Annotated in this window: 57 protein-coding genes, 2 tRNA genes and 1 riboswitch (1 of these 60 cut by a window edge); of the genes, 25 read left to right on the top strand and 34 right to left on the bottom strand. The window is 65.5% G+C overall.

Going from position 1 to position 55,255, the window contains the following annotated elements:
• On the bottom strand, positions 1-255 hold the 5' portion of the coding sequence (locus tag ACP150_RS16625) for a helix-turn-helix domain-containing protein (RefSeq protein WP_424967793.1). The gene continues 1,152 nt to the left of window position 1, outside the view; the window shows 255 of its 1,407 coding nt (coding positions 1-255); it begins with the start codon at positions 253-255; its stop codon lies beyond the left edge, outside the window.
• A 165-nt stretch (positions 256-420) separates the two neighbouring features.
• Here ACP150_RS16625 and ACP150_RS16620 point away from each other — a divergent pair, with 165 nt between their 5' ends.
• The 5 genes from ACP150_RS16620 (at position 421) to ACP150_RS16600 (ending at position 6,259) form a co-directional block, all read left to right on the top strand.
• Positions 421-1,407, top strand: a complete 987-nt coding sequence (locus tag ACP150_RS16620; RefSeq protein WP_424967791.1) for a tripartite tricarboxylate transporter substrate binding protein — start codon at positions 421-423, stop codon at positions 1,405-1,407.
• Positions 1,408-1,494: 87 nt separating this feature from the next.
• Entirely contained in the window at positions 1,495-1,980 is a 486-nt protein-coding gene (locus ACP150_RS16615; RefSeq protein ID WP_424967789.1) for a tripartite tricarboxylate transporter TctB family protein, read from the top strand.
• 12 nt (positions 1,981-1,992) lie between these two features.
• Positions 1,993-3,507, top strand: coding sequence for a tripartite tricarboxylate transporter permease (locus ACP150_RS16610; RefSeq protein WP_424967788.1), 1,515 nt, complete (start codon positions 1,993-1,995; stop codon positions 3,505-3,507).
• A gap of 119 nt (positions 3,508-3,626) precedes the next feature.
• Positions 3,627-5,168, top strand: coding sequence for an acyl--CoA ligase (locus ACP150_RS16605; protein WP_424967787.1), 1,542 nt, complete (start codon positions 3,627-3,629; stop codon positions 5,166-5,168).
• Between the two features lie 113 nt (positions 5,169-5,281).
• Complete coding sequence (locus ACP150_RS16600; RefSeq protein ID WP_424967786.1) at positions 5,282-6,259, top strand: 2-dehydropantoate 2-reductase; 978 nt, start codon at positions 5,282-5,284, stop codon at positions 6,257-6,259.
• A gap of 58 nt (positions 6,260-6,317) precedes the next feature.
• Here ACP150_RS16600 and ACP150_RS16595 read toward each other — a convergent pair whose 3' ends face one another.
• The 10 genes from ACP150_RS16595 to ACP150_RS16550 form a co-directional block, all read right to left on the bottom strand.
• Positions 6,318-6,770: an SRPBCC family protein gene (locus tag ACP150_RS16595; protein ID WP_424967915.1), complete on the bottom strand. Its 453-nt coding sequence runs from the start codon at positions 6,768-6,770 to the stop codon at positions 6,318-6,320.
• A 107-nt stretch (positions 6,771-6,877) separates the two neighbouring features.
• Positions 6,878-7,693, bottom strand: a complete 816-nt coding sequence (locus tag ACP150_RS16590) for an XdhC family protein (RefSeq protein ID WP_424967785.1) — start codon at positions 7,691-7,693, stop codon at positions 6,878-6,880.
• Positions 7,693-8,868, bottom strand: a complete 1,176-nt coding sequence (locus ACP150_RS16585) for a vWA domain-containing protein (protein WP_424967784.1) — start codon at positions 8,866-8,868, stop codon at positions 7,693-7,695. Before ACP150_RS16585 ends, ACP150_RS16590 begins: the two co-directional genes overlap by 1 nt.
• On the bottom strand, positions 8,865-9,743 hold the full coding sequence (locus tag ACP150_RS16580; protein ID WP_424967783.1) for an AAA family ATPase: 879 nt from the start codon (positions 9,741-9,743) through the stop codon (positions 8,865-8,867). The genes ACP150_RS16585 and ACP150_RS16580 overlap by 4 nt, the downstream gene beginning before the upstream one ends.
• A gap of 64 nt (positions 9,744-9,807) precedes the next feature.
• Complete coding sequence (locus tag ACP150_RS16575; RefSeq protein ID WP_424967782.1) at positions 9,808-12,228, bottom strand: aerobic carbon-monoxide dehydrogenase large subunit; 2,421 nt, start codon at positions 12,226-12,228, stop codon at positions 9,808-9,810.
• On the bottom strand, positions 12,225-12,719 hold the full coding sequence (locus ACP150_RS16570) for a (2Fe-2S)-binding protein (protein ID WP_424967780.1): 495 nt from the start codon (positions 12,717-12,719) through the stop codon (positions 12,225-12,227). The genes ACP150_RS16575 and ACP150_RS16570 overlap by 4 nt, the downstream gene beginning before the upstream one ends.
• 11 nt (positions 12,720-12,730) lie before the next feature.
• Entirely contained in the window at positions 12,731-13,585 is an 855-nt protein-coding gene (locus ACP150_RS16565; protein ID WP_424967779.1) for an FAD binding domain-containing protein, read from the bottom strand.
• A gap of 231 nt (positions 13,586-13,816) precedes the next feature.
• Positions 13,817-14,953: an MHYT domain-containing protein gene (locus ACP150_RS16560; RefSeq protein WP_424967778.1), complete on the bottom strand. Its 1,137-nt coding sequence runs from the start codon at positions 14,951-14,953 to the stop codon at positions 13,817-13,819.
• A gap of 94 nt (positions 14,954-15,047) precedes the next feature.
• Complete coding sequence (locus tag ACP150_RS16555; protein ID WP_424967777.1) at positions 15,048-15,629, bottom strand: transglycosylase SLT domain-containing protein; 582 nt, start codon at positions 15,627-15,629, stop codon at positions 15,048-15,050.
• Between the two features lie 94 nt (positions 15,630-15,723).
• A complete protein-coding gene (locus ACP150_RS16550) occupies positions 15,724-16,107 on the bottom strand; it encodes a hypothetical protein (RefSeq protein ID WP_424967776.1) in 384 nt (127 codons plus the stop codon).
• Positions 16,108-16,268: 161 nt separating this feature from the next.
• Between ACP150_RS16550 and ACP150_RS16545 the strand changes: the two genes are divergently transcribed.
• Genes ACP150_RS16545 through ACP150_RS16530 form a run of 4 tightly spaced genes read left to right on the top strand, consistent with a single transcriptional unit; the run spans position 16,269 to position 18,857 of the window.
• The gene (locus ACP150_RS16545; RefSeq protein ID WP_424967775.1) at positions 16,269-16,931 is read left to right on the top strand and encodes a hypothetical protein; all 663 of its coding nucleotides are present in this window, start codon (positions 16,269-16,271) and stop codon (positions 16,929-16,931) included.
• Between the two features lie 30 nt (positions 16,932-16,961).
• Complete coding sequence (gene gatB / locus ACP150_RS16540; protein WP_424967774.1) at positions 16,962-18,479, top strand: Asp-tRNA(Asn)/Glu-tRNA(Gln) amidotransferase subunit GatB; 1,518 nt, start codon at positions 16,962-16,964, stop codon at positions 18,477-18,479.
• Positions 18,480-18,486: 7 nt separating this feature from the next.
• Positions 18,487-18,735: a hypothetical protein gene (locus ACP150_RS16535; protein WP_424967773.1), complete on the top strand. Its 249-nt coding sequence runs from the start codon at positions 18,487-18,489 to the stop codon at positions 18,733-18,735.
• Positions 18,732-18,857 carry a hypothetical protein gene (locus ACP150_RS16530; RefSeq protein ID WP_424967772.1) on the top strand — a complete coding sequence of 42 codons (126 nt, stop codon included), beginning with the start codon at positions 18,732-18,734 and terminating at the stop codon, positions 18,855-18,857. The genes ACP150_RS16535 and ACP150_RS16530 overlap by 4 nt, the downstream gene beginning before the upstream one ends.
• Before the next feature lie 24 nt (positions 18,858-18,881).
• On the opposite strand, the gene ACP150_RS16525 is transcribed toward ACP150_RS16530, so the two are convergent.
• Positions 18,882-19,064: a hypothetical protein gene (locus ACP150_RS16525; protein ID WP_424967771.1), complete on the bottom strand. Its 183-nt coding sequence runs from the start codon at positions 19,062-19,064 to the stop codon at positions 18,882-18,884.
• Between the two features lie 358 nt (positions 19,065-19,422).
• Between ACP150_RS16525 and ACP150_RS16520 the strand changes: the two genes are divergently transcribed.
• Entirely contained in the window at positions 19,423-20,931 is a 1,509-nt protein-coding gene (locus tag ACP150_RS16520) for a tetratricopeptide repeat protein (RefSeq protein WP_424967770.1), read from the top strand.
• Positions 20,932-21,015: 84 nt separating this feature from the next.
• On the opposite strand, the gene ACP150_RS16515 is transcribed toward ACP150_RS16520, so the two are convergent.
• Complete coding sequence (locus ACP150_RS16515; protein ID WP_424967769.1) at positions 21,016-21,561, bottom strand: hypothetical protein; 546 nt, start codon at positions 21,559-21,561, stop codon at positions 21,016-21,018.
• 350 nt (positions 21,562-21,911) lie between these two features.
• Between ACP150_RS16515 and ACP150_RS16510 the strand changes: the two genes are divergently transcribed.
• Positions 21,912-22,541: a DUF4177 domain-containing protein gene (locus ACP150_RS16510; protein WP_424967768.1), complete on the top strand. Its 630-nt coding sequence runs from the start codon at positions 21,912-21,914 to the stop codon at positions 22,539-22,541.
• Between the two features lie 6 nt (positions 22,542-22,547).
• Here ACP150_RS16510 and ACP150_RS16505 read toward each other — a convergent pair whose 3' ends face one another.
• Positions 22,548-22,805 (bottom strand): BolA family protein, encoded by a 258-nt coding sequence (locus ACP150_RS16505; RefSeq protein WP_424967767.1) that lies wholly within the window; start codon positions 22,803-22,805, stop codon positions 22,548-22,550.
• 72 nt (positions 22,806-22,877) lie between these two features.
• On the opposite strand from ACP150_RS16505, the gene ACP150_RS16500 reads away from it, so the two are divergent.
• A complete protein-coding gene (locus ACP150_RS16500) occupies positions 22,878-23,507 on the top strand; it encodes a J domain-containing protein (protein WP_424967766.1) in 630 nt (209 codons plus the stop codon).
• A gap of 155 nt (positions 23,508-23,662) precedes the next feature.
• On the opposite strand, the gene ACP150_RS16495 is transcribed toward ACP150_RS16500, so the two are convergent.
• Together ACP150_RS16495 and ACP150_RS16490 are read right to left on the bottom strand one after the other, a co-directional pair.
• A tRNA-Leu gene (locus ACP150_RS16495) sits at positions 23,663-23,748 on the bottom strand.
• 54 nt (positions 23,749-23,802) lie between these two features.
• Positions 23,803-24,378: a tetratricopeptide repeat protein gene (locus ACP150_RS16490; protein ID WP_424967765.1), complete on the bottom strand. Its 576-nt coding sequence runs from the start codon at positions 24,376-24,378 to the stop codon at positions 23,803-23,805.
• A gap of 96 nt (positions 24,379-24,474) precedes the next feature.
• Between ACP150_RS16490 and ACP150_RS16485 the strand changes: the two genes are divergently transcribed.
• Both ACP150_RS16485 and ACP150_RS16480 read left to right on the top strand, forming a co-directional pair.
• Positions 24,475-25,221, top strand: a complete 747-nt coding sequence (locus ACP150_RS16485; RefSeq protein ID WP_424967764.1) for a rhomboid family intramembrane serine protease — start codon at positions 24,475-24,477, stop codon at positions 25,219-25,221.
• A complete protein-coding gene (locus ACP150_RS16480; RefSeq protein ID WP_424967763.1) occupies positions 25,218-25,604 on the top strand; it encodes a GFA family protein in 387 nt (128 codons plus the stop codon). Before ACP150_RS16485 ends, ACP150_RS16480 begins: the two co-directional genes overlap by 4 nt.
• A 35-nt stretch (positions 25,605-25,639) precedes the next feature.
• Here the strand turns inward: ACP150_RS16480 and ACP150_RS16475 are convergent, their stop codons facing one another.
• Positions 25,640-26,434, bottom strand: a complete 795-nt coding sequence (locus ACP150_RS16475) for an inositol monophosphatase family protein (protein ID WP_424967762.1) — start codon at positions 26,432-26,434, stop codon at positions 25,640-25,642.
• A gap of 114 nt (positions 26,435-26,548) precedes the next feature.
• On the opposite strand from ACP150_RS16475, the gene ACP150_RS16470 reads away from it, so the two are divergent.
• Positions 26,549-27,547: a serine hydrolase domain-containing protein gene (locus ACP150_RS16470; protein WP_424967761.1), complete on the top strand. Its 999-nt coding sequence runs from the start codon at positions 26,549-26,551 to the stop codon at positions 27,545-27,547.
• Between the two features lie 12 nt (positions 27,548-27,559).
• Here the strand turns inward: ACP150_RS16470 and ACP150_RS16465 are convergent, their stop codons facing one another.
• Positions 27,560-28,504 (bottom strand): LysR substrate-binding domain-containing protein, encoded by a 945-nt coding sequence (locus tag ACP150_RS16465; RefSeq protein ID WP_424967914.1) that lies wholly within the window; start codon positions 28,502-28,504, stop codon positions 27,560-27,562.
• Positions 28,505-28,601: 97 nt separating this feature from the next.
• On the opposite strand from ACP150_RS16465, the gene metF reads away from it, so the two are divergent.
• Together metF and ACP150_RS16455 are read left to right on the top strand one after the other, a co-directional pair.
• The gene (gene metF, locus ACP150_RS16460; protein WP_424967760.1) at positions 28,602-29,468 is read left to right on the top strand and encodes a methylenetetrahydrofolate reductase [NAD(P)H]; all 867 of its coding nucleotides are present in this window, start codon (positions 28,602-28,604) and stop codon (positions 29,466-29,468) included.
• 69 nt (positions 29,469-29,537) lie between these two features.
• Positions 29,538-30,005, top strand: a complete 468-nt coding sequence (locus tag ACP150_RS16455; protein WP_424967759.1) for a PaaI family thioesterase — start codon at positions 29,538-29,540, stop codon at positions 30,003-30,005.
• Positions 30,006-30,014: 9 nt separating this feature from the next.
• Here ACP150_RS16455 and ACP150_RS16450 read toward each other — a convergent pair whose 3' ends face one another.
• The 7 genes from ACP150_RS16450 to ACP150_RS16420 form a co-directional block, all read right to left on the bottom strand.
• Positions 30,015-30,707, bottom strand: a complete 693-nt coding sequence (locus tag ACP150_RS16450; RefSeq protein WP_424967758.1) for a substrate-binding domain-containing protein — start codon at positions 30,705-30,707, stop codon at positions 30,015-30,017.
• Positions 30,708-30,779: 72 nt separating this feature from the next.
• Positions 30,780-31,826, bottom strand: a complete 1,047-nt coding sequence (locus ACP150_RS16445; RefSeq protein ID WP_424967757.1) for a FecCD family ABC transporter permease — start codon at positions 31,824-31,826, stop codon at positions 30,780-30,782.
• 5 nt (positions 31,827-31,831) lie between these two features.
• Entirely contained in the window at positions 31,832-32,767 is a 936-nt protein-coding gene (locus ACP150_RS16440) for an ABC transporter substrate-binding protein (RefSeq protein ID WP_424967756.1), read from the bottom strand.
• A gap of 11 nt (positions 32,768-32,778) precedes the next feature.
• Entirely contained in the window at positions 32,779-33,561 is a 783-nt protein-coding gene (locus tag ACP150_RS16435) for an ABC transporter ATP-binding protein (RefSeq protein WP_424967755.1), read from the bottom strand.
• Positions 33,558-33,968, bottom strand: coding sequence for a DUF1636 family protein (locus tag ACP150_RS16430; protein ID WP_424967754.1), 411 nt, complete (start codon positions 33,966-33,968; stop codon positions 33,558-33,560). The genes ACP150_RS16435 and ACP150_RS16430 overlap by 4 nt, the downstream gene beginning before the upstream one ends.
• A 104-nt stretch (positions 33,969-34,072) precedes the next feature.
• Positions 34,073-34,290: riboswitch (cobalamin riboswitch) on the bottom strand.
• A gap of 67 nt (positions 34,291-34,357) precedes the next feature.
• Positions 34,358-35,452, bottom strand: coding sequence for a DUF2235 domain-containing protein (locus tag ACP150_RS16425; protein ID WP_424967753.1), 1,095 nt, complete (start codon positions 35,450-35,452; stop codon positions 34,358-34,360).
• Between the two features lie 202 nt (positions 35,453-35,654).
• Entirely contained in the window at positions 35,655-37,964 is a 2,310-nt protein-coding gene (locus ACP150_RS16420) for a xanthine dehydrogenase family protein molybdopterin-binding subunit (protein ID WP_424967752.1), read from the bottom strand.
• A 120-nt stretch (positions 37,965-38,084) separates the two neighbouring features.
• On the opposite strand from ACP150_RS16420, the gene ACP150_RS16415 reads away from it, so the two are divergent.
• The 3 genes from ACP150_RS16415 to ACP150_RS16405 all read left to right on the top strand — a co-directional run bounded on the left by ACP150_RS16415 (position 38,085) and on the right by ACP150_RS16405 (position 42,822).
• Positions 38,085-41,168, top strand: coding sequence for a valine--tRNA ligase (locus tag ACP150_RS16415; protein ID WP_424967751.1), 3,084 nt, complete (start codon positions 38,085-38,087; stop codon positions 41,166-41,168).
• 226 nt (positions 41,169-41,394) lie between these two features.
• Positions 41,395-42,513, top strand: a complete 1,119-nt coding sequence (locus ACP150_RS16410) for a pyridoxal phosphate-dependent aminotransferase (RefSeq protein ID WP_424967750.1) — start codon at positions 41,395-41,397, stop codon at positions 42,511-42,513.
• Positions 42,514-42,603: 90 nt separating this feature from the next.
• Positions 42,604-42,822: a hypothetical protein gene (locus ACP150_RS16405; RefSeq protein ID WP_424967749.1), complete on the top strand. Its 219-nt coding sequence runs from the start codon at positions 42,604-42,606 to the stop codon at positions 42,820-42,822.
• 42 nt (positions 42,823-42,864) lie between these two features.
• Here the strand turns inward: ACP150_RS16405 and ACP150_RS16400 are convergent, their stop codons facing one another.
• Both ACP150_RS16400 and ACP150_RS16395 read right to left on the bottom strand, forming a co-directional pair.
• Positions 42,865-44,073, bottom strand: coding sequence for a pyridoxal-phosphate-dependent aminotransferase family protein (locus tag ACP150_RS16400; RefSeq protein ID WP_424967748.1), 1,209 nt, complete (start codon positions 44,071-44,073; stop codon positions 42,865-42,867).
• A gap of 52 nt (positions 44,074-44,125) precedes the next feature.
• Positions 44,126-44,821: a glycosyltransferase gene (locus ACP150_RS16395; protein ID WP_424967747.1), complete on the bottom strand. Its 696-nt coding sequence runs from the start codon at positions 44,819-44,821 to the stop codon at positions 44,126-44,128.
• 91 nt (positions 44,822-44,912) lie between these two features.
• On the opposite strand from ACP150_RS16395, the gene ACP150_RS16390 reads away from it, so the two are divergent.
• Positions 44,913-45,683: a YgfZ/GcvT domain-containing protein gene (locus ACP150_RS16390; protein WP_424967746.1), complete on the top strand. Its 771-nt coding sequence runs from the start codon at positions 44,913-44,915 to the stop codon at positions 45,681-45,683.
• A gap of 27 nt (positions 45,684-45,710) precedes the next feature.
• Here ACP150_RS16390 and ACP150_RS16385 read toward each other — a convergent pair whose 3' ends face one another.
• Together ACP150_RS16385 and efp are read right to left on the bottom strand one after the other, a co-directional pair.
• Positions 45,711-46,157 carry a DUF4399 domain-containing protein gene (locus tag ACP150_RS16385; RefSeq protein ID WP_424967744.1) on the bottom strand — a complete coding sequence of 149 codons (447 nt, stop codon included), beginning with the start codon at positions 46,155-46,157 and terminating at the stop codon, positions 45,711-45,713.
• 292 nt (positions 46,158-46,449) lie between these two features.
• Positions 46,450-47,013, bottom strand: coding sequence for an elongation factor P (gene efp, locus ACP150_RS16380; RefSeq protein ID WP_424967743.1), 564 nt, complete (start codon positions 47,011-47,013; stop codon positions 46,450-46,452).
• Between the two features lie 212 nt (positions 47,014-47,225).
• Between efp and ACP150_RS16375 the strand changes: the two genes are divergently transcribed.
• Positions 47,226-47,549, top strand: a complete 324-nt coding sequence (locus ACP150_RS16375; RefSeq protein WP_424967742.1) for a DUF6280 family protein — start codon at positions 47,226-47,228, stop codon at positions 47,547-47,549.
• 81 nt (positions 47,550-47,630) lie between these two features.
• Here the strand turns inward: ACP150_RS16375 and ACP150_RS16370 are convergent, their stop codons facing one another.
• Positions 47,631-48,200, bottom strand: a complete 570-nt coding sequence (locus ACP150_RS16370; protein ID WP_424967741.1) for a cobalamin biosynthesis protein CobQ — start codon at positions 48,198-48,200, stop codon at positions 47,631-47,633.
• A gap of 61 nt (positions 48,201-48,261) precedes the next feature.
• Here ACP150_RS16370 and ACP150_RS16365 point away from each other — a divergent pair, with 61 nt between their 5' ends.
• The gene (locus ACP150_RS16365; RefSeq protein WP_424967740.1) at positions 48,262-49,722 is read left to right on the top strand and encodes a cobyric acid synthase; all 1,461 of its coding nucleotides are present in this window, start codon (positions 48,262-48,264) and stop codon (positions 49,720-49,722) included.
• Here ACP150_RS16365 and ACP150_RS16360 read toward each other — a convergent pair.
• The 3 genes from ACP150_RS16360 to ACP150_RS16350 form a co-directional block, all read right to left on the bottom strand.
• Entirely contained in the window at positions 49,719-50,576 is an 858-nt protein-coding gene (locus ACP150_RS16360; RefSeq protein ID WP_424967739.1) for a hypothetical protein, read from the bottom strand. The two genes, ACP150_RS16365 and ACP150_RS16360, sit on opposite strands and share 4 nt — an antisense overlap.
• Before the next feature lie 159 nt (positions 50,577-50,735).
• On the bottom strand, positions 50,736-52,106 hold the full coding sequence (locus ACP150_RS16355) for a TolC family outer membrane protein (protein ID WP_424967738.1): 1,371 nt from the start codon (positions 52,104-52,106) through the stop codon (positions 50,736-50,738).
• Positions 52,107-52,169: 63 nt separating this feature from the next.
• The gene (locus ACP150_RS16350) at positions 52,170-52,823 is read right to left on the bottom strand and encodes a protein-L-isoaspartate O-methyltransferase family protein (RefSeq protein WP_424967737.1); all 654 of its coding nucleotides are present in this window, start codon (positions 52,821-52,823) and stop codon (positions 52,170-52,172) included.
• Positions 52,824-53,008: 185 nt separating this feature from the next.
• Between ACP150_RS16350 and ACP150_RS16345 the strand changes: the two genes are divergently transcribed.
• Positions 53,009-53,082: transfer RNA gene (locus ACP150_RS16345), tRNA-Cys, on the top strand.
• Positions 53,083-53,296: 214 nt separating this feature from the next.
• Here ACP150_RS16345 and ACP150_RS16340 read toward each other — a convergent pair.
• Complete coding sequence (locus ACP150_RS16340) at positions 53,297-53,911, bottom strand: tyrosine-type recombinase/integrase (RefSeq protein WP_424967736.1); 615 nt, start codon at positions 53,909-53,911, stop codon at positions 53,297-53,299.
• Between the two features lie 151 nt (positions 53,912-54,062).
• Between ACP150_RS16340 and ACP150_RS16335 the strand changes: the two genes are divergently transcribed.
• Positions 54,063-55,216, top strand: a protein-coding gene (locus tag ACP150_RS16335; RefSeq protein WP_424964469.1) for an IS3 family transposase whose coding sequence is annotated in 2 segments (ribosomal slippage) — positions 54,063-54,324 and positions 54,324-55,216 — 1,155 coding nt in all. Because the reading frame shifts where the segments join, the coding sequence is not laid out codon by codon here.
• Positions 55,217-55,255: the final 39 nt, after the last annotated feature.

Raw genomic sequence — 55,255 nt, 5'->3', positions numbered from 1 at the left:
AAACACCGGGTCCTGCATGGCATGGCGCAGATCCGTCAGCTGGGTGGCCGCGTCATCCTTGACCAGATCGCGCCAATCCACGTTGTAGGTCTCGGTCAGCGCCATGAGCATCTGCACCGAGAGCGAGCGCTGGTTGTTCTCCAGAAGGTTCACATAGGCCGCGGAGACACCGAGGGCCTGGGCCATCTCTGCCTGTGTCTGCTTGCGCTCGCGCCGCAGCGCCCGCAGCCGGGGGCCCACAAGGGTCTTGCGCATGCCGAACCTTACAACATTACAAGTTTCGTCTCTGTTGCTCAGACATATAACACGCCAACCCGAAATCCAGTGAAATCTGCGGAACGCCGCTCCATGTTGCACCTCACGCCCAGCACGGGGCGCGGCCCGAAAGGGTCGCTCAAAGGTCATCAGGGAGGACACCATATGACACTCAACTTTACCCGCCGCGCCGCAATGGCCGTCGCCGCCGCCGCCGCGACATCCCTCGCCGCCCCCGCCATGGCCGACGACGACTGGAAGCCCAACAAGCCGATCGAGATGGTCATCATGGCCGGTCAGGGCGGCGGCGCGGACCGTCTCGCACGTCTGTTCCAGTCGATCATCCAAAAGGAAAACCTGGCCTCCATGCCCGTGCTGCCCGTGAACAAGGGCGGCGGCTCCGGCGCCGAGGCCCTGCGCTACCTCAAGGACAAGCCGGGCGACGCCCATGTCATCATGGCCACCCTGAACAGCTACTACACCACCCCGATCCGCACGGATATCGGCGTGGATATCGCCGAGTACACCCCGTTGGCGCGCATGGCGCTCGACACCTTCGTGCTCTGGGTCAATGCCGATAGCGACATCCAGACGCTCGACGATTATGTGGCCGCGGTGAAGGACGCTGGCGGCACCTGGAAGATGGGCGGCACCGGCACCGGGCAGGAAGACAGCCTCGTGACCGCGATGCTCGAGAAAGAGTTCGGCATCAAGCACACCTATGTGCCCTTCAAAGGGGGCGGCACCGTGGCCAAGAACCTGGTCGGTGGCCATATCGATGCGACCGTGAACAACCCGTCCGAGCAGATGGGCTTCTGGAAAGCGGGCAAGGTCCGCCCAATCGCTGCCTTCACGCCCGAGCGTCTGGCCGTCTTCCCCGACGTGCCCACCGCGACCGAGCTTGGCCATGACATCGTCTACTGGATGCAGCGCTCCTTCGTCGGTCCCAAGGACATGCCCGCCGAGGCCGTGGCCTATTACACCGCCATGTTCGAGGGCCTCGCTCAGACCGAGGAATGGCAGACCTACACCGAGGAGAAGGCCCTGATGTCGGACTTCCTCACCGGGGATGAATTGCAGGCCTATTTCCTCGAGGAGCGCGAGAAGCACGCTGCGATCCTCAAGGAAATGGCAGGTGAAACCGGCTCGTAAGATCCCCTACGCCGGACAGAGCGCGGGCGGCCCCGGAAGGCGGCCCGCGCTTGCATATAAGAACAAGCATTCACAAGGGGTTGGGGTATGCTGAAAGCCGAAAGCCTGATCGCGATGGCCCTGATGGGTCTGTCGGGATATTTCATGATCCACGCATTGGTGCTGCCCATTGGCTGGGTCGAGTATGAAGGCCCGGGAGGCGGCGCATTTCCGTTCTGGCTGTCCGGTATCATGCTGCTGACATCGGCCGCGATCCTGTTGCGATCCTTGCGCAGCGAGGCGCCCGAAGAGCCCTTTTTCGACCCCGAAACGCGCCGGGCGGTTCTGGCCGTGTCGATCTCCCTTGTGGTGACGATCGCGCTCCTGCCGGTTGTCGGCGCCTATGTGGCGATCCCGCTCTTCATGATTTGGTATCTGCGCATCTATGGCGGTCATGGCTGGAAACTCACGGCGATCCTGACGCTGTCCGTGCCCGTGTTTCTCTTCTTCTTTTTCGAAGTGACCCTGAAAATCCTGCTGCCCAAGGGCGTGACAGAACCGTTGTTCCTGCCGCTCTACGCCGCGTTTTTCTAAAGGAAACCGGACATGGATATCTTTGCTCTACTGGCCGAAGGGTTCGCAACATCCCTGAGCCCGCTCAACCTGTTCATCGTCATCATCGGCGTGACCGTTGGCCTGTTCATTGGCGCAATGCCCGGACTGGGATCGGTCAACGGGGTGGCAATCGTGCTGCCCCTGACCTTTGTCGTGCCCCCCGCCTCGGCGATCATTCTGCTCTGCGCCATCTACTACGGCGCGATGTATGGCGGCGCGGTCAGCTCGATCCTGCTGGGCATTCCCGGCGCCTCGACCGCGGTCGCGACCACCTTTGATGGCCGACCCATGGCGCAAAAGGGCGAGGCTGGCCTCGCGCTCATCGCGGCGGCTGTCGCGTCTTTTGTGGGCGGGACGATCTCGGTCATCCTCTTCACCGCCTTCGCCATCCCGCTTGCGGATCTCGCCCTCGCCTTCGGACCAGCTGAGGAATTCGCGCTTGTCCTTCTGGCCTTCACGACCTTTGTGGGTCTGGGTGGCGATGACGCACTCAAGACCATCGTGATGATCTGTCTCGGCCTCGTGCTCAGCACGGTTGGCCTGGACCTGATCTCAGGGCAACCGCGGCTGATCTTCGGGGATATGCCGGGCTTCTATTCCGGGATCTCGTTCCTGGTGCTGGCCATCGGGGTCTACGGGATCGGCGAGATTCTCTACACGATCGAGACCTCGAAATCCTCGCCCACCGTGACGGCAGCCAAGATTACCTTTTCCGAACTGCGCGCCGGAATGCGCCGGATGAACCAGCTGTGGAAAACCATGTCCATGGGCTCGTTCCTCGGCTTCTTCGTCGGGATGCTGCCAGCCGCAGGAGCGACACCGGCCGCGTTGATGGCGTACGGCATCGCGCGCACGACCTCCAAGAAGTCCGAGAATTTCGGCAAGGGCGAGATTGAGGGCGTCGCCGCCCCGGAAACCGCCAATAACGCCGCCTCAACCGGATCCCTCTTGCCGATGCTGACCCTGGGCATCCCGGGCTCGCCGACCACGGCCCTCCTGCTGGGCGGCATGGTGATGTGGGGCCTGGTGCCCGGCCCGATGCTGTTCATCGAGCAGCCGGACTTCGTCTGGGGCATGATCAGCTCGCTTTACACGGCCAATGTGGCGGCGGTGCTCATCAACCTTGCGCTGATCCCGCTCTTTGTCTGGGCGTTGCGGATGCCCTTCACCGTGCTCTGTTCGGTGGTCATCGTCCTGTGCATCGTGGGCGGTTTCGCCCCGAGCCAGAAGATCCACGACGTCTGGCTGATCGCGGCCTTCGGCATTGCAGGCTATGTCCTGCGCAAGGCGGATTACCCGCTCGCGCCGCTGGTACTGGCCCTCGTCCTCGGCCCGCTGATGGAGAAAAGCTTCCGTCAGACGCTGGTGATGGAGCAAGGCAATGTGTTTGCATTTGTCGAGCGCCCGCTGTCGGCTACATTCATGGTTCTGGCGCTGGTTTTCTTCCTGCTTCCGCTGCTGAAGTATGTGAAAAAGCCCGGCAAGAAGCAGGTCCCGGCGGAGTAACGCCGGGCGGACCCTGGGGCCCACGGGAGCGGGCCCCGCAGACCCGTCGCGCGTATGAGGACCGGAGCAACCGCCGGCACGCGCGACCGAGACGAAGAAGAAAGACGAGGGGACTTTTCATGGCACAGACGGTTTCTGAGCTGATCGCAACCCATGCGGAGGATGCGCCCGCCATTGGCGCACCCGAGCGGGACTGGCTGAGCTATGGCGGGCTGCGCGCCCAGAGCGCCGCGACGCGCGATGCGCTGCATGCGGCGGGTGTGGGACGGGGCGACCGGGTGGCCATCGTGCTGCCCAACGGGCCCGAGATGGCCTCGGCCTTTGTCACCATTGCCCAGACCGCGACAACGGCCCCGCTGAATCCGGGCTACCGGCAGGAAGAATACGAGTTCTACCTGAGCGATCTGAGCGCCAAGGCGATTGTTCTGGCCGAGGGCTATGACGGCCCCGCCCTGGCTGCCGCGCGGAGCTCGAACCTAACGGTGATCCGTCTGGCCTTTGACGCGGCTGAGCCCGCGGGCACCTTCACGCTGACCCCCGAGGGCAGCGCCGGGACCGCGGATACCGCCGCGCCGACCCCGGATGACGTGGCCCTGATCCTGCACACTTCGGGCACGACTTCGCGCCCCAAGATCGTGCCGCTCCTGCAGTCGAATGTGGCGGCCTCGGCGGCCAATATCCGAACCTCGCTGGAGCTGACCCCGGCGGATCGCTGCATGAATGTCATGCCACTCTTTCATATCCACGGGCTGATTGCGGCCGTGTCTGCCTCGCTCGAGGCCGGGGCGTCGATCTGGTGCACGCCGGGCTTCAACGCGCTGGCCTTCTTTGGTCAGCTCGAGACCTGCAAGCCCAGCTGGTACACCGCCGTGCCGACCATGCATCAGGCGATCCTGAGCCGCGCGGGCCGCAATGCCGAGATCATCGCCGGGGCCAATCTGCGCTTCTTGCGCTCGTCCTCGGCCTCCCTGCCGCCGCCCGTGATGGCCGAGCTGCAAAAGACATTCGGCGCGCCGGTGATCGAGGGTTACGGCATGACCGAGGCCACCCATCAGATGTGTTCCAACCCGCTGGGTTTTGACACGCAGAAGGCCGGCTCGGTCGGCGTGCCCGCCGGGCCGCTCGTGCGCATCGCCCATGAGAGCGATGATGTGCTGATCGACAATGGCACGATTGGCGAGGTCGTGATCTCGGGGCCCAATGTGACCCCCGGCTACGAGGGCAACCCGGACGCCAATGCCAAGAGCTTTTTCGAGGCCGAGGGCGCGCGCTGGTTCCGGACCGGCGATCAGGGCGCGTTCGATGCCGAGGGCTATCTGTCCCTGACCGGGCGCCTGAAAGAGATCATCAACCGCGGCGGCGAGAAGGTGTCTCCGCTGGAGGTGGACGCGATCCTGCTGGATCATGCGGAGATCGCGCAGGTCGTCACCTTCGCCCTGCCCCATCCCAAGCTCGGCGAAGAGGTTGCCGCCGCCGTGGTGCTGACCGACGGGTCCGAGATGACCGAGCGCGATATCCGCGACTTTGCCGCCTCGCGCCTTGCGGATTTCAAGGTGCCGCGCAAGGTCGTGCTGCTCGAGGAACTGCCCAAGGGTGCCACGGGCAAGATCCAGCGGATCGGCATGGCGGAGAAGCTCGGCCTCGTGGAGCAGGCCGCCTGACCCGCGCCTGATCCGACCCTGTCGCCGGTGGCCCCTGCGGGACGCCTCCGGCGGGAGTATTTTGGGAACAATGAAGAAGAGCGCGCGCGACCGGGCGGGCGTGGGAGACTTCCATGAAAATCTGTGTGTTCGGCGCCGGGGCCATCGGCGGCTATATGGGCGTGAAACTGGCACAAGCGGGCGCGGATGTGAGCCTCGTGGCGCGCGGGCCGCATCTGGCGGCGATGCAGGCGAACGGGCTGACCCTGATCGAAGAGGGCGACCAGCGCAGCACGGTGTCGGTCACTGCCTCGGACAATCCCGAGGATCTGGGCCCGCAGGATTATGTGATCGTCACGCTGAAGGCGCATTCGGTGCCGCCGGTCGTGCCGAAGATGCAACCCCTGATCGGGCCCGAGACCACGATCGTGTCCGGCGTGAACGGCGTGCCCTGGTGGTATTTCCACAAGATCGGCACGGATCTGGAGGGGACGCGGCTGGCCTCGGTGGATCCGGGGAACGCGCAATGGGACGGGTTCGGCCCGGACCGGGTGCTGGGCTGCGTGGTCTACCCGGCGGCCGAGGTGATCGAGCCCGGTGTGATCAACCATATCGAGGGCAATCGCTTCTCGCTGGGGGAGCCATCGGGCGAACGCTCGGACCGGGCGATGGCGCTGTCCAAGGCGCTGTCCTCGGCGGGGTTGAAGGCGCCCGTGCGCCCGCGGATCCGCGACGAGATCTGGGTGAAGCTCTGGGGGAACCTGTCCTTCAACCCGATCTCGGCCCTGACCCATGCGACGCTGGATGTGCTCTGCACCGATCCGGGCACGCGGGCCGTGGCCAAGGGCATGATGCTCGAGGCGCAGGAGATCGCCGAAAAGCTGGGCGTAAAATTCCCGATCGATGTGGAAAAGCGTATCGATGGCGGGGCCGCCGTGGGCGCGCACCGGACCTCCATGTGGCAGGATCTCGATCAGGGCCGCCCGATGGAGATCGACGCGCTGGTGAGCTCGGTTCAGGAGCTCGGCCGTCTGACCGAGACGCCGACGCCCACCATCGACACGGTGCTCGCCCTTGTCGCCCTTCGCGGCAAGACCGCCGGGCTCTACTAGGCACGAAAAAGGGCGCGCTGACCGCGCGCCCTCAGGGGCCTGCATTCCGTGAGTGGGCTCAGGCGTCGGCCGTCTCGGCGACCTTGTCCTTGAAGCTGGCAAAGAATTTCGCCGAAAGCTTTTTCGCGGTGGCCGCCACGAGCCGGGAGCCCAGCTGTGCAAGCTTGCCGCCGATCTCGGCTTTAGCCGTGTAGCTCAGAAGCGTTGCCGCGCCGCGATCCTCCAGCACCACATCCGCGCCGCCCTTGGCAAAGCCCGCCGCCCCGCCGGAGCCCTCGCCCACCAGCGAGAACCGCTCCGGCGCGCCGCTGGGATCGAGGGTGACATGGCCGGTGAAGCGCGCCTTGACCGGCCCGATCTTGAGCACGACCTTCGCCTCGAGCTCGGTCTCGGAATGCTGGATCAGCTCTTCGCAGCCGGGAACGCAGTCGCGGAGGATCTCCGGGTCGTTCAGGGCGGCATAGACCGCCGCGCGCGGTGCGGGGATCTCGATCTCATCGGTCAGGTTCAGGGACATGGCGTCCTCCTCTCAGCAACAGGGAAACTTGATGCGGCTCAGGACATCGGCCTGGGCCTTGGTGGGCTTGAGCCGGGCGACCAGCCGCGGGAACAGGGCCCTCATGCGCCCGCCTCCCGCTGGGGACTGCGGCGGGCGGCGACGATCTCGGCCAGGATCGACAGGGCGATCTCCTCGGGGGTGATCGCCTTGATGTCGAGACCGGCAGGTGCCTTGACCTGATCGAGCAGCGCGGAGGCGAGGCCGTCAGCCTCGAGCCGGGCGCGCAGGGTCGCGAATTTCCGGCGGCTACCGACAAAGGCGATATAGCTGCCCCCAGCGGCCAGGGCCGCACGCAGGGCCGCCTCATCGCCCTTGCCTTGCGTGGCGATCACGAGAAAGCGCGCCGCATCCGCGCCCGTATCAAAGGCATAGCTGTCAGCGAGGCGCACGCCCTCGGGCGCCTCCTCGGCCGACAGGCCCGGCGCGGCAAGCGCGAGGTCGAAATCGAACCCGGCCCCGAGCCGGGCCAACGCACGCGCCACGGGACCCGCCCCGCAGATCTGCAGGACCGGGCGCGGCAGGACCGGCTCGACGAACACATCCATCGAACCCTTGGAAGGGCAGCCATTGCGGGCAAACCGGACGCCAGCGCGTTCTTCGCCGGGGGCGACGCCCTCAGCCTCGAGGATCTCTTCGGGGCGCAGTGACAAAAACCGCGTCTCGCCATCGGCCACGGCCTCGCGCGCGGCGCGCCCGATGGCCCCGCGGATGCAGCCGCCGCCGACCCAACCCGCCAGTATCTCGCCCTCGGCTGAGACCAGCGCCTTGGCCCCGGGCTTGGCGGAGGTCGCCTCGAGCGTGCGGACCACCGTGGCCACCGCAAAGGCACGGCCCTCGGCCCGCAGACCGGCCATTTCGCGTTCCAGAGCGTCCATCACAGCCCTCCCAGTTCTGTTTCAAGTGCGGCCAGATCCGCAAGGGTCGCCGCCGGGGCAAAGAGATCGAGATGCGGCATGGCCGCCGCCATCGCCCCCGAGACCGGCGCGTAATCCCGCCAAGATTTCAGGGGGTTCAGCCAGATGATCTTGCACCCCCGGCGTTTCAGACGCGCCAGCGCCGCCCCGGTCTGGCCGGTTTCGCCCGTGTCGTAGCCATCGGACAGGATCAGCACGACCGTCCGGTTATCCACGAAACGGCGCGCATAGGTGCTGGCATAGGTGTCGAGCGCCGCGCCGATTTTCGAGCCGCCTCCGAACCCATCGGCCAGCAGGCTGAGCCGGTTCAGGGCGCGGATCGGATCCTCGTCGCGCAGCGCGCCGGTGATCCGCACCAGACGGGTGTGAAAGAGATAGGCATCCGAGGCGGGATCGGCCCGCATCAGCCCCGCGAGAAAAGCCAGAAAGACCCGGGCATAGACCGTCATCGAGCCCGAGACGTCGCAGAGTGCCGCGATCTTCACCGGGCGCTCCGGACGGCGGCGGCGCGCAAGGCGCAGGGGCTCGCCGCCCGCGGCCAGGGATCGTCGGATCGTGCGGCGAAAGTCGATGCCGGGGCCGCGCGTGGCGGCCTTGCGACGCCGCGACCGGCGATCGCGCAGCGCCTTACCCAACCGTTCAGCCACCCGCTCAGCCGCGCGGATATCCGCAGCCGACACCACGTCGCGCAGATCCTTTTTCATCAGGTTCTGGACCTGCGAGGCGATGAGCTTGCCCGCGCCGTCCATCTCTGCCTCGCCTGCGCCGTCCTCGGGGCTCTCGGCCCGTCCGCGTCCGCCCTGCGGGCCATCCGCGATCTCGGAAGAGCTGTTTTGCGGCGTGGGCGCCTTGGGGCTCGGCACGGATTTTTCCCGCACGCGCCCGCCATTGAGCCAATAGGCATCAAAGAGCCCGTCAAACTGTGCCACTTCGGCCTGCGACCCTGCACAGACCGCGCGCAGGGCGGCCCGGGCCGTAGCCGGGCGCGTGGCATCAACGCAGGCCAGCGCCTCGAGCCCAAGCTCGGCCGCACCGACGCCCAGCGTCATGCCATGGCTGCGCAGATGGGCCATGAACCCGGCCATGCGCGCCGCCGGGCCGGCATCGCGAGCGGCAAAGCGGGTGACGCGGCTCATGCCGCCTTGCCCGCCAGCCGCTGGGCCACCTCGAGAGGCAGTGCATCCCGGTCGGTCCGGGTCTTGAGCAGGGTCGCGAGCGTCGCACCCAGCACCTGCGGATCGTCGTTCAGATCCGCGATCCCGAGCCCCGACAGCGCGGCGGCGAAGTCGAGCATCTCGGCGATGCCCGGCTTCTTTTCCAGATCTTCGCGCCGCACCGATTGCACAAAGCCGACGATCTGCGCCGCCAGATGATCGGCGATCTCGGGACAGCGCGCGACGAGGATCGCAAGCTCCGTCTCGCGGCTGGGATAGTCCACATAGGCGTAGACGCAGCGCCGCCGAAGCGCATCGCTCAGGTCCCGCGTGCCGTTGGCGGTCAGGATCACCGTAGGCCGCGTGACGGCCTTCAGGGTGCCAAGCTCGGGCACAGTGATCTGGTATTCCGACAGGATCTCCAGCAGGTAGGCCTCGAACTCCTCATCCGCCCGGTCGATCTCGTCGATCAGCAGAACCGGCGCCTTGTCCTGCCGGATCGCGGCCAGAAGCGGACGTTCGAGCAGGAACTCTTCCGAGAATACGCGCGCCTCGGCGGCGCGGGCCCGCTCCCCGTCCTCGGCCGCCGCCCGGATCGCCAGCAACTGGCGCTGGTAGTTCCACTCATAGATCGCATGGGCCGCATCCAGCCCCTCATAGCATTGCAGGCGGATCAGGCGCGTGGCCTGCACGGCGGCCAGCACGCGCGCGACCTCGGTCTTGCCGACGCCCGCCGCCCCCTCCAGCAGGAGAGGCCGCCCGAGACGCCCGGCGATATGCAGGGCCATGGCGAGATCGTCCGAGGCCACATAGCCCGTCTCCCCCATGGCCCTTTGCAAGTCGGTCCAATGTGTCATGTCATATCCGAAGGTCCGCGAGGGCCCGGCGCCTTGCACACCGTCCCCCGCGTCCCCTCGCTCCTCAGCCGTGGAGGCCGAGATCGTTGGCGGTCTTCCAGATCCGCCAATGGTCATGGGGCATGTGGCTCTGCCGGAGCCCAAAGGCCCGGAAGGCATCATGCACCGCGTTCGAGAAGGCCGGCACCCCGCCGACATTCGGGCTCTCGCCCACGCCCTTGGCCCCGATCGGGTGATGCGGGCTGGGGGTCTCGGTGAAGTCGGTGGTGTAGTTCGGCGTCTCCCACGCGGTCGGGATGAAGAAATCCATCAGCGTCCCGGTCTTGCAGTTGCCGATATCGTCATAGGCAATCTCTTGGCCCATGGCGATGGCGAGCGCCTCGGTCAGGCCGCCATGGACCTGCCCCTCGATGACCATCGGGTTGATCCGCGTGCCGCAATCATCCAGCGCATAGAACTGCCGGATCTCGTGCTCGCCGGTGTCCACGTCGATCTCCATGACGCAGATATAGGCCCCGAACGGATAGGTCATGTTGGGCGGGTCATAGTAGCTAACCGCTTCCAGCCCCGGCTCGACGCCCGGAATGGCCTGGTTATAGGCGGCATAGGCGATCTCCTGGATCGTCTTGAACCGCTCCGGCGCGCCTTTGACCACAAAGCGGTCCACGTCCCATTCCACATCGTTGTCATGGACCTCCAGCAGGTAGGCCGCGATCATCTGCGCCTTGGCGCGGATCTTGCGCCCGGCCAGCGCCGTGGCCGCCCCGGCGACCGGGGTCGAGCGCGAGCCATAGGTGCCCAGCCCGTAGGGTGCCGTGTCCGTATCGCCCTCTTCGATGGTGATGCTGTCTGCGGGCAAGCCGGTCTCGGTAGCGAGGATCTGCGCAAAGGTCGTGGCATGCCCCTGCCCCTGACTGATCGTGCCGAGCCGCGCGACCGCGGACCCCGTGGGGTGAATGCGGATCTCGCAACTGTCGAACATGCCCATCCCGAGGATGTCGCAGTTCTTCACCGGCCCCGCCCCGACGATCTCGGTGAAATGGGTCAGGCCAATGCCCAGAAGCTTGCGGGTCTCGCCGCGCTTGAACGCCTCGACCCGCTCGGCCTGTTCCTTGCGCAGGCCGTCGTAATCGACCGCTGCAAGGGCCTTGTCCCAGGCGGTATGGTAGTCGCCACTGTCGAACTCCCATCCGAGCGCTGACTGATAGGGGAATTGGTCGGCCTTGATGAAGTTGATCCGGCGCAGCTCTGCCGCGTCCATACCGAGCTCCATCGCCAGCACTTCGATCATCCGCTCGATGAAGTACGCGGCCTCCGTCACCCGGAAGGAGCAGCGATAGGCGACACCCCCCGGGGCCTTGTTTGTATAGACCCCGTCCACGCCCACATAGGCGACCGGAATGTCATAGGAGCCGGTGCAGATATGGAAGAACCCGGCGGGGAACTTGGTGGGGTCGGCGCAGGCATCGAACGCGCCATGGTCAGCCGTCACATGGCAATGGAGCCCGGTGATCTTGCCCTCTTTCGTGGCCGAAATCTTGCCCTTCATCCAGTAATCCCGGGCAAAGGCCGTGGCCATCAGGTTGTCCATCCGGTCCTCGATGAACTTCACCGGCTTGCCCGTCACGATGGAAGCCACGATGGAGCAGACATAGCCCGGATAAACACCGACCTTGTTGCCGAAACCCCCACCGATATCCGGCGAGATGACCCGAATATTGTGCTCTTCGATCCCGCTCAGAAGGCTCGCGACCGTTCGGACCACATGGGGCGCCTGGAACGTGCCCCAGAGGGTGAGCTTGCCGTTGACCTTGTCCATGCTGGCCACGGACCCGCAGGTCTCCAACGGGCATGGATGCGTGCGGTGGTAATAGACCATCTCCTCGACCACGACCTCGGCACTGTCGATCACCTGCTCGGTGGCGGTCTTATCGCCCTCTTCCCAGAGGAAGATATGGTTGTGGTGACGGCGCGGGCCATGGGCACCATCGGCACCAGGCTCCAGATCCTCACGCAGGACCACATCCGATTGCAGCGCCTCGAACGGGTCCACGAGGACCGGCAGTTCTTCGTACTCGACCTCGACCAGCTCCACCGCATCAGCGGCGATATAGCGGTCCTCGGCCACGACAAAGGCGACCTCTTGGCCTTGGAACAGGACCTTGCCATCGGCCAGCACCATCTGCTTGTCACCCGCGAGCGTCGGCATCCAGTGCAGGGACAGCGGCTCCAGATCCTTGGCGGTCAGCACCGCGACCACGCCGGGCAGCGCCATGGCCGCGTCGGTATTGATCGAGACCACCCGCGCATGGGCATAGGGGGAGCGTACGAAGTCGCCATGCAACATGCCGGGCAGTTTCACGTCATCGACATAGCTGCCCTTGCCCTGGGTGAAGCGCGCATCCTCGACCCGCTTGCGCGAGGAGCCGAGCCCCTTGAGCTTCTCGACCCGCTCCTCGCGGGTGGGAGGTGTCATGTCATTCATTCTGCGGCCTCCTTCGCGGCGTTCATCTCGGACGCGGCGGCCAGGATGGATTTGACGATGTTCTGATACCCGGTGCAGCGGCACAGGTTCCCGGCCATGCCGAAACGGACCTCCGCCTCGGTGGGGTTCGGGTTTTCCTGCAGCAGGCGGTGCGCGCGGGTGATCATGCCCGGCGTGCAGTAACCGCATTGCAGCCCGTGATGCTCCTTGAACATCCGCTGCAACACGTGGAGGTCATCGGGATCGCCCAGCCCCTCCACCGTGGTGATGTCGGCCCCGTTGGCCTGGGCCGCGAACACGGTGCAGGCCTTGACGGACTTGCCGTCCATCTCGACCGTGCAGGCCCCGCAATGGGAGGTCTCGCAGCCCACATGGGGGCCGGTGATGTTGAGCCGCTCGCGCAGCACGTAGATCAGCAGCTCGCGCGGCTCGGCCAGCATTTCCTCGGCTTTGCCGTTCACGGTCATCTTGATGTGCATCTTGTCAGACATGTCTGTCCCCCTCAGGCCCGCGACCACGCCCGGGCAACCGCCCGACCGAGGATCACGCCTGCTACGTGGCGTTTGAATTCGATCGGCCCGCGATTGTCGGGCATCGGATCAATATCGGTGAGCATGGCGGTCACGGCGGCCTTCACGGCCTCTGCATCGCAGGACGTGCCGCTGAGCGCCGCCCCGGCGGCCTCGGAATAGACCGGTGTATCGCTGAGATTGGTCATGGCGATGTCCACCTTGCCCGCGACCATGCCATCCTTCTCGATCAGAACGGCTGCCGCAGCGGTGGCGTAATCGCCGATCTTCCGCTTCTGCTTTTCATAGGCAAAGCCCTTGGCATGAGCGTCAAAGGCGATCTTGGTCAGGATCTCCTCATCCTCGCGCAGGGTCGTATAGGCGCCTTCGAAGAACTCCCGCGCCGCAACCTCGCGGGACCCGTCCGGACCCAGCAGGGTGAAAGTGGCATCCAGCGCCTGCATCAGGCCGGGCATGTCATTGCCCGGATCACCATTGGCGACGTTCCCGCCCACGGTCCCCATATAGCGCACCTGCGGATCGGCGATCTGCTCGGCGGCCTCCCGCAGGAGCGGTGCCCCAGCGTTGAGCGCGTCCGAGGTGATCAGCGCATGCTGGGTGACCATCGCGCCAATGGTGATCCGGCCCGCCTCGACGGAAATCTCGCGTAGTTCGGCGATGTCCTGCAGATCCACAAGATGCTCCACCGCGGCCATGCGCAGTTTCATCATCGGGATCAGGCTGTGCCCTCCGGCGAGGCAGCGCGCCTCGTCTCCATGGGTCTGCAGCACCTGCAGCGCGGATTCGAGGTCCGCAGGGCGGTGATATTCAAAGCCCGCTGGTATCATGTTCGGGTCCTCCTCTGGGTCGGGGGCGTCTCATGCGCCCATCTGCCTTGGCCTGCGACGCTAGTGCGACCGCCTGCCGCAGACCCACCGCCGACACATGGATCGAGAGGCGGATTTCACGAATTGCGCATATGGCGCACGAGTTGCGAACCCGTTCGCGCATGGGGCGAGAGCCCCAGTGCGGGGCGCGCGAATTCGGTCATTTGGTGACAGGCCGGGGCGCGGTTCGGCTCAGACGAGGCCCAGGGCGAGGCGCACATCCTGCAGACGCGAGCGGCTGACAGGCACCTTTTCAAGGGCCCCGGCCGCGTCGAAGAAGACCACGCCATTGTCTTTCTTGCGCTCGAAGCCGGTGACATGCGCCGGGTTCACAAGATAGCTGCGATGGGCGCGCACGAAATGCCCCCGGGGCAGGCGCGCCTCCGCATCCGAGATCGACCACGGGCAGAAGAGCTTCTGCGTCCCGCGATAGAGGATCGTGTAATGCCCCTCAGCCCGGATCGCGGTGACATCCCCGCTGTCGATGAAAAACGTCTTTCCATCAAGCTCATAGGGCACGGACTTGATCTGCGGTGTGAGCTCGGGATCCGGCAGGGCGTCGGGCTCTGGCGCGGGGTCCGGGTCGTCGGTCTGCGCCTCGGCTGCGCGTTGCTGTGCCTCCACCGCCGGGAGGAGCGTCACACTGGACAGTAAAAACGCGCCGCAGATCACGAAGGCGATCACCGCCACGATCAGGGCGAGCGTCGCGTTGCTGATCAGGGGTCCCGCTGCATCGGCCCCTTCGATGGCCGTGAAGGACGTGCCGTACATGGCCACGAAATGCACCGCGAAGACCGCAAGCCCGAAGAACAGCGTCCCCAGCAGGATGTTGCGATAGGTCCGCTCGCCATAGGCGATCCAGATCGCCGCGACCCCCAGCAGGATCGAGGCGGCCCCGGCCTCCAACAGCCCGAGCAGGGTATAATCCGGCTGGCACAGGCGCATCCCGGACATGCCGATATAATGCATCACCGGAATGCCCAGCCCGACGCAAACCCCGGCCAGGGTGATCGTCTGGCGCGAGCGCGGCAGGAAATGCAGGATCAACAGAGCCACACCCACGATCAGGATCGCCACCAGCGCCGAGATCAGGGTGATGAGAGGGTCGTAATAGAACAGGATCGGCAGTTGCAGTCCCAGCATGGCCACGAAATGCATCGCCCAGATGCCCCCGCCCAAGGCGACGGCAGCCATGGCCACCCGGGTCTTGCGCGGCCCCGCATGCAGCGCCGAGGCCCCCTTGGTCAGCGACAGGCCCGTGAACCCGGCCATGAGCGCCACCGCAAGGGATGCGACCACGAGCCATTCGTTATGGGACACTTCCAGCACGCGGCTCCCCTCCCCAGTTGCTCCGTGCAGGGGATAAAATAGGCCCAAGGCCCCGCGTCGTCCATCACATTAGGGTGTCACGCCGTCTGGACAGTTACCGGCAATAGGGCTGCGCGGCGGTCCAGGCCTGCATGGATTGGCGTTTGGACGTGCTCAAAAGGGGCGCCCAATCGGCGGCGACGCCCCCGCGCCCGGCGGCGATCACCCCGTCCCGTGGCACGGTCACTGCCATGATGCGGATCGCGCAGGACAAGTTCGCCGGACCATCGAGCAGGGCATTGCCGGTTGTCGCCCGGCAGCCATAGCCCCGCGCCGTGGCGGGCGAGATTTGCGTCAGCCCGAACCACTGCCCGCCCCCACCCACGGCCTGCGGGTTCCACGTGCTCTCGTATTTCGCGAGCGCCGAGAGAAACCCTGTCCAGAATGCTGCCCGATCCTCGGGTCCCGCGCGCAGATAGGCCGGACACCAGTCGCGCACATCCGCCGGCGTCCCCGCAGGCAGCGCCGCGCCATGGGTGGCCAGCGCCGCCAAGGCAGCCCCGGTCAGCGCCTCTGCGTCGGGGCGGAAATCCCATTGGGTGACCGGCAGGTCCGGTGCCCCGCGTTCGGCCCGCCCGCCGCAGGCCGCGACCAGACAGACGGCGATCAAGCCCAGAAGGCGCGTGAAACGAGGCATGGTCCGGTCCTTTGCAAAGATCGCGCCAGCCTCGCCCATCGCCGCAGACAAGACCAGAGGCAAGCGCCCGCTTGGCAAAGATCGGCCTGCGCGGTCAGGGATTGATGGTGCAGGAGCCCGTGCCGCTGGCCTGCACGCAGCCTCCGGCGCAATTCGCCTCCACCAGGATCTCGGTCCCGTCGGTGCAGGTCACGACCACCACGCCCGCCTCGTTCGTATAGGCCCCGCAACTGCCCGTGTCGTTGCCCGTGTCGAGCCGGTAGGTCTTGTTCCCGCAATCGAGATCCATGACCGCGCGCTGACGACGCTCCTGCGTGCCGAAGGATTGTGGCCCGGAAAGCCTTGGCCGCTCGGCCCCCTGCTCCAGCCGCAATTGGGGTTCTGTCTGCGCCACGAGAGGTGCCGGCACCAACCAGCCGACCAGCAGGAGGGCGCACAGAGCCCCGAGCCGCCCTTGTGAGGTTTGAAAATACGTCATCACCCAATCTCCTTTTGCTGTCATAATGCGCGCAAGGTTGTCCGGGGCGGCGTTAGCACAGTGTTAGAGACCCAATCGGGCGAGGCGCCGTGATTTCCTGCGGTGACATGGCAAAGCTGTGTTAAGGTTTCTCGATTTTGTTCTTAACGAGAGTGCCCCGTATGAAACGTCCCGCATTGATCTCCCTTGTCTTTGTCGCCGCGCTGGCTGGCGCTGCCCATGCCACGCCGGTCACCCTGACCGGTCTGGCCATCGGCGATCCGGCCCCCGCAGAGGTGATTGCCGAGACCACGACCAATGGCGATTTCATGATCCGCGATATCGGGGGCAATCCGGGTCCGAGCCGCCTGAATGATGTGACAGACGAAAGCACGAGCTGGTCCTATGACCTCACTTCACAACTGAACGGAGGCGAGCTTAGTCAGGTGCTGTCCGCGACGCTGGTTCTCGATGCGAAGACGGGTGGCGACGTCCCGGCGACGGATCGCCTGTTCCTCGATGGTAAGTTCATCTCCAACCCGTTCGGCGGGCCTGTGAATTTCGACAGTTTCACGGTCGAGCTGGACCTGATCGCGCTCTATGGCGCCGATCATATCCTGCGGGCCGTGAACCGGGATGGGATCGTCAATTTCGGTCTGGGCAATGACAGTACGGCCACCCGCGCCCTGATCACCATCAATGGCACCCTCGCGACCGTGCCGCTGCCGGCTGGTGGCGGGCTGCTGCTTGGGGCGCTGGCGCCGATCGGCGGGGCGCGGATCGCGCGGCGAAAGCAGAGCCGGGGCCGCGCAATGCGCCTTGCCCCGACCTCGCGCCTCCCCTAAAACCGCTGCGTTCACTGGCGGAGACAGACCATGCTCGACCTCACATATGACACCCCGAAACCCAAGGTCATCGCGGGCGCGCGGGAGGATTGGGAACTGGTGATCGGACTCGAAGTCCATGCCCAGGTCGCGACCAATGCCAAGCTGTTCTCCGGCGCTTCGACGCTCTTCGGGGCCGAGCCGAATTCGAACGTGGCCTTCGTGGATGCGGGCATGCCGGGGATGCTGCCGGTGATCAACGAGGAATGCGTGGCGCAGGCCGTGCGCACGGGCCTGGGCCTGAAGGCCGAGATCAACCTGCGCTCGGCCTTTGACCGCAAGAACTATTTCTACCCGGACCTGCCCCAGGGCTACCAGATCAGCCAGCTCTACCACCCGATCGTGGGCGAAGGCGAAGTGCTGGTTGAGCTGGGCGATGGCACGGCCCGCGTGGTGCGGATCGAACGTATTCACCTGGAACAGGATGCCGGCAAGTCGATCCACGATATGGACCCGCATATGTCCTTCGTGGACCTGAACCGCACGGGCGTCGCCCTGATGGAGATTGTCTCGCGCCCGGACATTCGCGGCCCCGAAGAGGCCGCTGCCTATGTCTCGAAACTGCGCCAGATCATGCGCTATCTCGGAACCTGCGACGGCAACATGCAAAACGGCAACCTGCGCGCGGATGTGAATGTCTCGGTCTGCCGTCCGGGCGATTACGAGAAGTACCAGGCGACGCAGGATTTCGGCCATCTCGGCACGCGCTGCGAGATCAAGAACATGAACTCCCTGCGCTTCATCCAGCAGGCGATTGACCACGAGGCCCGCCGCCAGATCGCGATCATCGAGGATGGCGGCAGCGTCGACCAGGAGACCCGGCTCTATGATCCGGACAAGGGCGAGACGCGCTCCATGCGCTCCAAGGAGGAGGCGCATGACTATCGCTACTTCCCCGACCCTGACCTGCTGCCGCTGGAGATCGAACAGGGCTGGGTCGATGACATCGCCTCCGGCCTGCCCGAGCTGCCCGACGCCAAGAAGGCCCGCTTCATGGGCGATTTCGGCCTTTCGGATTACGATGCGAGCGTGCTGACCGCCGACACCACCAATGCCGCCTATTTCGAGGCCGTGGCCGGTGAGGCGGGCGATGGCAAGCTGGCGGCCAACTGGGTCATCAACGAGCTCTTTGGCCGGTTGAAGAAAGAAGACCACGACATCGCCGACAGCCCTGTCTCGCCAGCGCAACTCGCCGGGATCATCAAGCTGATCAAAGCCGATGCGATTTCGGGCAAGATCGCCAAGGACCTGTTCGAGATCGTCTATACCGAAGGCGGCGACCCGGCAGAGATCGTCGAGGCGCGCGGCATGAAGCAGGTCACCGATACCGGCGCCATCGAGGCCGCCGTGGACGAGATCATCGCCGCGAACCCGGCCCAGGTCGCCAAGGCCAAGGAGAACCCCAAGCTCGCGGGCTGGTTCGTGGGTCAGGTCATGAAGGCCACCGGCGGCAAGGCGAACCCGAAGGCGGTGAACCAGCTCGTCTCGGCCAAGCTGAGCCAGCAGTAACCCGCCCATGGGCCTGCGCCGCCCCCGCCCGGACCGCGACGCGGTGCTGGTCTATAACGAGCGGGTGAAGCTCTTTGCGACCTTCATGAACGCGCTGGCGCTGGGGTTGATCGGCTTTGCCATCCTGCGCCCGCTGACCGGAGCGGCGGCGGGCATGACGGCCTCCAGCCTGTGGTGGGGGCTCGCCGGACTGGTATTGCACGGTGTTTCGCACTATATACTAGGGTATCTGAAGAAGGAGACGCGCGATCCATGACGCTCTTTGAATTCATCATACCCGTTCTCGCCCTGGCGCTCGCCGCCGGAGGCGTACTTGTCCTGCGCCACGAACGGCGCAAACTCGACACCCAACTCGCCCGCCAACACGCCGCCGAGTAACCCGAGACGCCCCTTGTTGTCTGGTCAGTGCCCCCTCTGCGACGCGAGCGCAACATAGAGGCCGGTGACCACCTGCGATACGGCTTCCTTGTCCAACAGCCCGGCACATCCGGCACCATAGGCCAGCGCCAATCCCACATACCCGGCCCGGTGACACCACAAGGCACCGCAGACTTTCCTCACCTGATCTTCGAACCACTCTTTCATTGCCGTTCTCCACGGTTAAGCTGAGCGGGATCCCACCGGAGGGCTACTCCGGCATCGCGATGGGATCAGAGTGACAGGTTTTGCCTTTTCCACGTGAGGCGGCCTCCGGCGGAACAACAGGCGGAAACAGGCGGAATTGGTGTCTTCATTCGGAAAACGCCTCGGTGCCCTGATCAAGGAGCGCAGAGAGGCGGGCGGCTTCACGCAACGGGAGCTGGCGGAACAATCCTTTCCCGATCTCGAAGATCACGAGGGAAAAGAAAGACGTATCCGTGAACTTGAATCTGGGACCGTAGATCGCCCTCAACCGCGCAACTACACGCCTATCTGTGAAACCCTCTCGATCAGCCGGGATCAGGTGCGCCAACTCAAAACCGCCATCGACGAGCAGGTCGAGACCAACGCAGAGCACCTCTTGCGAGAAAACGCGGCACTGGCGGAACAACTCAAGCTCTCCGAAGCCCTCGTTATTGCCCTCGCCTATGAATACGCCGAAGGCACACCGACGGAGTTCGATGCGGCGATGGCCGGCCTGCGCAACGCATTGCAAGTCGCCGCGGACGCGCGCGCCAAAGGACGGCTGCCTAGCAATGTGGACGACGCGCTGACAGAAATCATTGCCCGCGTGGATGCCCTCAATGACGCTGGGGAGGTCGAGGCGGCCACCGCCGCCCTGCAAGAGGAAGAAGAGCGCGCGTCCGCCGGGCTCGCCCGGCTCTATGACAAAGGTCTCGCACAAGCGGTTCTGACCCGCGATGTAGATCTTGCGGTCTCCTATGAGGTCAAGCGTGTCTCGCTCGAGACACCGGACCCGGCTGCCTTGTACGGCGCTCTCGATACTATCCGCCGACAGCGGCGGGACATGGGCCGTGACAAGGGCCTCGCCTTCGATCTGGAGGTCGCCATCGCCTTGGGGGACACCCTCTACAATTGCGCGACCACCGACGAAGAACTGGGTATGGCTTTGGGCAACAAAGCTGTTGCCCTGCGAATTCTCGGAGAGCGCCTGCAATCCCCTGGCCCTTTGGCTGCGGCAGTCGAGACCTTCGAAAAGCTCCTCACAGTTTTTACACGTGATGAATTTCCGCGACTCTGGGCTACGGCGCAAAACAATCTCGGCAATACCTTGGGAACCCTTGGGAAGCGGCAGGACGACCTGGACGCCCTCATTCGCGCCATCGCCGCTTATGAAGCTGCGTTGGAGGTCCGCACCCGCGATGCCCTCCCCCTCGACTGGGCCACGACGCAAAACAACCTCGGCAATGCCCTCTCAATCCTCGGGGAGCGGCAGGACGACCCGGATGCCCTCACCCGCGCGATCGCAGCCTATGAGGCCGCGTTGGAGGTCCGCACCCGCGATACCCTCCCCCTCGACTGGGCCATGACACAGAACAATCTCGGCAATGCCCTGCAAACCCTCGGGGCGCGACAGGACGACCCGGACGCCCTCACCCGCGCCATTACCGCCTATGAGGCCGCGTTGGAGGTCCACACCCGCGATACCCTCCCCTTCGACTGGGCCATGACACAGAACAATCTCGGCAATGCGATGCAGACCCTCGGGGCGCAGGAGGACGACCCGGACGCCCTCGCCCGCGCGATCGCAGCCTATGAGGCCGCGTTGGAGGTCCGCACCCGAGATGCCCTCCCCCTCGACTGGGCCATGACGACAGAGAATGTGTCAAATGCTCAACGGTCTCAGGCTCGTCTGCTTTCGGGGGATACCGCGCGGCGCGCCTTGGAGGCAGCACTCTTACATGTGGAGCACGCGCTCACGGTCTATTCTCCGGAGAACACGCCCTATAATCATGGCGAAGCGACCCGGCTGCGCGACGGTATTCTCGCGGATTTGGACGCCCTGCCCTGAACCGCCGACGCGCCCATGAAAAAAGGCGGCACCCGTTCGGGCCCGCCTCTTTCCGTCGTCATATATATACTCCGCAGTCTGCGCTTAGGCAGCCTTGCGACGGCTCCGCAGAGCACCGGCACCGAGCAGCGCACCGCCCAGCAGCAGACCACCAGCCGGCAGCGGGATCGGAACGATCTCGGCCAGGATCAGGAAGTCGATTTCCGGTGCGATACCGCTACCAACGATTTCCGGATCGCCATAGGCATAGGTCAGCGTGATGCTTTCGCCTGCGCCAACAACGGCCGTGAAGTCGATGTCGTCAGACTTTGCTTCTGCCGTCATTGCAACGTCGGAGCCGAACGTCGTGGTGACGCCGCCCATGAACATTGCCGAGTTGGAGCCCAGCGTGATCTGGTTGATCGTCGTGGACTTCAGCGCGAATGCCGCATTCGACATGGAGGTGTTCTCGAACGTAAATGTCAGAGTTCCGCCCAGGTCAGCATCCGTGAAGACAGCGTTGTAGGAATAGCCCGACGCGAGGAGATCCACGGTATCGCCGGATTGGATGTTACCACTTTCAGTCAGAGCGCTTGCCGCACCAGGCAAGGCCAGACCTAAAGCAGCAATTGCTAAAGGTTTTAAGTTCATCGGTTACCCTCTTAGTTACTCACAAGTGACACACCTGCTAGAGCTACTTTAGGTTAACGCGCGGTTTCGAACAAGTTTGCTAACGTTGTGTAAACCTGAATCAGGGCAATTTTTCGACAAATGCGTAGTTTTTGAGACGCCAGCCTCCCAGCTCACGAACAATGCCGTAGCCGCTCCCGCATTGTTTTGCGCTGATGCACGACTAGGATCGGAGGCTCGGCGGGATCTGCCGTGCATCTGCGGAAAACCGCCCCAATGATTCGGCGGTGCAGCGTGCGCGGACACCGCCCCTTGCGCTCGGAAACGGGCCTGATACCGTGCCGCCGCGGCGCAGAAAAGGAACAGCGGAGATGTATGAATACAAGGCCATTCCGGCTCCGACACGACCCCTCAAACGCAAGGGTCTGAAGACGGTCGAGGATCGATTTGCCGCCACCATTTCCGAGGTGATGAACCAGACCGCCACCGAGGGGTGGGAGTATGTGCGGGCCGACACCCTGCCCTGTGAAGAGCGCAGCGGACTGACCTCGCGCACCACGCGGTTCCAGACGCTTCTGGTGTTCCGCCGCCCGTTGCACCCGGTTGCCGCGCAGCCCGAAACCGGGGGCGCTGAGCCGCCGCTGCAGCTATTGCCTGCGCCGGGTGAGACCCCTCCGGTCGCTCCGGCAGCCCCGCCGGCACCGTCCCCCGCGCCAGAGCCCCCTGCACAGGTGGCCCCGACGCCCGAGCCCCCGACACCACCCGTAGCGGCCCCGGCCGCCCCCAAAGTGGCCGCACCGGAACCTCCGGCACCGCAGCCCCGGACCGAGGCCCCTTCCGAGACGCCGCCGGGCCCCAAGCGCGTGCCCACTTTCGCCGATGCCCGGATCGAACCGCGACGCGTGGACCGCATCGCGCCCGAGACACTGACCGTGCTCAACTCCATGAAAGGCACCCGCCCGGGGGATGACGACGACACGCCGCCCTCCTCCGAACGCTAGGGCGCGTCAGACCTCGATCTTCAGGGCAAGCGCGTGAATGCGCCCGACCAGATCCGCCCCGAGCGCCTCATGGACCGCCCGGTGCCGTGCGATGCGGCTCATCCCTTCGAACCGCCCGGAGGCGATATGCACATTCCAATGGCTCTCGCCCCCCTCCTGATAGCCCGCATGACCGCGATGGGACTCGCTGTCATCGACCACCTCCAGGATGCGGGGGGCAAACGCTGCCTCAAGCTTGCCTTCGATCTCGGTTTTCACACCCATTTTGTCGCAATCCTCTTTGCTTGCTCGGACAAAGCATTAAACTCTCATCTCCGAGTCGAAAAGTGAGGTGCCATGTCCAAGAGTGATCCCTTCGGGTTCGATATGTCCGTATCGTCCTCCAAGAAGAAGAATCCCCGCGGTCGCCGCGGCATGTCCGGCGCTTCCGAGACCTCCACGCGGCAATGCGAGCATGAGGGCTGCACCGAAGCGGGCAAGTATCGCGCGCCGAAATCCCCCGACAGCCTCGATGAATATCTGTGGTTCTGTCAGAAGCATGCGCGCGAGTACAATCTGAAATGGAATTTCTTCAACGGCCAGTCCGAGGAAGAGATGGCCCGGCGCATGGACAAGGACCGGGTCTGGGATCGGGAGACCAAGCCCTTTAAGAAGTCCACGGAAGAGCGCGCCTGGGCGCGGCTCGGCGTGGATGATCCCCATCAGGTGCTCGGCGAGAACGCGACCCGGAACCCTGGAAAATCCATCACCGGCACCCGGCGCCTGCCACCGACCGAACGTCGCGCCATCGAGATTCTCGAGGCGAAAGACCACTGGACCAAGCCGGAAATTCGCAAGTCTTACAAAGCCCTAATCAAGGTTCTTCATCCTGATATGAACGGGGGCGACCGCAGCGATGAAGAGAAGCTGCAAGAGGTCGTCTGGGCCTGGGACCAGATCAAGGACAGCCGCAACTTCAAGGGCTGAGAGGCCCCGCTCGGGCGGGGCAATCCCGCGCCCCAAAGGGCGCGGCGGCGGCGGTCTGGCATCGGACAAGGCGCGCGCCCTCAGGCGCGCGACGCGCTATCGTTTGGCGCGACATCGCAACCATCTGTCTGAAAAAGGGCCTGCCGGGCGAGGTCTGGTACGGGCGGTGGGACTCGAACCCACACGGCACAAAGGCCTTCGGATTTTAAGTCCGATATGTCTACCATTCCATCACGCCCGCGGCTGTCTCTTGGCTAGGACGCGCGCGGACATGGTGCAACCGGAAAAATCGCCGCTAGAGTTCCTGGCCTTCGGGCGTCTCCGTGGGGGCGGCGAGATAGACCCGTTCGGGCAGCCACGGGTTCAGCGCCACCGCCTCGCGCAGCACCGCCTGGGCCTGCAAGGCGCGGCCCATCCGGATCAGCGTGAGGGCCTTGCCAGACATGGCCGCCGTATGGGTCGGGCTGCGCGCCAGGGCCTCGTCCAGATCCGCCAGGGCGGGCTCGTAATCCTCCTGCAGGAACCGGGCGAAGGCGCGCTGGTTCCAGCCCTCGGCATAGTCCGGGCACAGCGCGATGAGCGCCGTGAAGGTCTCGACCGCGCCAGCGAAATCATAGCTCTGGCGTTGCGCCATGCCCCGGTCCAGAAGCTGCTGCGCGGCGGCATCCGGGGCCTCGGTCCAGACCTGCCAGAGGGCGATGGTCAGCGGACGCGCCGCAGCCTCGGAGGGGGCCGATTGCAACCGGTCATGGATCTGGGCGATCTCGACGCTGCGATCGCGCACGGGCGCGCAGCTGTCGGCCAGAGCCGGGGTCGCGAGGGCAAGACAGAGAAGCGGGGCGCAAAGATACGCGGGACGAATATGGGCCATGGCGCGAGACTTGGCGCAAATCCGGGCCGGGTCAAATCCCGCGCCCGCGAGCGCGCCCCCTTGACCTGAGCCGCGCAGAGGCGCACCTCCTGCCCCATGTTTCCCATCCGCGACCACAATCCGTCCGAACGCACACCCTATGTCACCCTCGCGCTGATCGCGATCAATGTGATGGTCTTCCTGTCATATTTCCCCATTCTCGGGGATGCGCGGGCCTCGACCCAGGTCTTTCTGACCTGGGGCCTTGTGCCCGCCGAGCTCTCGTCGGGGGGCGGGGTTGCGAACATCTTCACCTCCATGTTTCTCCATGGCGGGATCATGCATCTGCTGGGCAATATGCTGTTTCTATGGGTGTTCGGCGACAATCTTGAGGACGAATTGGGCCATGGGACCTTTCTGGGGTTCTACCTGCTGAGCGGCGTGGGGGCCGGGCTGGCGCAGGTGATCTCGGCCCCGAACAGTCCGATCCCCATGGTCGGGGCCTCGGGCGCGATTGCCGGCGTGCTGGGCGGGTATCTCTTGCTCTATCCCAAGGCACGGGTGGATGTGTTGTTCATCATCGTGATCATCTTCAAGATCATCCCGATCCCGGCGGGCATTGTCCTGACGGTGTGGTTCGCGATGCAGGTGTTTTCCGGGGCCGCCACCCCCGCGGGCAGCGGCGGCGTGGCCTATTGGGCCCATGCGGGCGGGTTCCTGGCCGGGCTGGTGATGATCCTGCCGCTCTGGCTGAAATTGGGCGGTCCGGGGTTCTGGCGTCGGACCCATGGTCATCCGGATCATCCTGAGGCACGCTACCGCCGTGTTTCGACCCGCATTCCCAAGGTAAGACGCCGCCGATGACCCGACCCGAGCCCCCGACCCGCCTGTCCTGCCATTGCGGCGCCGTTGTTCTGGAGCTGCGGCTCGCGGACGGGTTCCGCACGGCGCGGCGCTGCGACTGCTCCTTCTGTCGCAGGCGCGGGGCCATCGCGGTCTCGGTCAAGCTGCCGGATTTGCGGGTCGTGCAGGGCGCAGAGGCGCTGCGGCTCTACACTTGGGGCACGGGCACCGCGAAGCATTACTTCTGCGGGATCTGCGGGATCTACACCCACCATCAACGGCGCTCGGATCCGACGGAATACGGGGTGAATGCCGCAGCCCTCGACGGCGTGAACCCGCGCGATCTGGGCGAAGTGCCCTGGGCAGACGGCGTGAACCACGTGTCGGATTCTGCCCCCCGCTAAACCCTGCGTTCGGCGGGCCTGCGGCCCGTCCGGGCTCAGCGCGCGCGGATGGTCTGGGCGAACTTGCCGAAGATCGGCTCGTTGGCCGCAAGGATATGCCCGTCCTCGAGCATGGACTGCCCCTCGCGGATCGGCTCCACCAGCCCGCCCGCCTCGCGCACCAGCACGATGCCCGCCGCGATATCCCACGGTTTCAACCCACGCTCCCAGAAGCCCTCGTAGCGGCCCGCCGCCACATAGGCGAGATCGAGCGCCGCCGCCCCCCAACGCCGCACGCCCGCGCATTGCGGCAGGATCTGCCCCAGATCGCCCAGCGTTGCCGGCAGGTACTTGTTGTTCGCAAAAGGCAGGCCCGTGGCAAAGACCGACTCGATCATCGCCCGGCGCGACGAGACCCGCATCCGCGTTTGGTTCATCCAGGCGCCCTGCCCCTTCTCTGCGAAAAACATCTCGTCCTTGGCCGCATCGAACACGACCCCGGCGACCACCTCGCCCTTATGCTCCAGCGCGATCGACACCGCCCAATGGGGCATCCCGTGCAGGAAGTTCGTCGTCCCGTCCAGCGGGTCCACGATCCAGCGCCGGGTCGGGTCCGCGCCCATCACCTCGGCCTTGCTCTCCTCGGCCAGCCAGCCGTAAGTCGGCCGCGCCTCGCGCAGCTCGGTCTCGAGGATCTCCTGGGCGCGAAGATCCGCGCGGCTCACGAAATCGCCCGCCCCCTTCATCGAGGCCTGGAGGTTCTCAACCTCGCGAAAATCCTTCACGAGGCTGCGCCCCGCGGCCCGCGCGGCCTTGATCATCACGTTGAGATTTGCACTTCCAATCGCCATTCCCGGCCTCCTGAATTCCAGCGCATGGCTATAGACCCGGGGCTGCGCGCTGCCAACCCCCAAACACCGCCGCCGATGGCTGGTTTTGCCCCGAGCCACACCCATATGAAGGGGATGTTGACCCGTCGCGCCGCCCTCACCCTGACCTCCGCCGCCCTGATCGCGCCCCCGGCCCGCGCCAATGCGTCCTGGGACGGCGTGGCCGAGGCCGCGCGCCGGCTCGATCAGCTCCACAGCCTCACCATTGCCCACCGGGGCGAGACCGTGCTGGCCGAGGCGTTTCGCGGCCCGGCCCTGAGCCGCCCCGCGCCGATCAAATCCGTGTCGAAATCCCTCGTCGCCCTCCTGCTCGGCGCGGCCATCGACCGGGGCGAGATCCCGGGCCCCGCCACCCGCCTGGCCGAGATCGCCCCCGGGCTGATCCCGCAAGGGGCGACGCCCATCGTGCCGGATCTCACCATGGCGGACCTGGTGACCATGCAAACCGGGCTGGAGCGCACCTCGGGTGCCAATTACGGCGGCTGGGTCGCAAGCCCGAACTGGGTCGCCGATGCCCTGTCGCGCCCGCAAGTGGGCCAGCCCGGACAGGGCATGCTCTATTCCACCGGCAGCTTCCACGTGCTGGGTGCTGCGCTGGCAGAGGCCACGGGGATGAGCCTGCTGGCCCAGATGCGCGACCGGATCGGCAGCCCGCTCGGGATCGAGATCCCGGCCTGGACCCGCGATCCCCAAGGCTACTATCTGGGCGGCAACGAAATGGCCCTGCGCCCGGCGGATCTGCTGCGCATCGGCGAGATGGTCCGCGAGGGCGGCACCGGGAACGGGGCCCCGGTGATCAGCGCCGACTGGATCACCGCCTCGGCCCAGCCGCGCACGCGCTCGCGCTTTTCCGGTCTGGCCTATGGCTATGGCTGGTTTCTGGGGCGCGCCGATGGTGCCCGCTTCCTGCTCGCCCGCGGCTATGGCGGCCAGATCCTCTGCATCCTGCCCGAGCGCGCGCTCACCATCGCGATCACCTCCGACCCCACGCGCCCCGCCCGCTCCGGCGGCTATTTCGGCGCGCTGATGAGGCTGATCGATGGCACCATCCTGCCCGCAGCGCGCAGCACCTGAGATCTTAAGTCTCTAAATATCCCCGCCGGAGGCTCCCGCCCCCTCAGCCTGCCCGGCCCTCTGCAATTTCAGCGGCTCGGTCCGGGCCAGCCGGATCACATGGGACATGAAGGGCAAGGTGGTCTCGTCCCGCCGGGTCGCGGCATAGAGCCGCTTGGTCACGCCACCCTCTGTCAGGGGCCGGGTCACGTAGTCGGAATTGTAGCGTACCTCGCGCACCACCCAATCCGGCAGCACCGCAACGCCCCGGTTCGACGCCACCAGCAGCAAGATCACCGCCGTCAGCTCCACCTGCCGAAGCGCCCGGGGCTCGATCCGCGCCGGAATCAGCAGCTCCGAGAACACATCCAGCCGCGCCCGCTCCACCGGATAGGTGATCAGCAGCTCATCGCGAAAATCCTCGGCCTCCACATAGGGCTTCTGCGCCAGCGGATGGGCGGCGGAGGCCACGAAAACCGGCTCGTAATCAAAGAGCGGCGTGAAATCGATCCCGGGCAGATCCTCCGGGTCCGAGGAAATCACCAGATCCACCTCCTCGCGCTGCAGGGCGGGCAAGGCCTGAAACTGCAGGCCCGGGCGGATATCCACATCCACATCGGGCCAGGCCTTGCGGAACTGCTCCAGCACGGGAAAGAGCCACTCGAAACAGGCATGGCACTCGATCGCGATATGCAGCCGCCCGGTCTTGCCCGCCTTGATCCCGCGGAACTCCTCCTCCAGCGCTGCGACCTGGGGCAGCACCTGCTCGGCCAGCCGCAAGAGCCGCATCCCCGCCGCCGAAAGCTTCAGCGGCTTGGACCGGCGCACGAAGAGCTCTAGCCCGGCCTGATCCTCCAACCCCTTGATCTGGTGTGACAAAGCCGATTGCGTGATGTTCAGAATATCGGCGGCCTTGGCCAACCCGCCCGCCTCGTGGATCGCCTTGACCGTGCGCAGATGTCGAAATTCCAGATGCATGACCTGAGCCGCCTTCATGTTTATCTTGAAGATTATGAAATTGTCTCAGATTGGCAAGTGTGCGAACTAGCCTGCAACCCAAGATCAGGATTATCTCATGTCCGCGCCGCGCGTCTCGTTCGAATTCTTTCCGCCGCAATCCATCGCCGCCTCCTTCCGCCTCTGGGATACGGTCCAGACCCTCGCGCCCCTCGACCCGAGCTTCGTCTCGGTGACCTATGGCGCGGGCGGCACGACGCGCAAGCTGACCCATGACGCGGTGGCCACCATCGGCAAGAATTACGGGCTGAACGTGGCCGCCCACCTGACCTGCGTCGAGGCGACCCGCGCCGAAACCCTCGAGATCGTCGAGGGCTACGCGGCAGCGGGCGTCACCGAGATCGTCGCCCTGCGCGGCGACCCGCCCAAGGGCGCAGACGGGTTCACCCCGGCCCGGGATGGCTTTGCCAGCTCGGTCGAGCTGATCGAGGCTCTGGCAGCCACTGGCAAGTTCAACATCCGTGTCGGCGCCTATCCGGACCAGCACCCGGAGGCAGCGACCGCCCAGGCGGATGTGGATTACCTCAAGCGCAAGATCGACGCCGGGGCCTCCGCCGCGATCACCCAGTTCTTCTTCGAGGCCGAGACATTCTTCCGCTTCCGCGACCGCTGCGTGGCCGCCGGGATCGATGCGCCAATCATCCCGGGCATCTTCCCGATCGAGAACTGGACCAAGGCCCGCAATTTCGCCCTGCGCTGCGGCACCAAGGTCCCTGCCTGGCTCGACGAGGCCTTTGCCGCCGCCACCCGCGATGGCCGCGAGGAGCTGCTCTCCATCGCGCTGGCCACCGAGATGTGCACCGAGCTGCGCGAGGGCGGGGTCGAGGATCTGCATTTCTACACCTTGAACAAACCCGAGCTGACCCGCGAGGTCTGCGCCGCCCTGGGCGTCAGCCCCAAGGCTGCGCTCTCCGAGGTGGCCTGACGTAACGTCACGGCTGCCCCGCCCCGCCGCACTGCCTAGCATTTGCGGGCAGGCAAAACCGGGGGGATCATGACCGACAACTTCGCCGTGGTGGATCGCGAGACGCTGCTCTCGCTCTCGGGACTCGAGTTCATGCAGGGCATGCTGCGCGGGGACCTCCCCCGCCCGCCGATCTCGGTCGGGCTGGGATACCGGCTGACCTCTGTCGAGACGGGCCGCGTGGTCTTCACCGGCGCGCCCTCCGAGGCCCATTGCAACCCGATGGGCGGGGTGCATGGCGGCTGGTATGGCACGCTGCTGGACAGTTGCATGGCCTGCGCGGTGATGACCCTCGTGCCCAAGGGGCGGTTCTACACAACGCTGGAATACAAGATCAACATCACCCGCGCCCTGCGCCCGGGGGTCGAGATCACTGCCGAGGGGCTGATCGATCATGGCGGACGCACAACCGCCACGGCCCATGGCGAAATCCGCGGGGTCGCAGATGGCAAGCTCTATGCCACCGGCACCACCACCTGCCTGATCATGGATGGCTGACCCCGGGGCCTAGGGCCCAAAGCGCCGCGCACCCAGTGTCGCCAGCGCCCCGTCACGCGCCGGATCCGTCAGCCAGGCTGCCAGCCCCTGTGCCGCCTCTGACGCCTCGTGGCTGAGGCAGAGGGACAGGTCCACATGAACCTCCAGCGCTTCGGGACAGATCGCAACCGCATGGACACCCGGCACCGGGGCGATATTGGTCAGGGGCAGCACCGCGAGGTCAACCTCCCCCGCCTTGAGGGCGCGCATGGGCCCGCCCCCTTCGAGCCCGCAGAGCCGGTCGGCCACCTGCTCTGCCACCCCGAGGACCCGGGCCAGGGCGCGAAACTGCGCGCCGCTCGTGCCCTGATCGGTCAGCCCGATGCGCCTGGCCCCGAGGATCACCGCCGCGATCCGGGCCGGGTCGGTCACCGCCGGTGCGCTGGCCGGTCCCCGCGCGGCGAAGCTCAGCGGGGCGCGGCCCAACGGGCGATGGCTGCCTGCGGGGCTGTGCCCCGCCGCGATGATCTGCGCCACATAGACCGGGTTTGTGATCGCGATATCCCAGGCCGCGCCCGTCGCCACGTGCCCCGGCACCTCGGGGTTGAGCATATGGGTGATCCGCAGGCGGTGACCGGTCTCGGCTTCGAAGGCTGGACCGAGCACATCCATGACCTCGCGCAGGGCCACGGGTAGGATGAATTCAATCTCCGGCTGGGGCATTCCGCTGTCCTTTTGCGTTGCGCGCAGCCTACAGGCTGCGCGCCCGGGCCGCGATTTGAAATCGCGGCCCCCTCACCCCAACCGGCGGCGCAGGAGCCAGATGAAGAAGCTGCCCCCGATCAGGCCGGTGACCACCCCGATGGGCATCTCGTCCGGGGCCATGACCAGCCGCGCACAGATATCCGCCCAGAGCAGGAACACCGCCCCCAGAAGCGCCGAAATCGGCAGGACCCGCGCGTAATCGCCCCCCACCACCAGCCGCACGATATGGGGCACCATCAGCCCGACAAAGCCGATGATCCCGGAAAACGCCACCATCGCCCCGGTGACCAGCGCGCCCATCACGAAAACCGACAGCCGAAACCGCGCCACCGGGATCCCGAGGGTCGAGGCCGTCTCATCGCCGATGGTCATCGCGTTGAGATTGCGCGCGTTCAGCCACAGATAGGCCCCCCCGACCAGCAGGATCGCGAAGGGAAAGATCAGCTGATCCCATTGCGCCAGCCCAAGCCCGCCCAGCATCCAGAAGACCACCGTGTGGCTCGCCCGGGGATCTCCGAGGAAAATCAGCATATTGGCCAGGGACATCACGATGAAGGACACCGCAACCCCGGCCAGGATCAGCCGGTCCGCACTGGTGGCGGAGGCGAATTGTGACACCGCCAGCACCAGCAGCGTCGCCCCCAGCGCGCCCAGAAAGGCCAGCAGCGGCACGGTCAGCAGCCCGAGAAACAGCCCCGTATGCAACAGCGCGAGGATCGCCCCAAAGGCCGCCCCCGCCGAAATGCCCAGCAGATGCGGATCGGCGAGCGGGTTGCGGGTGACCGCCTGCAGGCTCGCGCCCACCATGGCCAGACCCGCACCCACGCAGCAGGCCAGCAATGCCCGGGGAAAGCGGATGTCCCAGACGATCGCCTCGCGCCCCGCCGACCAGTCCACCGGCACCGCGCCCGGCACGATCTGGTTGGCCAGAACGCCCCAGACCACCGGCGCCGAGATCGAGATCGCCCCGAGGCTCACGGCAGCATAGACCGACAGGATCAGCGCCACGCCCCCGGCCACCATGGCCAGCGGGAACAGCGCCGCCCGCGCGCGCCGGACCGGGGCGGATCGCGCCATGTCGCTCACTCGGCGCGGAAGGCGGCGGCGAGGGTCTTGACCGCCGCGATATTGCGCGGCCCCGGCGTGGCCTCGACATATTCGAGCGTCACAAAGCGGTCGTTCTTCACTGCGTCGATCTCGGCGAAGGCCGGATTGGATCGCAGGAAGGCGCGCTTCTCCTCGGCGGTGACCGAGCCGTAATTGACGATCACGATGACCTCCGGGTTGCGCTCTACCACGGCCTCCCAACCGACGGTGGCCCAGCTTTTCTCGAAATCATTCATGATGTTGGTGCCACCTGCCGCCTCGATCAGAGCGTTGGGCATGGCATAGCGCCCGGCGGTAAAGGGCACATCCTCGCCGCTGTCATAGACAAAGACCCGGGGGGCTTCGGCCAACGCTGGCAGATCGGCGGTGAAGGCTGCGAGATCCGCCTCATAGCCCGCGATCAGCACCTCGGCCCGCTCCGGCACCCCGAAAATGGCGCCCAGATTGCGCAGGTCAGCATACATGTCCTCCATGCTGGCCGGACCTTTTTCAGAGATATGGATGCAGCTCTCGGTCAGCTCATAGACCGGGATGCCGAAGGGCGCGAGGGTCTCGGGCGTGACATCGCCGCCAACCCGCATACCGTAATTCCACCCGGCAAAGAAGAAATCCGCATCGGCCCCGATCAGCACCTCCTTGGTCGGGTATTTCTCGGCCAGCTCGGGCAAGGCCTCGACGCCCGAGCGCATGGTCTCATCCAGGGTTTTCCAGCCCGAGATGCCCGTATAGCCGACCATCCGTTCCGCCAGCCCGAGGACCAGCATCATCTCGGTCAGGTTCACATCATGGGAAACGGCCGCCTTGGGCGGGGCGTCAAAGGTGACCTCGCGGTCGCAGCTTTGCACGGTGGTCTCGGCCAGCGCGGCAGGGGTCAGCAGGGTCGTGGCGAGGAGCGTCAATGTCAGTTTCATGGGGTCTTCAGTCAGGAAGGAAGGTGAAAGGAAAGATGTTGGCTGTTGCTCGGGTCGAGCCGTTCGCGCCGGGCCTCGACCCGGAACGCGTGGGACACGGCCGTCTCGGTCAGCACTTGATCGGGGGTGCCGAAACCGCGGGTCCAGCCCGCCTCCAGCAGCAGGATCTGGTCGCAGATCTCGGCGGCCATGTTCAGATCATGCAGCGAGACGATGATCGTCAGGTCGAGATTGCGGATCAGGGCCAGCACCTCGAGCTGGTGACGGATGTCGAGATGGTTGGTCGGCTCGTCGAGGACCAGCACCTGCGGCTCCTGCGCGAGGGCGCGCGCCACCATCACGCGCTGCCGCTCGCCGCCTGAGAGCGTGGCGAGATCGCGCTCGGCCAGCCCGGTCAGGTGCAGCTGCGCCAGCGCCGCCTCGACCTTTTCCGCATCCCGCGCCCCGGTTCTGGCCAGCCCCGATCGAAAGGGCGTGCGGCCCAGCGCCACCACTTCGCGCACGGTCAGCCCGAAGGACGACGCATGCTCCTGCAGGACCGCCGCGACCTTGCGCGCGGCCTCGCGTGGCGAGATCTCCCAGAGATCCGCGCCCCCCACCCGGATCCGTCCGGTGGCGGGTCGCTGGAAGCGGTAGATCATTCGCAACAGCGTCGACTTGCCCGCCCCGTTCGGCCCGACCACGCCCAGCACATCGCCCGCAGGCACGTGAAAGCTTGTAGGATGCACCAACAGCGGGTCCGCCCGGCGCGGGGCCCAGCTGATCCCGTCGGCGCTCAGATCTGCGGCGCTCATGATGCGCGCTGCCCGGGGGCCGCCTCTTCCAGCGCGATGATCGCCGCCGGCACCCGTGCCAGCGTGGTGCGCCGCAGCTTGCCCGGCCGATCCACCGAGGAACACCAGCCATCGCCGAGCACCGCGTATTGCCGGGCAAAAGCCACCAGATCGTCGATATCCACGTCCGGTTCGATGTCGCCAAACAGATAGGTCGCCTTGCGCGTGCCGTGATAGGCCACGGTGCAGGGCCGCTCGCAGCCCGCCATGCAGGCCACGCCGGAAATCTCGAAACTCTCGGGCACGCTGTCGCCCGCCGCCGCGATGGCCGCGCGCAGCCGGGCGATCAGTTCATAGCCCGGGCGGCAGTCACTGCCCTTGTGTCGGCACGACGTGCAGACCGTGATTCTATGGGTTGGGGTTGCCATATCGCCCTCCGCGATCGCCCAGGGGCGTGCGTCGGACCGGGATATCGAAACGGAGCGACCCGTCTCACCATCATAGCCTCCTGTCCGGACACCCCGCCCGGGTTGAAGTTACGTCAGCGATGGCAGGTCTCCTGACTCGCGGGTCCGGGCTCGCCCGATCCTTCCCGAGCGCGGTCGCTCAGTGGTGATCATCGGGGTCGCTCGCCGCTCACAGTTGCGGGGGCAGTTACGGATTTGGCGCCGCTTGGCTCCTCCTCACCGTATTCCCTTTTCATCCCGGCCTGGCCTTTGGCCTCCGGGAACCATCGGGGGCGACTGTCGGGAAGTTTGCCCAGCCCGTCAAGCCATCCTGACAGATCGGGTAAAACCGCCGCAGGGCCAGGGCCGGCTCAGCGGTGGGAGATCCGCTCCGGCGCGGGACGGGCGGCGCGCCCGCGCGGCAGGATGGCGGCAAGGCTCTGGCCCGCCGCCGTGGCCAGCGCGCCCAGGGGCGGGATCCGGCGGCGACGCGGCACGCTCTCATGCAGGCTCTCGGAGCGGTCCACCCCCACCCGGCGCGCCCGGCGCCGCACGAACAGCTTTCCCCAGCTGCGCCAGGAGCCCATGGAGGGCGCATTGGCATCGCGCGGGAAGCGGTCCTGCCAGCCATCGGGCAGGCGCAGCCCGCAGGCCTCGGCCTGCTCCAGCATCCAGACGAAGGGAATATTGGCGAGGGGCCGCGCGGCAGAGAACCCGGCCAGCTGCCCGCCGATATCCCCATGGGTGCCACGGAACCAGACCTGCTCCACATGGCCGTTCCAGCCCGGCGGGCAATGCCACAGGACCGGGGCAAAGGCCCGGCGCCGCTCGTTCAGGGCCAGCGCGTGGAAGCCGTGCTTGACCGCGCCGCTGAGCTGATCCGAGTGAAACGCGCTGGCCATGGGCGCGAGCCGCCGCAGCACCGGCATCTGGATGCCCAGCGCCTTGACCGTGTCCCAGACCCCGACCATCTCGATCTCCACCTTCCGGTGGCAATAGCGGTCGGCAAACCGCTCGGCAAAGCGGCTGTCCCGGCGTTCCTGGTAATAGGCATAGAGCTGGCGCACCCGCTGCGCGGTCGCGGCCTCGGGCCGGATCAGGCCAAAGCGGTCGATCAGCCCCGCCAGCGAGCGCACCGCATAGGCGCCGCGCGAATAGCCCATGAGAAAGATCCGGTCCCCCGGGCGATAGCGATGGGCAAGAAACCGATAAGCGCGGCGGATCTGCCGGTTGATGCCGATCCCGGCGATCACCTCGATGGACCGGCGCCAGCCCTGCCACTGGATCCCCGGCTCGTAGAACAGGGTGACATGGGGGTCGCGGCGGTCACGGATCAGCTTGTAGGCCAGCCCGGCATTGGTCTCGCGTCCGGGCATGAACGAGGACATCGTCCCGTCGAGAATGACGATATGGTCCGTGGGGACATGGGCGGGGCGCGCCGCCGGGTTCGGGGCAGGTGTCCTCATACCTCCAAGATTGTAGTCCCGAAAGGTTAAGTAAAGAACAGACCGAGCACAGGGCCGTGTGCGGCCCGTGAGCACACGGATTTGCGAACAATCGGCGCGCGCAGGAAAGACTTATGTGTGAACGACTTGCGCATTAATCTTAATGCAAAACCTGCGGAGCCCGCGCGGGTCGGCCCCGCCAACGGCGGGGCCACCGATCCACCTATTCGGCGGCGTGGGGGGGTTGGGCCAGCATCTCCCACATGCGCGCGGGGGTGAAGGGCATGTCCACCTTGCGCAGGCCCAGATCCCAGACCGCGTCCTGCACCGCATTGGCCACGGCAGCGAGCGCGCCGACGGTTCCGGCCTCGCCACAGCCTTTCATGCCCAGCACGTTGTTCTTGGACGGCACCGGCTCGGTATAGAAGGCAATCATCGGCACGTCATCGGCGCGCGGCATGCCGTAATCCATGAAGCTCGCCGTCAGAAGCTGCCCCTCCGGGTCATAGACCACATGCTCGGTGATCGCCTGCCCGATGCCCTGGGCCACGCCGCCATGGACCTGCCCCTCCGCCAGAAGCGGATTGATCAGCACGCCGAAATCATCGACCACCGTATAGCGGTCCACGGCCACCACGCCGGTCTCGGGATCGATCTCGACCTCGCAGACATGGGCCCCGTTGGGAAAGGATCGCCCCGGCAGGGTGGTCTCGGCCTCATGGGTCAGCAGCGCGGTCTCCCCAGCGGCGCGGGCCGCCTCGGCGGCCTCGATCATGGTCATCACCACGTTGGAGCCCTCGGCCCGGAAGCTGCCCTCGTCAAAGGTGATCTCCGCCGCCTCCACGCCCATGCGATCCGCGAGGAAAGGGGCAAAGGCCGCGATGGCCACATCGACCATGGCCCGGGTCGCCTGGCTCTGGACCGTGACCGAGCGCGAACCGCCCGTGCCTCCGCCCTTGGCGATCAGGTCGCTGTCGCCTTGGACGATACGGATCCGGTCGGCGGGGATGCCGGTCATCTCGTGCAGGACCTGCACGAAGACCGTCTCATGGCCCTGCCCGTTCGATTGCGTGCCCACATAGAGCGTGACGCTGCCATCCTCCTCGAAGACCATCTTGGCCCCTTCGCTCGGATCGCCGAGGATCGCCTCGATATAGTAGCACAGGCCCTGCCCGCGCAGCTTGCCCGCCGCCTCACTCGCGGCCTTGCGCGCCGCAAAGCCAGCGCGATCCGCCTCTTCGCCCGCACGGTCGAGCACCCGGGCGAAAGCGCCCACGTCATAGGTCTCCCCCGAGGGGGCGGCATAGGGCATCTGCTCGGGCGTGATGAACGAGCGCTTGCGCAGCTCCCACGGATCCACGCCCAGGCTGCGCGCCGCGTGATCCATGGCCCGCTCCAGCGTGTAGATCGCCTCGGGCCGTCCGGCCCCGCGATAGGCATCCACCTGGGTGGTGTTGGTATAAATCCCGCGCACCCGCATATAGGCGGCCTGCACGTCATAGACGCCGGTCATCACCTTCATGGCGAGGCTGGTCTGAATGGCCTGCGCGAATTGCGAGTTATAGGCCCCGAGATTGCTGAGCACGTCCGCCTTGAACCCGATCAGCTTGAGATCCGCGTCAAAGGCCAGCTCCACATCCGAGACCAGATCCCGGCCCGCATTGTCGCTCAGCATCGCCTCGGTGCGCTCGGACATCCAGCGGCAGGGTCGGCCCAGCACCCGCGCCGCATGGGCGACCACGAAGTATTCGGGATAGGCCATGCCTTTCATTCCGAAACCGCCGCCCACATCCGGGTTGGTGACCCGCACCTCCTCGGCGCTCAGGCCCAGATTGCGGCAGAGCTGCGCCTTCATGGTCCAGACCCCCTGCCCGTTATGGGACAGATGCAGGCGCCCCTCCTCGAGCGCGGCAAAACAGCCCCGCGGCTCCATGGAGTTCACGATGATCCGGTTGTCCTCAACCACCAGCCCGACCCGATGCGCCGCGCGGGCAAAGGCCGCCTCGGTCGCCGCCTCTTCGCCGCAGGCCCAGTCGAAAGCCACATTATCCCCGGCCTCCGCATGGAGCGCGGCACCCCCCGGTGCCGTGTCCAGCTTGGCGGGCTTCTCGTCGATCTCCAGCGCGATCGCCTCCACCGCGTCCCGCGCCTGATCCAGCGTCTCGGCAAAGACCATGGCGATGGGCTCGCCCACGAACCGCACCGTCCCCTGCGCCAGCAGCGGCCGTACCGGCCCTGCCCCGCGCGTCCCGTCCCGGTTCGGCATCACCGTCGCCTGCATGTCCATGCGCAGCCCGGCCGCGGCCAGATCATCCCCCGTCAGCACCAGCGCAACCCCCGGCATCGCCGCCGCCTCGGCCACATCCAACGCCGTGATCGCCCCATGGGCCACCATCGAGCGCAGCACCACCCCATGCAGCGCCCCCTCGGGCGCGATGTCATCCACATAGCGCCCCGCGCCGGTCAGAAACCGGACATCCTCCACCCGCGCCGCAGGCTGGCTGATCCCGAATGTGTCGCGCTGTTTGGTCATGAGAATTCCTTCGCTCGTCCGGCCTGAACCTTAGCCCCATCCCGTCCACTGTCCAGACCGCCCCTTTCCCTTCCCACGGGGTTTCGTTATCTCCACGCCCAAGTGCAAAGGATGACCGCCATGCCCATGGAAAAGACCTTCAACGCCGCCGAGGCCGAACCCCGTCTCTATGCCCGCTGGGAAGCCGAGGGCTGCTTTGCCGCCGGCGCGAATGCCAGCCGGGACGAGACCTATTGCATCATGATCCCGCCGCCCAACGTGACGGGCTCGCTCCATATGGGCCACGCGTTCAACAACACCTTGCAGGACATCCTGATCCGCTGGAAACGGATGCAGGGCTACGACACGCTCTGGCAGCCGGGCACGGACCATGCGGGCATCGCGACCCAGATGGTGACCGAGCGCGAGATGGCCGCCAATGGCGAGCCGACCCGCGCCGAGATGGGCCGCGCCAAGTTCCTCGCCCGCGTCTGGGAGCAAAAGGTCAAATCCCGCGGCACCATCATCGGACAGCTCAAGCGTCTGGGCGCGTCCTGCGACTGGTCGCGTGAAGCCTTCACCATGGGCGGGGCCGAGGGCGACCCAGACAAGGGCAAGGGCCCGAACTTCCACGACGCGGTCATCAAGGTCTTCGTCGACATGTACGACAAGGGCCTGATCTATCGCGGCAAGCGCCTCGTGAACTGGGACCCGCATTTCGAGACGGCGATCTCCGATCTGGAGGTCGAGAATATCGAGGTCGCGGGCCATATGTGGCACTTCAAGTACCCGCTCGCGGGCGGCCAGACCTATGAATACGTGGAAAAGGACGCGGACGGGAACGTCACCCTCCGCGAGACCCGCGACTATATCTCGATCGCGACCACGCGCCCCGAGACCATGCTCGGCGACGGTGCGGTCGCAGTGCATCCGGGCGACACGCGCTATGCGCCCATCGTCGGCAAGCTCTGTGAGATCCCTGTGGGCCCGAAGGAGCACCGCCGCCTGATCCCGATCATCACCGATGAATATCCGGATCCCGAGTTCGGCTCGGGGGCCGTGAAGATCACCGGCGCCCATGACTTCAACGACTATCAAGTCGCCAAGCGCGGCGGCATCCCCATGTACCGGCTGATGGATACCAAGGCGCAGATGCGCGCTGACGGTGTGCCCTATGCCGAGGCCGCGGCCATCGCCATGGAGGTGGCCGAGGGCAAGCGAGAGCTCTCCGAGGCCGAATGCGACGCGATCAACCTCGTCCCGGACGAGCTGCGCGGCATGGACCGGTTCGAGGCGCGCAAGGCCGTGGTCGCCCAGATCACCGATGAGGGTCTGGCGGTCATGATCCCCAACCCCAAGGCCGAGGAGGACGGCGCCCCCGAAGATACACCGGCCGAGCTCCCGCTGGTGGAAAACAAACCGATCATGCAGCCCTTCGGGGATCGCTCCAAAGTGGTCATCGAGCCGATGCTGACCGACCAGTGGTTCGTGGATGCCGAGAAAATCGTCGGCCCCGCGCTCGACAAGGTGCGCGACGGCACGGTCAAGATCATGCCCGAGAGCGGCGAGAAGACCTATTACCACTGGCTCGACAATATCGAGCCCTGGTGCATCTCCCGCCAACTCTGGTGGGGCCACCAGATCCCGGTGTGGTATGGGCCAAGTGCTCGGACAACCGATGGAAAAGCCAACGACGAACTCGCGTTTTTCTGCGCGGGTTCAGAAGACGACCTTATGGACAAGCTCGCCGCCTACTATGGCGAGGTGAGCATTGCGTTCGTAGACGATCGCGCAGCGGCTGACGGCTTTATCAACAACTATCGAATGGCAGTGAACAGCGGCATCGCAGAGACTCTCGGCGAGGCCCTGATCGTTCCAATCTGGCGCGACCCCGACGTGCTCGACACGTGGTTCTCCTCCGGCCTCTGGCCCATCGGAACGCTGGGCTGGCCCGAGGATAGTGACGCGCTGAAGAAATACTTCCCGACCTCCACCCTTGTGACGGGCCAAGACATCCTCTTCTTCTGGGTCGCCCGGATGATGATGATGCAGCTGGCCGTCACCGGCGAGGTGCCCTTTGACGAGGTCTACCTCCACGGCCTCGTGCGCGATGCCAAGGGCAAGAAGATGTCCAAATCCGTGGGCAACGTCATCGACCCGCTCGACATCATCGACGAATACGGCGCGGACGCCCTGCGGTTTTCCTCCGCCGCCATGGCCTCGCTTGGCGGGGTGCTCAAGCTCGACATGCAGCGCGTGCAGGGCTACCGCAATTTCACCACCAAGCTCTGGAACGCCACGCGCTTTGCAGAGATGAACGAAGTCTTTGCTCACCGCGCGGACGTGCCCGACACTTGCCCGACAGGTGTCCGACAGAAGTCCGACGCCACGCAGACCGTGAATCGATGGATTATCGGCGAGACCGCGAAGGTCCGCGAAGAGGTCGATGCAGCACTGGCCGAGTACAAGTTCAACGACGCCGCAAACGCGCTTTATGTATTTGTCTGGGGCAAGGTTTGCGACTGGTATGTGGAGTTCGCCAAGCCGCTTCTGCTGGACGGGGATGACGCCATGAAGGCCGAAACCCGGGACACCATGGCCTGGGTTCTCGACCAGTGTTTTATCCTGCTGCACCCGATCATGCCCTTCATCACCGAAGAGCTTTGGGACACCACCGGCACCCGCGCCAAGATGCTGGTTCATGCGGATTGGCCAACCTACACGGCTGCCGATCTGGTGGATCCGGAGGCGGATCGCGAGATGAACTGGACCATTTCGCTCATCGAAAACGTCCGGTCCGTGCGCGCACAAATGCGTGTCCCTGCAGGGCTTTACGTGCCGGTGGTACAGGTCGCGCTCGATGAGGCCGGGCGCAAGGCCTATGCCAATAACGAGACGCTGATCAAACGTCTCGCGCGGATTGGCGAGGTGACCGAAGCCGACGAGGCCCCCAAGGGCGCGCTGACCATCGCGGTCGATGGCGGGACCTTCGCCCTGCCGCTCGCGGACATCATCGATGTGGGCGCCGAGAAAGAGCGTCTGGGCAAGACCCTCGCCAAGCTGCAGAAAGAGCTGGGCGGTCTCAAGGGTCGGCTGAAAAACGCAAAATTCGTGGCCTCCGCCCCGCCCGAAGTGGTCGAGGAAAGCCGCGAACGCCTGGCCACCGGCGAGGCCGAACTCGCCACGCTGAGCGCGGCCCTGGACCGCCTCGCAGAAGCCAGCTGACCCAAAACCGCAGCGCCCCGCCCCACCCGAGGCGCTGCTCATCCCTCAGGAGCCTCCGGCGGGGATATTTGGAGACTTAAGGTTTTGACGCGCGCTCAGGGGCCAGCCGCGCGCCGGTGGATCCGTCGGGCATACTCCTTGCCTTTCATTGTTCCACCAATACTCAATCCCCCCTCACCTTCTGCGCAACGTTGCAGCGCGGCTCTGGCCGCGCTAGGCCATGGGGATGACAGACAGACCCGTCCCCCGTTACACATCCCTCGTCGACAGCCTGCCCGCGACCGTGCCCTTTGTCGGTCCGGAAACCCAGGAGCGCGCTCGCGGGCGGCCTTTCGCGGCACGGCTTGGGGCGAATGAGAGTGTTTTCGGCCCCTCCCCCAGGGCGCTCGAGGCGATGGCCGCCGCCGCCCATGGCGCGTGGATGTATGGCGATCCGGAGAGCCACGACCTGCGTGCCGCACTTGCGGCCCATCACGGGATCGCGCCGGGCAATATCGTGGTCGGCGAAGGGATCGACGGCCTGCTCGGGTATCTCGTGCGACTGATGGTCGGGCCGGGCGATGCGGTGGTCACATCCGCCGGGGCCTATCCGACCTTCAACTACCATGTGGCGGGGTTTGGCGGCGCGCTCCACACGGTGCCTTACCGTGACGACCATGAGGATCCCGAGGCCCTGCTGGAGGTGGCGCGGCGCGTGGACGCCAAGCTGGTCTATCTCGCCAATCCGGACAACCCCATGGGCACCTGGCACACGGCCACGGTGATCGAGGCCATGGTGGCCGCCATGCCGTCGGGATGCGTTCTGGTGCTGGACGAGGCCTATGTCGAGTTCGCGCCCGATGGCACCGCCCCAAATATCGCGATCGAGGACCCGCGGGTCATCCGGATGCGCACCTTCTCCAAGGCCCATGGGATGGCCGGGGCGCGGGTGGGCTATGCGCTCGGGGCCGAGGACCTGATCACCGCCTTCAACAAGGTGCGCAACCATTTCGGGATGAGCCGGATTGGTCAGGCCGGGGCGCTCGCTGCCCTGAACGACCCCAGCCATCTGGCCCATGTGGTCCGCGCGACCGCCTCCGCCCGGGCGCGCATTGCCGAGATCGGCGCGGAAAGCGGGCTGCGGGCCCTGCCCTCGGCCACGAACTTCGTCACGCTGGATTGCGGCGCTGACGGGGCGCGGGCCAAGGCGATCCTGCAAGGCCTCATCGCGCGGGATCTGTTCGTGCGCATGCCTTTTGTCAGCCCCCAGGACCGCTGCATCCGGATCTCTGCGGGCACGCCGGAAATGCTCGATTTGCTGGCAGAGCGCTTGCCGGATGCCGTCGCCGAGGTCAATCACCGCTGAGCAACGCCCCGCGCGCGGCCCCACGAAATCGCGACTTTGCCAATGGCGCGTTTGCGCTAATATTCTGGGCAAGACGCGAATGGAGGCCCCATGCACGGACAGACCCAGGAAAAGCGCCCGCCCGGACGGGTCGAGGATTTCACCCTCCCCTTTCTCGTGGCCTTCGGGGTCGTGCTGTTCTGTGTGCTGGGATTTGTCTGGGCGCTTTACGGGTTTCTGCCCGCCATGGCCGCGGCCTATCTGCTGGATCAGTGGATCAAGCTGAAGCCGCTCCACCGCAACGGGATCAAGCCGCGCGACGAGGCCTGAGCCCCGCCCCAGATCCAAGCCCCGCAGACGGCCAATGCCAGATCAGGCGCAGGCGGCCACAGCCGTTGCAGCTTCGAGCGCGCCGTCCCCATGGGGGATCTGCAGGGCCTTGAGCCCGGCATCGATCGTTCCGAGCACGCCCAGCACCATATGGGCATTCACATGGCCCATATGGCCGATCCGGAAGAACCCGTGCCATGCGGGATCCCCGGGCGCGGCCATGCCCAGCCCAATGCCCAGTGTCACGCCCGCCTTGTCCGTCACCCAGTCGCGCAGGGCGGTCGCATTGGGCGCCTGCATCCGCACGCTGGTCACGGCATGGCTGCGTAGCGCGGGATCCGTCACGTTGAGCGCGATGTGACCGCGCCCCTTGCCCTTGCCCCAGGCCTCCATCGCGGCCCAGATGGTCTGGGCCAGCTTCTCGTGGCGCGCGAGGACCGCCTCCAGCCCCTCCTCATGGAGGATCATGGTCAGCGCCTCGCGCAGCCCATAGAGGTGATGGGTCGGTGCCGTGCCAAAGAAGAACTGGTAGAACATCTCGGGGTTGGAGCGCACGGCCCAGTCCCAATAGGGGCTGACAATGTCGAGCCGGTCATGGGCCTCGTTCGCCTTCTCGTTGAAGAAGACAAAGCCGAGGCCCGGCGGGGTCATCAGACCCTTCTGGCAGCCGGTGACCATGACATCGACGCCCCAGGCATCCATATGGAAATCGTCACAGGCCAGACAGGCGATGCAATCCACCATCAAAAGCGCGGGATGCCCCGATGCGTCCATCACCTCGCGCAGGGCCGGGATGTCGCTGCGCACGGAGGTTGCGGTATCGACCTGCACCGCAAGGACCGCGCGGATCGCACCGGTCGTGTCGGCCCGCAGCGCCTCTTCGATCACGGCCGGGTCAAAGGTGGACCGATCCCCGAAATCGAGCACTTCGGCGTCGATCCCGAGCCCGCGGGCCATCTCGGCCCAGCCCTTGGCGAACATCCCCGTGGCGATCACGAGCACCTTCTGGCCCGGGGCCACGGTGTTGGCGAGTGCGGCTTCCCAGACCCCGTGGCCATTGGCGATATACATGGCCACCCGGGCCTCGGTCCGGGCCACGGCCAGCAGGTCGGGCACCATGCCCTCGACCATCTCGACCAGCGCACCGGTATAGATATTCGGCGCCGCGCGATGCATCGCCTGCAGCACCCGGTCGGGCATGACGGACGGGCCGGGAATGGCGAGGTAAGTGCGGCCGTTGGCGAGGGTCATGGGAGCTCCTGAACTCAAACGCCTCAAGTCCTAGGACGCGCGCCGGGCAGGGTCAATCCTGTCCCTGGGGCGCGCGATAGGCATCGGCCAGACGGGCCGGATCCGCGCCACCGAGATAGCGCAGCAGAAGCGCCAGATTGCGCGCCCCGCGCCGCAGCCAGCCCTCGCGCTCATAGCGCGCGGCACTGGTGCGGGCGACGGCGCCGAGGGGACGCAACCGCCCGCGCAGGGCGCGGGCCAGAGCCACGTCCTCCATCAGGGGGAGGTCGGGAATACCGCCCACCTCCTCCAGCAGGGACTGGTGGATCAGAAGGCCCTGATCACCATAGGGCAGCCCCAGCCAACGCGCGCGCCAATTGGCCCAGCCCGCCACGAACCCGGCTGCCGGCCCCAGCGCGTCGAATTGCAGGCGGCCATAATGGGCAACCTCGCGATCCTGCAGCGCCGCGCCCACTGCCTCGGCCCAGCCGGGCTGCAACGCGGTATCCGCATGAAGGATCAGGATCCAGGGCGCGCGCGCCTTGGCCACGCCGCGGGCGATCTGTGCCCCGCGCCCGGGCGCGCCGGTCACCCAGACCGCACCCGCCGCATCCGCCACCGCCTCGGTATAGTCGGTCGAGCCCCCGTCGGTCATGATCAGCTCGGCGATCAGCCCCGTCTCGAGCCCTTCCGACAGGGCCGGGATCGAGTGGCGCAACGCCTCCTGTGCATTCAGAACCGGCATGACAATGGAGATCGGTGCGCGCATGTACCCTCAAAAACAACCGTGGTCCGTCCGCCGTCCCTTGTGGCTCGGCGGCAAACCTATATGTGAGAAATCACAAAGATGGGAGAGCGAAATGCCCCAAGACAGCACAGCCGTGATCGAAGCCATCCCCGCCCGCCGGGTGATCCGCGTCTCGGGATCCGATGCGCGCAGCTTCCTGCAGGGGATGGTGACCAATGATCTGGCACGGCTCGCTGAGGGCGCGGTCTACACCGCCTTTCTGAGCCCGCAGGGCAAGTTTCTCGCCGATTTCTTCGTGATCCCGGAGGGCGACGCGCTTTTGCTTGATGTGGCCGAGGGGATTGCCCCGGGCCTTTTGAAGCGGCTGACCATGTTCAAGCTGCGGGCGGATGTGGCCCTCGAGATGACCGAGATGCCCGTGGCGCGCGGATTGGGCACGCCGCCCGAAGGGGCCTTGGCGGACCCGCGCCACCCGGATCTGGGCTGGCGGCTCTATGGCACCGAGGGCGGGCCGGAGGTCACGGATTGGGACGCCCTGCGCGTGGCACTGATGATCCCCGAGACCGGGCCCGAGCTGCAGCCTGATGACAGCTACATCCTCGAAATGGGGTTCGAGCGTCTCAACGGCGTCGATTTCAAGAAAGGCTGCTATGTGGGCCAGGAGGTCACGGCCCGGATGAAGCACAAGACCGAGCTGCGCAAGGGGCTGGCCCGGGTGCAGATCGAGGGCGAAGCCGCCCCCGGCACCGAGATCACCGCCAATGGCAAGCCTGCCGGGGTGCTGGGCACCCAGAGCGGGGATCAGGCCCTCGCCTATCTGCGCTTTGACCGCGCAAAGGGCGAGATGACGGCGGGCTCTGCACGGGTCACCTGGACCCCCTAGGCACCGCCGTCCGTATCGCGGTCAGGCTTACTCGACCGTGACGCTGATCACCTCGGTCATGATCGGGGGATCATGGGGCACGTGGTTCAGATCACCCAGCACCAGCTGCATCGTGTGGGTGCCCGCGGGCAGATCGATCGTCACCTGGGTCTGACCACCGCCGAAATGGATATGGTTGTCATCCGCCGGGATGCCATAGAGCAGCTCATCCGCGCCATCGGGCCCCTCGCCCAGCTTGGCCCGGTTCAGCAGCAGGTGGTGATGCCCGGTCTTGTCCTTCTCGGTCCCTGCCGGGGCGACGCCCATGCCTTCGAGGCCGAAGACGATCGTCACCGGGCTGGACACCGTGGCCCCATCCTCGAGATTCACGAAATAGACGGCGGCACCTTCGGGCGCGGGCGTGTCCCCGGCGACAGCGGCCAGCGTCATCGCGCCTGCCATGCCGATAGCGGCCAATGTGGTTTTGAAAATCATGCGAAAGCTCCCTGTAGTCTCGGCGCGGATGTCCCGCGCTCTGGGCCTAGAATTAGGCCAAACGGCAGCGAATCCACATAAAGATTTCGGGAGGGGCGAATCTCGGGAGGGTCACCTCTAGCAGAATTCTCCGCCAGCGACTTGATCTCGATCAAAGAACAAACCTGTCGGCTCTGATCCGCCCAACACCCTCTGCCCCTCAGGGTGACGCCCGGTTTATGCCGCACGGCGGCGCCGAAAACGCAAAAGGCGCACGAAACGCGCGCCTTCTGACCAGAGTTTTCGAGGCGGCTCAGGCGCGCTCGGAGTATTCCATGGTCTCGGTATTCACGACGATCGCCTCGTCCTGACCCACGAAGGGCGGGACCATGACCTTGATGCCATTGTCGAGCACTGCCGGCTTGAAAGAGTTCGCAGCCGTCTGGCCTTTGACCACCGGCTCGGTCTCGACCACGGTGCAAGTCACCTTCTGGGGCAGCGATGCGCTCAGCGCCTCGGCCTCGTAATACTCGATCTGGATCGTCATGCCGTCCTGCAGGAACGGACGGCGGTCGCCGAGAATTTCCGCAGGCAATTCAATCTGTTCGAAGGTCTCGTTATCCATGAAGACCAGCATCCCGTCGCTCTCGTAGAGAAATTGCTGGTCCTTCTGCTCCAGCCGCACACGCTCCACCTTGTCGGCGCTGCGGAAGCGTTCGTTGAGCTTGGAGCCGTTGCGCAGGTTGCGCAGCTCGACCTGGGCAAAGGCCCCGCCCTTGCCGGGTTTCACGTGGTCGACTTTGACTGCCGCCCACAGACCGTCGTTATGTTCCAGCACGTTGCCGGGGCGGATTTCGTTTCCATTGATCTTGGGCATGAGCAGAAACCTGAAGAAAGGTTGAATGGGAAGTCGCCGATCCTATATCTGGGGACGGGCTACCTGGCAAGCCGCTGCAGGTTGCGGTTAACCACTCAAAGCTATGCATATGCCGCATATGTGGTATACCGAGATCGCAGACCAGAATCAGCACAAAACCGTCATATTCGGCGGCACGCCAAAAAGACAAGAGCAATAATCAAGGAACACTCATGGCCGACTTCGTCGATTCATCCGCATTCAATTACGAGCAGGGCCAACGCGCGCGCAAACTCTTCGCGGCCGTTGTTCTGGCTGCGCTCGATGATGCGATCGCGGATGACAAGAAATACGGGAATGGTCCAGAGCAGATCGCCCGCTGGGCGCGCTCGCGCGATGGGCGCGAAGTGCTGTCCTGTGCCGGCATTGACCCGAACGAGCGCGTGGTCTCTGGCCTGATGGAATTCGTGGGCCAGGGGGTGCGGACCTCCGTGGCTCTCTCCCGCGAGGAGAGCGAGCGTCGCAACGCCGCTCAGCAGCAGGCCGAAGCCGCCTGATCTTCCCGCAAAACGCGGACAATTTGCGCGCGCCCGACCCGGCGCGCGTTTTTTGTTGTGCGCATCCATGGCGGTCGAGGCTCAGAAAAAGACGAGCCATTGCCGGATCACCCAGAGCTCGGCGAGCAGCAGCACAGCAAAGAGCCCTCGCAGGGGCCAGCTGTCGAAGCGTCGCCAGAGCAGCACGACCAAGGCGAGACAGGCCGCCCCTTCCAGCGGCGCAACGATCCAGGCGAATTGCGCGCTGTCCCAATAGCTGATCGGGCTCTCGAAGACCCAATCAGAAAAGGGCCAGAAATGTGGGCGGCCATCGTCATGATGCAGGGGCAGATCGAGCAGCACATGCAACAGCGCCGCCCCGCCAAGCGCCGTCACCGCTGGTCGGCGCAACACCAGCCCCAGGACACAGATCGCACCCCAGAGCGGGATCGAATTGTCGATGGCAAAGATCCGTTGCCAGCCCGGCGAGAAATAGAGCTCGTTGAAGACGGTCTGGGGCGGGATCTGCTGCACATAGAGCGCCCAGCTGCCCAGTATGTAGAGCGAGAGATCGGGCAAGAGCGCGCCCAGAAGCGCCGCGGCGGTCACCCGACGTGCGCCCGGGCGGGCAAAGGCGCCAGCACCGAAGATGAGATGGGCCGGTGTGTTCATCCGGGCTTGTCCTTGGGTCGGAACGGGGGCTAGGTCTGCGATGCTAACCGGTGGAGGGCTCATGGCAAACGCGATTATGGTTCAGGGGGCTGGCTCGAATGTCGGTAAGTCCATGATCGTGGCCGGTTTGGCCCGGGCGTTTGTCCAACGCGGGCTGCGGGTGCGGCCGTTCAAGCCGCAGAACATGTCGAACAATGCCGCCGTGACGGCCGATGGCGGCGAGATCGGCCGCGCACAGGCCTTGCAGGCCCGCGCCGCTGGGGTGCCGCCCAGCACCGACATGAACCCCGTGCTGCTCAAGCCCGAGACCGATACGGGCGCGCAGGTCATCGTGCAGGGTCAGCGTTTCGCGACCCTGCGGGCGCGGGATTATGCCAAGGCCAAGCCGCAGCTGCTGGCCCCGGCGGTCCTGAGCTATCACCGCCTCGCCGCGGAAGCTGATCTGGTGCTGATCGAGGGCGCGGGCAGCCCCGCCGAGATCAACCTGCGGGCCGGAGATATCGCCAATATGGGTTTTGCCGAGGCGGTCTCGGCGCCGGTGGTGCTGGTCGGGGATATCGACCGGGGCGGGGTCATCGCGCAGCTCGTCGGCACACATGGCATCCTCCCCCCCTCGGACCGCGAACGGATCACCGGCTTTGCGGTCAACAAGTTCCGGGGCGATGTGCGGCTCTTTGATGGCGGCGTGACCGAGATCGTCGACCGCACCGGCTGGGCCCCGCTGGGCGTCATCCCTTGGTTCGTCGATGCTTGGCGGCTGCCGGCGGAGGATGTGATGGATGTCGCCTCGCGCAAGGGCGGCGCGTGCCGCATCGTGGTGCCGCGCCTGTCGCGGATCGCGAATTTCGACGATCTCGACCCGCTGGCCACCGAGCCCGGCGTGAGCGTCGAGATCATCGAGGCGGGGCGCCCCCTGCCCCTCGACGCCGATCTGGTCCTGATCCCCGGCAGCAAATCGACCATCGGCGATCTCGCCCATCTGCGCGCCCAGGGCTGGGATATCGACATCCATGCCCATGTGCGGCGCGGCGGGCATGTGATCGGGATCTGCGGTGGCTATCAGATGCTGGGTCAGAGCATCGCCGACCCGCTGGGCCTCGAAGGGGCGGCGACCACCGTGCCCGGGCTCGGCTTGCTCGACATCACGACCAGCATGCAACCGGAAAAGCGCCTCGCCCTCACCAAGGCGGAGGATATCGAGACCGGGTCCACTGTGACCGGCTACGAGATCCATCTGGGCGTGACCGAGGGGCCGGATTGCGCCCGACCTTGGCTGCGCGTCGATGGCCGGGCCGAAGGCGCGATCAGCCCCTCGGGGCGCGTCCGGGGCTGCTATCTCCATGGGCTGTTTGCCGAGGATGGGTTCCGGGCCGAGACGCTGCAGCGTCTCGGGGCTGCGATCTCGGACCGCAGCTACGAAGCGGAGGTCGAAGAGACGCTCGATGCCCTCGCCGCTCATCTGGAAACCCATATGGATCTGGACGCGCTCTTGCGGCTCGCGCAGCCGGTGCCTGCGCCCTAGTCCAGCGCGTCGGTCTGCAGGATCCGGTGGACCTCGGAACGCACGAGCTTGCGCACGCGACGGGTGATTTCATCACCCAGCGCCCCGCTCAGCTCTTCATGCAGGATCCCCGAAACCAGGCGGCGTACCGCATCCGCGGTGATGTAGCCATCTGCATCCACAACGGGCGCTTCCGGTGGTGCGGCCCTTGGTGTCAGCGGCCCTTCGGCCCGCAACGCCTCACGCACGGACTCTCGCACCGTCTCGCTCACCGCTTCGCGCAGCACGGATGTCAGATCCGGGATCATCGCGCTTTGCACCGCGCCACCCAGATGGTCAGAATCCTCGAGATAGGCTTCCGGCGCGGGGGTCTTTGGGGCCGTGCGGGGCGGCAGACCAGGCGCAGTCGCGGGCCGCACACGAAACTCCTGCGTCAGGAGCAGCGTGCAGGGACGCGGCTCTGCCACGGGGGGCGACTGCTCCGGGGCCGCCATGGGCGTCTCCACGGGCGCAGCCTCTGTGACAGGCGCGGGCTCAGACGCCTGCGTTGGCGCCAGGCGGTCCGTCAGGCTGGTCATCCGGTCGGCGAAATTGCCATTGGCAAAATCCGGGTCGGGCAAGGGCGGCGCGGATACGGGCTGTGGCGGACGCACGGCATCCGCCGCCCCGAGCCAGAGCACATCCGGGCCGATCGCTTTGGCCTCGGCCAGTTCGGCGGCCAGCGCCCGGATATCGGTTCGCCCGCGCGGCGCAGGCCCGGCAAGATCCGGCACGGCGGCAGTCGCCAGAGCCCCGTTATCGGCGCGCTCGGTCACGATCCGCCGAATGGAATTCAAGACGTCCTGCGATGCGTCGCTCGAAGACGGATTGGCCATGGCACCCTCTGCTCGTTATACCAGATAGTGTATGTAGAGCGCCCCGTTCACACAATAGAAATGTCTTACCGAAAGGTCGGAAAGAAAAAGGCGGGCCAAAACCCGCCTGATCTTCTGTGTTCTTTCAGGACTGTCGCCCGGGCCGAAACGACCCCGCGGTCAGTCGCGCACGATGCTTTGCAGCACACGGTCCAGTGCGGCGCCCCGCGTGCTGGTGGCCGGCGCGTTGGAGACCGCGTTGTAATAGACCTCCGGGTCATAGGTCGGCACCGGCAGGCCGAGATACTCGACCGTCATCAGGCCCATGGATTGCAGCAGGTCATAGACCGCCTGAACCGCAGAAATTTCGGCCGAAAGCAGAGAGGTCCGCGCATCGAGCACGTCCTGTTCCGCGTCCAGCACATCCAGCGTGGTCCGCGCGCCCAGACGGGCCTCTTCGGTCACGCCCTCAAAGGCCACCTCGGCCGCCTCGACCTGGCGCCGCGTGGCATCGATGGTCGCGCGTGTCACGAGAATATCGGCCCAGGCAATCCCGACGCTCTGGCGGATGACAAGGACGGACTGGTTCAGGCCGGCCCGCGCGTTGTCGACCGAGGCCAATGCCTGGCGAAAGGTCGCGCTGATGCTGCCGCCCTGGTAGATCGGTCCGGTCACCGTGACGCCGATCGAGGAATCGGTGCTGTCATCCAGCGTATCGCGGATGTTGCGGGTGACGCTGGCGGAGGCGCTCGCCGAGGGCAGGATCGCCCGTTCGGCCACTTCCGCCGCAATCTCGGAGGCCCGCACATTGTGCCGGGCCTGCAGGATCTCGGGATGGGTGCGCTCGGCGATCGAAACCGCCTCCTCGACGCTGCCGGGGATGGTCGGCGACGGGGGCGGCGGCGCGAGCGAATTGGGGAAACTGCCAACCACGGCGCGATAGACTTCGCGCGCCGCTGCCTGCTGCCCCAGGGCGCTGGTCAGGTTCGCATTGGCCTCGGCCAGCCGGGCCTCGGCCTGGGCCACATCGGTCCGCGTGACCTCGCCCACTTCGAACCGGTCCTGCGCGGCTCGCAGCTGTTCGCTGATGACCCGGACGTTGTTGCGGCGCAGCTCCACATTGTCATTGGCCAGCCGCACATTGAGAAACGCGCTCACCCCGTTCAGCAGCACATCCTGCTCGGTGTCGCGCAAGGCTTCCCGGGTGGCGAGCACCAGTTCCTTGTTGGCCTCGATCCGCAGGCGCGAGCGCCCGAAATCATAGAGCAGCAGCGACGCTGTCACCCCAACCGCGGCACTGTCACTTTCCGAGTTCAACGAGTCCGAATAGCCATAGCTCGCAGAGTAATCGAGGATCGGGCGCAGCCGGGACGTCGCGATCGCCACGTCTTCGTCCGCGGACCGCAAGAGCGCGCGGCTCTGCTCGATCAGTTCGCTGTTCTTATACGCATCGACCAGCGCATCGGTCAGAGACTGTGCGGACGCGCCAAGCGCCGTGGAACATGCCAGCACGGCCCCAAGCGCCATGTGTCGGATAGATCTGGTGAACACTGCCTGCACCTCTCCTGTGATCGAATCACTTTTTAGGTGACTATGCAGTCAGCAGTTTACCGTTTAAAGCACAAATGCAGTCGCGCGCTCAAACCCGTTGAGAACTGGTGCAGATGCGTTGAACTCAAACCGCCAACTCACGTCGCCATCGATCTTGTACCCCAGACGGCAGACACCAAGCCCGCCCTCCATGAACACCGCCGCGATGCGCCCGCCTTCCTTGAGCTGCGCAAGGATCGCCTCGGGCACCTCCTCGACAGCGCCCTGAAGGGTGATCACGTCATAGGGCCCGTGCTTCGGCGCGCCCTCCGCCAGCGGCGCGGTGATCAGCGCGGCATTGTCGACATTCTCGGATGACAGCAGCGCCTCGGCATCGCGCGCCAGATCGGCGTCTTCCTCGACGGCCACGACAGCCTCGGCCAGCTTCGCGATCAGCGCGGTGGAGTAGCCAAGCCCGCAGCCGATATCGAGCACCATCTCCTCGGGCTGGATATCCAGCGCATCGAGGATCTTGGCCAGCGTCCGTGGCTCGAGCATCACGCGCTCCCCGCCGAGCGGAACATTCTCGCTGACATAGGCGATCTCGCGCTTGTCGTCAGGCGTGAACACCTCGCGGCGCACGGTGAGCATCGCGTCGATGATATTGAATTTCGTGACATCAGAGGGGCGGACCTGCGTGTCCACCATCATCGTGCGTCGGGCTGCATAGTCGGTCATAGGTCGGACTTTCCAAATGCGGTTATCTGGGTGTGCCATATTGCAGGGCGCTCGGCAACGCAGCCCCCCTGCGACACGGACGCCCGCCCGCCCCGTCAAGCGCAACGCAGAGACCAAGAGATTTCCCCCCGACCCGCTTGCGCGCCAGATACGCCAATGCTAAGCCCTCGCGCACACCATAGCGCGGCGAGTTGGCGGAGTGGTGACGCAGCGGATTGCAAATCCGTGTACACCGGTTCGATTCCGGTACTCGCCTCCATTTAATTTGAATAAGTTAGCGTAAAACGCTGTAGAGCGCCTCGGCGCGTCTAAACATTTGTCTAAACATTCTGTTTTTGTTCTGTTCGCCAACCGCAGCAGAAAAACACCGGGGACTGAAATGTCCCACAGCGGTGTCCGACTGTTTGAGATCGGGTTTTCTTGGAGTGGTGGCTAGTCTCGCGATGCGATCGAAAGCGACAGGATAGCTCCGGTTAGGAGCGGCTCTGCTCCGTTCGCATCTTTTGCGCCTGCACCGCGCGCAGACGTTGACGGACTTTCTTGGTGTAGTGCTGGACAATTGCAGGGCTTTGCCCAGTAACCGCGGCGATCAGGTCATCGCCGCAGCCCGCCTCCAGAAGTTCACAGGCGGCGTTGTAGCGCCAGCTGTGAATATGGTAGTCTAAAGCCCCGATTTGCTCTCTGACCTTCCTGACAGCCGCTGAGGCACCTCTGTATGACCATCGGTTCGCGCCGCGCTCATTCGTAAGGATAAAGACCGAATGGCGACTAGCGACGTTCAGAGCAGCTTGCAGTTCGGGGAGGATCGGGACCCAGAGCTCTTTTGAGGTCTTGCTCTGACGGACGAGAACGCCACCGTCTTCAATATTGGACCAACGCATGTTCAGAACGTCACCGATCCGCTGGCCCGTGCCGACGCACAACTCCATGAGCAACCGTTGGCGGCTCTCAAGGGGACAAACAGTGCGGTAGGCGTCGAGCAGCTCGCGCGGCCACGGTTCGCGCTCTGGGCGCTTCTGTCCTTTTAACTCGGGAACGCCGCGCGCCGGGTTGGAGTCTCGCCACCCCAGATCGACACAGTGCTCCATGAGAATTCTTAGCACGCGGAGCGAGTAGTTTGCGAAGTAGGCCTTGTCGGCATTCGCATCGCGGAGCCGAATGAGCTACCCCCCGAAATTCGGACACTGACGTAAGCTACGAATTGCTGTCTGCTGATCTTCGACGAAGAGGAGATCAGAGATGTCGAAACGGAAGAACCATTCGCCTGAGTTCAAGGCCAAAGTTGCGCTTGAGGCATTGAAGGGCGAGCGGACGGTTGCTGAGTTGGCAAGCCAGTTTGGCGTTCACCCGACGATGATCCACAGCTGGAAGCGTGCGCTGCTTGAAGGCGCGTCTGGCGTGCTCGAGCGTGGTGGCCGAAAGACGCCGGAAGTGGACGAAGAACAGGTCAAGGACCTGCACGCCAAGATCGGGGAGCTGGCTGTGGCCAATGATTTTCTGTCACGAAAGCTCAAACCGTGGACCGGCAAGTGAGGCGGAAGATGGTTGAACCAGCCAATACCGATCTGTCGATTGGCAAACAGTGCAGGCTGCTGTCGATCTCGCGGTCATCATTCTACTACACGCCCAAGGGCGAGACGGCGATGAACCTGATGCTGATGCGTCAGATCGACGAGCAGTTCCTGGAAACACCGTTCTTCGGTGTCCGGCAGATGACTTGGCACCTGCGCAACGAGGGACATCTGGTCAACGAGAAGCGTATCCGCCGATTGATGCGGCTGATGGGGCTCATGCCGATCTACCAGAAGCCCAACACCAGCAAGGCGGCGAAGGGGCACAAGACGTATCCCTATCTGTTGCGCGGTTTGCGGGTGACCCGGCCCAACCAGGTCTGGGCCGCAGATATCACCTATCTGCCGATGCGGCGTGGGTTCCTGTATCTGGTGGCGGTCATGGACTGGTACACCCGCAAGGTGCTGGCCTGGCGCATATCCAACACGCTGGAAGCAGACTTCTGCGTCGAGGCGCTGAACGAGGCGATCCACCGCTTCGGCCCGCCCGAGATCATGAACACCGACCAGGGCAGCCAGTTCACGTCGTTTGCCTGGACCGACCGGCTGCGGCGATCCGGCGTGCGCATCTCGATGGATGGCAAGGGACGCTTCCTCGACAACATCTTCGTGGAACGGCTCTGGCGAAGCCTCAAATACGAATGCGTCTACCTGCACGCTTGGGAAACCGGATCAGAGGCGACGGCGGGTGTCGGAAAATGGATCGAGTTCTACAACCGCAAGCGCCCCCATTCCGCCCTTGGCGGCCAACCGCCAGCCATGGTCTATTGGCTGAGAAAAGACGAAACCCAACCCGATCAGCAGGAGCAGAGAGTAGCTTAGATCACGCCGGAAACTGTCCAAACATTGGGGAGTAGCTCA

The sequence above is a fragment of the Dinoroseobacter sp. S375 genome (genome assembly GCF_049800775.1).
Lineage (GTDB): Bacteria > Pseudomonadota > Alphaproteobacteria > Rhodobacterales > Rhodobacteraceae > Dinoroseobacter.
The sequence above is the reverse complement of the archived record's forward strand: the minus strand, read 5'-3'. Positions and strand labels throughout refer to the sequence as shown.

Coding starts and splice junctions, on each gene's coding strand:
- ACP150_RS16610 (WP_424967788.1), top strand. CDS start 1,993: ATGGATATCTTTGCTCTACTGGCCGAAGGGTTCGCAACATCCCTGAGC.
- ACP150_RS16360 (WP_424967739.1), bottom strand. CDS start 50,576: ATGGCCAATCCGTCTTCGAGCGACGCATCGCAGGACGTCTTGAATTCC.
- ACP150_RS16415 (WP_424967751.1), top strand. CDS start 38,085: ATGCCCATGGAAAAGACCTTCAACGCCGCCGAGGCCGAACCCCGTCTC.
- ACP150_RS16490 (WP_424967765.1), bottom strand. CDS start 24,378: ATGGCCCATATTCGTCCCGCGTATCTTTGCGCCCCGCTTCTCTGTCTT.
- ACP150_RS16425 (WP_424967753.1), bottom strand. CDS start 35,452: ATGAGGACACCTGCCCCGAACCCGGCGGCGCGCCCCGCCCATGTCCCC.
- ACP150_RS16535 (WP_424967773.1), top strand. CDS start 18,487: ATGGGCCTGCGCCGCCCCCGCCCGGACCGCGACGCGGTGCTGGTCTAT.
- ACP150_RS16565 (WP_424967779.1), bottom strand. CDS start 13,585: ATGATACCAGCGGGCTTTGAATATCACCGCCCTGCGGACCTCGAATCC.
- ACP150_RS16510 (WP_424967768.1), top strand. CDS start 21,912: ATGTATGAATACAAGGCCATTCCGGCTCCGACACGACCCCTCAAACGC.
- ACP150_RS16570 (WP_424967780.1), bottom strand. CDS start 12,719: ATGTCTGACAAGATGCACATCAAGATGACCGTGAACGGCAAAGCCGAG.
- ACP150_RS16455 (WP_424967759.1), top strand. CDS start 29,538: ATGACCGACAACTTCGCCGTGGTGGATCGCGAGACGCTGCTCTCGCTC.
- ACP150_RS16445 (WP_424967757.1), bottom strand. CDS start 31,826: ATGGCGCGATCCGCCCCGGTCCGGCGCGCGCGGGCGGCGCTGTTCCCG.
- ACP150_RS16450 (WP_424967758.1), bottom strand. CDS start 30,707: ATGCCCCAGCCGGAGATTGAATTCATCCTACCCGTGGCCCTGCGCGAG.
- ACP150_RS16370 (WP_424967741.1), bottom strand. CDS start 48,200: ATGAACACACCGGCCCATCTCATCTTCGGTGCTGGCGCCTTTGCCCGC.
- ACP150_RS16545 (WP_424967775.1), top strand. CDS start 16,269: ATGAAACGTCCCGCATTGATCTCCCTTGTCTTTGTCGCCGCGCTGGCT.
- ACP150_RS16405 (WP_424967749.1), top strand. CDS start 42,604: ATGCACGGACAGACCCAGGAAAAGCGCCCGCCCGGACGGGTCGAGGAT.
- ACP150_RS16590 (WP_424967785.1), bottom strand. CDS start 7,693: ATGGACGCTCTGGAACGCGAAATGGCCGGTCTGCGGGCCGAGGGCCGT.
- ACP150_RS16420 (WP_424967752.1), bottom strand. CDS start 37,964: ATGACCAAACAGCGCGACACATTCGGGATCAGCCAGCCTGCGGCGCGG.
- ACP150_RS16430 (WP_424967754.1), bottom strand. CDS start 33,968: ATGGCAACCCCAACCCATAGAATCACGGTCTGCACGTCGTGCCGACAC.
- ACP150_RS16350 (WP_424967737.1), bottom strand. CDS start 52,823: ATGACCGACTATGCAGCCCGACGCACGATGATGGTGGACACGCAGGTC.
- ACP150_RS16600 (WP_424967786.1), top strand. CDS start 5,282: ATGAAAATCTGTGTGTTCGGCGCCGGGGCCATCGGCGGCTATATGGGC.
- ACP150_RS16395 (WP_424967747.1), bottom strand. CDS start 44,821: ATGCGCGCACCGATCTCCATTGTCATGCCGGTTCTGAATGCACAGGAG.
- ACP150_RS16440 (WP_424967756.1), bottom strand. CDS start 32,767: ATGAAACTGACATTGACGCTCCTCGCCACGACCCTGCTGACCCCTGCC.
- ACP150_RS16385 (WP_424967744.1), bottom strand. CDS start 46,157: ATGATTTTCAAAACCACATTGGCCGCTATCGGCATGGCAGGCGCGATG.
- ACP150_RS16485 (WP_424967764.1), top strand. CDS start 24,475: ATGTTTCCCATCCGCGACCACAATCCGTCCGAACGCACACCCTATGTC.
- ACP150_RS16525 (WP_424967771.1), bottom strand. CDS start 19,064: ATGAAAGAGTGGTTCGAAGATCAGGTGAGGAAAGTCTGCGGTGCCTTG.
- ACP150_RS16515 (WP_424967769.1), bottom strand. CDS start 21,561: ATGAACTTAAAACCTTTAGCAATTGCTGCTTTAGGTCTGGCCTTGCCT.
- ACP150_RS16410 (WP_424967750.1), top strand. CDS start 41,395: ATGACAGACAGACCCGTCCCCCGTTACACATCCCTCGTCGACAGCCTG.
- ACP150_RS16475 (WP_424967762.1), bottom strand. CDS start 26,434: ATGGCGATTGGAAGTGCAAATCTCAACGTGATGATCAAGGCCGCGCGG.
- ACP150_RS16365 (WP_424967740.1), top strand. CDS start 48,262: ATGGCAAACGCGATTATGGTTCAGGGGGCTGGCTCGAATGTCGGTAAG.
- ACP150_RS16400 (WP_424967748.1), bottom strand. CDS start 44,073: ATGACCCTCGCCAACGGCCGCACTTACCTCGCCATTCCCGGCCCGTCC.
- ACP150_RS16470 (WP_424967761.1), top strand. CDS start 26,549: ATGTTGACCCGTCGCGCCGCCCTCACCCTGACCTCCGCCGCCCTGATC.
- gatB (WP_424967774.1), top strand. CDS start 16,962: ATGCTCGACCTCACATATGACACCCCGAAACCCAAGGTCATCGCGGGC.
- ACP150_RS16615 (WP_424967789.1), top strand. CDS start 1,495: ATGCTGAAAGCCGAAAGCCTGATCGCGATGGCCCTGATGGGTCTGTCG.
- ACP150_RS16585 (WP_424967784.1), bottom strand. CDS start 8,868: ATGAGCCGCGTCACCCGCTTTGCCGCTCGCGATGCCGGCCCGGCGGCG.
- ACP150_RS16500 (WP_424967766.1), top strand. CDS start 22,878: ATGTCCAAGAGTGATCCCTTCGGGTTCGATATGTCCGTATCGTCCTCC.
- ACP150_RS16605 (WP_424967787.1), top strand. CDS start 3,627: ATGGCACAGACGGTTTCTGAGCTGATCGCAACCCATGCGGAGGATGCG.
- ACP150_RS16480 (WP_424967763.1), top strand. CDS start 25,218: ATGACCCGACCCGAGCCCCCGACCCGCCTGTCCTGCCATTGCGGCGCC.
- ACP150_RS16550 (WP_424967776.1), bottom strand. CDS start 16,107: ATGACGTATTTTCAAACCTCACAAGGGCGGCTCGGGGCTCTGTGCGCC.
- metF (WP_424967760.1), top strand. CDS start 28,602: ATGTCCGCGCCGCGCGTCTCGTTCGAATTCTTTCCGCCGCAATCCATC.
- ACP150_RS16340 (WP_424967736.1), bottom strand. CDS start 53,911: ATGGAGCACTGTGTCGATCTGGGGTGGCGAGACTCCAACCCGGCGCGC.
- efp (WP_424967743.1), bottom strand. CDS start 47,013: ATGCCCAAGATCAATGGAAACGAAATCCGCCCCGGCAACGTGCTGGAA.
- ACP150_RS16575 (WP_424967782.1), bottom strand. CDS start 12,228: ATGAATGACATGACACCTCCCACCCGCGAGGAGCGGGTCGAGAAGCTC.
- ACP150_RS16555 (WP_424967777.1), bottom strand. CDS start 15,629: ATGCCTCGTTTCACGCGCCTTCTGGGCTTGATCGCCGTCTGTCTGGTC.
- ACP150_RS16530 (WP_424967772.1), top strand. CDS start 18,732: ATGACGCTCTTTGAATTCATCATACCCGTTCTCGCCCTGGCGCTCGCC.
- ACP150_RS16390 (WP_424967746.1), top strand. CDS start 44,913: ATGCCCCAAGACAGCACAGCCGTGATCGAAGCCATCCCCGCCCGCCGG.
- ACP150_RS16505 (WP_424967767.1), bottom strand. CDS start 22,805: ATGGGTGTGAAAACCGAGATCGAAGGCAAGCTTGAGGCAGCGTTTGCC.
- ACP150_RS16465 (WP_424967914.1), bottom strand. CDS start 28,504: ATGCATCTGGAATTTCGACATCTGCGCACGGTCAAGGCGATCCACGAG.
- ACP150_RS16620 (WP_424967791.1), top strand. CDS start 421: ATGACACTCAACTTTACCCGCCGCGCCGCAATGGCCGTCGCCGCCGCC.
- ACP150_RS16580 (WP_424967783.1), bottom strand. CDS start 9,743: ATGACACATTGGACCGACTTGCAAAGGGCCATGGGGGAGACGGGCTAT.
- ACP150_RS16375 (WP_424967742.1), top strand. CDS start 47,226: ATGGCCGACTTCGTCGATTCATCCGCATTCAATTACGAGCAGGGCCAA.
- ACP150_RS16435 (WP_424967755.1), bottom strand. CDS start 33,561: ATGAGCGCCGCAGATCTGAGCGCCGACGGGATCAGCTGGGCCCCGCGC.